This is a genomic window from Pedobacter sp. (assembly GCF_037719805.1).
In the GTDB taxonomy this organism is placed as follows: domain Bacteria; phylum Bacteroidota; class Bacteroidia; order Sphingobacteriales; family Sphingobacteriaceae; genus Pedobacter.
In genome coordinates, this window is the sequence record NZ_JBBJLZ010000004.1 from 634,387 (window position 1) to 692,057 (window position 57,671).

Below are 57,671 nucleotides of genomic sequence, written 5' to 3' on the forward strand. Positions count from 1 at the left end.
CAAATGGTCCGGCTTTGCCTGAAAGATCTGCTCGATAACATAACCTTCCCAGGATCCCCCAACTCCGGGATGCCCGAACAAAGCATCAAAGTTGGGTATATTCAGCAACCTGTGAAGTATGCCTGTATCACGAACATAAGTTTTTGGAGATTTGATCAGCCGTTTTTTTGCGTTCACAAACCAGGGCTGCAGTCGCCTAACCATATAACCCCCCTCTAAAAAATCGAGGTACTTCATCACTGTGGTCGCACTCACTCCTAGCGAGCGGGCGAAAACTTCTGCATTCAACAGATTACCGTTCGAGTGGGCAAGCATACTCCAGAAATTACGCAAGGTAACCGATGAAAGTGCAACACCAAATAGTAGCGCCAGATCCCGCTCTACATAACTTCTTATAAAATTGTTAAGCCATTCGACTGCATCGTTATCGTTGTCTGCTAAAAGGGCTTCTGGAAAACCACCCCTGAACCAATTTACTTTGTAATCCAATGAGTCGTTGAGTTCGGTAATCCCAATCGGCGTCAATTCTGTGTATGCGATGCGCCCGGCAAGAGATTCCGAAACGCCTTTCACCAACAAAGGAGAAGCTAAGCCCAATAAAATAAATCGCCCCGCCGTCCTTTTGGCATCGATGAGCGGTCTCAACACGGCAAATAAGGATGGCATTAACTGGATCTCATCTACAATGATTCTGCTATTTTCATATAAAGTCAAATAGCTATAAGCATCTTGTAGTTTATTCCGATCATTAGGATTTTCCATATCAAGATATAGGATCTCCTGACTGGCAGATTTTAATTGTTTAGCGAGCGTAGTTTTGCCGACTTGCCTCGGTCCCAGTATGGCAACTGCCGGACTTTTCTTAAGTTTCCTTAGCAATAAACCCTCTAGATTTCTCGTGATCATTCTCAAATATACTAATTAACCTAGTAAATCCAAACTCTAACTTTGGATTTACTAGGTTAATTGTGCAAGCGGAAAAGCCTTTACATTAGAAACCAGCACCTTACTTTTGAATCTTAAAAGCAATCAACCCGTAATGCTGTGAACGGAAATTGAACTGGCGGAAGCCCTGTATGGGGTTGTCGCCATAAACATAGCTGGCGCCTAGCGTAAGCTTAACCGGTTTATACAAAATAAAGAAGTCCAGGCTGCTTCTAACCAAAGGATGAAATTTCGCTTCAGTATAGGTCTCACCTATAAGATCATACCTCGCTGCTGCATCGAGGTTTAACACCCAGATTGCAGTAGGCGAAAAGGGATCCTGAGGATCAGGCCGACTCTGCCCGAATCCGAAGACCACCCTTCCAACAGGCCTGGCGACAAAGCCTTTATAGATGGTATTCTCGGCTGAGAAATTGTTCTGCATTTCAATCCCGGCTTCGGGACTTAGCGTATAGTGGAACTTTCCGTTAGCAGAAAACCGAGTTGAACTCAGCCAGACATTATGATTTGAACCCTGTTGGAAGTAGGTGAACATAAACGTAGCCGCAACGCCATGAGATCCTTCTACCTGATCACGACGATATTTTAGAGTAGAGTTAAGCCGGAACGTAGAATATGGGTCTACCTGGTTGTTGTCTTGGGGCAAACCGGAAATCTTAGGTTCACTAAATATCCACTGGTGTTTATAACCGGCCTGAAAGTTATTGATCTCCGCATCCGTTAAATTAGTGCGGTGGTATTCTGCCACAATAAAACCGGTCCTGAGGCCTTTGGGATCTTTACGCGGAAGTGTGTAACCTAAACCAAGGTCAACGAGATAAGACGCACTTTTGTCCTTGGGCAGGGTAATACTAAATGTAGCTGGGTTCTGTATACTTTCGTCATCATTAAAGGATTGCCTGATCTTGAGTTCATTGAACCAGGATGTGGCCGTCTTGGTTTCTTTTAAAGCATTTGCAGACTTGTTGCCTTGAGCCAGCACTCGTGCACCTGTCAGCAGGATGCAGAAAAAAATTAAATATACCTTCATACCGTTGAGCTTAGATGACTTTACCTTTTACCAGATTAATTAGGGCGCCTACAGAGGAAACACCTTCAATTTCCGTTACACTTATGTTGGCGCCAGGTTTGAAATGGGTGACGACGTTGAAAAGATAAGCCCGCAGCATCACAAATTGCTCTGGACGGGAAACCAGCGTTCGTAGCGCCGTTCCTTCATCCAACTCGTCCGGACTACTCGTTTTTCCTCCAGACTTTAAAACGGACAATTTTACCAGATCGGCTAAAGACAAGTCTTTAGTTTCCTTCGAAATATTCAGAACAGTAGGCGGTCCGACAGCAATGTCTCTATTTTCCTTTGACGGAGCCTGATTAAACGTAATGGTTTCTGCCAGCTCTGGGTAATCTATGAAGGGATTGCGATTTCCCTGCAGCAAATAGATCTCTCTATTGCGGTGCTTTTCATACAAGGTAACAGGTTGGTCTGCTGCCCATCCTTTCAACATGTCGATATCTTTGGAATCGTATACCCGAATGGCATTAGGATACCTGACCATAAAATACAGTACGGCACGGGCTACAACCCCTCTATTATTTTCCGGTTCAAACAGTCCCTTTTCCATGTTTCCACAAGCTGACCGCTCTTTTTCAGTTGATGCGGGCTGAGGGTCATATCCAGGAAAATCATGATAGGGGTAATTACTCCGGTAACTGTTGCATCCAGACTCGCAGGCAAAAAGGTGGTGCAGGTCGCCTCTCATCGGCTCCTGCTTGTTAAACCAGGACTGGCATACCACATGTTCGCAGTTGTATGGCAACGCTTCTTCAAGCGCTCCGATCCGTTGATTGAGCTCTTCCTGGCCCAATGGCTTATTACCTTTAGTGAGCTCAATAAACCGAAGCTGTCTTTCGATATCAACCTTTTGATCGGCTAAAGTAAGCTCTTGTACACTAAAAGCTTTATTCGAATAAACACTTCTCAGTAGTCCATCCGGATGCAGATCCACCTTTGGATAAACAAACTTAGAAGGGCTGTAATTGTGATGAGAGGTATGGGTTTCTTCCAGCAAAAGATGCAACTCCTCGTTCGTAGCTTTCAATGGATCTGTGATCCTGGAATAATACTGAATTTTAACTGGTGCGTCCTTTTCTTCCGGATAATAAATGTCGTTCTCCAAATCAGCTAATTGAACGCCCATTGATTTACTAATAGCTTCCAGGTCAGTAAGCGGTTTAAAAAACTCGCATAGACGCGGAAACTGTATTGAGGCAGCGGTGGTAATATCATAAATGATACTACTTACCCTTACCCCTTCGTTTTCTATCCAGTCTACCTGTACTTCTCCCTGCGATTTATCCCAAATGCCTCCTGATAGGTTCATGATTTGACCTTCTGCATTGTAACGTGGGATCCCTGCATGATGCACAGCAACCACTTCCCATTTATCATTAAAAACAGGCGCCCCCGATGATCCGCTTTTTGTATCGGTAACATAGCGAACAAATTTCGGTAAGGAAAGGTTGGTAATTTCGTTCTGCCTAAGGGCTACCTTTTTCATCTTGCCGTCTGGATGCTGGATGACAGAAACGAAATTCCCCTCTTTAGTTTTCCCAAGACTGGGGTTCAGTTTCAAAAAGCCAAACTGGTGTATGACGGCCAATCCATCTGCCGATTGCTCCTCTACCCAAATGATGGTATAGTCTAGATCTTCATTTGTGTAAAACAGCTGTGAGGGGTCGAAGCGAAATACTCTTTCAGGAAGGGGAATGCCATCCGGACCTTTTTCATAATTAAACTCCGCATAAGAGAAACGGCCGTAATCAGCATCTGACAGCACATGATTATTAGTGAGCAGTATCTGAGGTGCAATTAAAAAGCCGGTACCATATCCTTCTTCGCCTTCACTGCTGCAAATGGTAATACGGCATACCGGCTTCGATGCGATCATCCCATTTTGCAAGTAATTAACATCCAATGTATCATCGCCGGCAATCACTCTTTCACGAAGCAAGGGATCGTTGATCAGTCGACTGAGATTAAGGTCGTTCTCCTGCAGGTACAGGACCACCTGTTTCGGGTCCACTATAGATTTTGACTTAAATGGTGAATTCGCATCCGGCTGGCTGCTAATGCTAGCAGGATAGCGTTGTTTAGTTTTCTCCACCTGTTCAATCAGCTTTTGCAAATGCTTCATAAAATACTTGTATAGTTAAACTCTTATTTGCCTTTGGAAAGGATCTTGTCCACCGTTCTTATCCGGTCTTGCAAGATCCGTATCTTCTCCTTCGAAGTGGCTGTTCTTAGCGCCTCGGCGCCCAAAGGGCTGGATTCCTCATCTAAATTATCCGCTGCCTCTTTCACTTCTTTAAATAGTTTAATGACGAGTGATTGTTGGGAGATGCTCAGTTCCTGCAAGCGTGGCAAGACCAGTATCACAACGATAAAGACGGAAGCAAGGATGAAATAAGGCATCGCCTTTTCTTCCTGCTTTGTCTCAACTTTCCCGAAGTTACCTGTCTTCCTGGTCATCACCTTAGTGCTGGACTGAGCGACTGGGATACTGTCATTTTTAGGGATCGTATCAAGCCGCTTAGTTTGTGTAACCGTTGAATCTAGAGTTAGTTGGGGAGTTAAGCGGCTGGCCGTTGGGTGTAAATTTTCAGCCAGCACTATAAAACCGGCAATTAGGATGCTGAGGGGGAACAGAAGTAGTAAATAGTAGCTGCCTTTCATATTTTAAACACAAGTTTTTCATGACTTACTTCTTTGATAATAAAAGCTTGTCCATCCATCTGATCAGGATATTTAGTCAACAGCCGCTCGCCTTCCAACTGCCAGGTTCCTGTTCCAGGAGCAGGCACATCATTTATGCCAATCTGAAAACCAGTTAAGGCGCCATCATTTTTTAGTTCCATGCTGACCCTACCACGCGCCATTGGAAAACCAAAGTTTTCCGGCCTGTACACTATGGCCTCATCCGTATCTTCTTCGAAAGAATGCACCCATTTACCAGGGAGGGCATTGATATTTATCTCAGACATTACTATTTTCGTTGAGCTGACCGGCAATCAACGAAGCTCTAGGTCCAAGTAAGGTGGCCTGCATTCGCTCTTTTTGTCCAATCGTAAACATGAACATGGTATCATCATCCACATAGTCCATATAATTCATAAACATATCTCCGTTAGGGCCATTATTACAGGAAACTTTAGGAAAGACAGGTTTTTGATAATTTGGAGCCAGTTGATTTGGCGTATCCTCAACATAGTCGGAATCTGAGCACGTGTTGCCGCGACCTTCGCCAAAAGTGTGGGAAAGGTTAAGATAGTGACCCACCTCATGTGTGGCTGTCCGTCCCAGGTTGAAGGGATCAACCGCCGTACCTTCCGTACCGAAGCACTGGAAATCAATCACCACACCATCAGTTTCCGCAGGCCCGCCTGGGAACTGGGCGTAACCTAATATTCCACCGCCAATGGTACATACCCATATGTTTAAATACTTTTCAGTAGGCCATGCTGATTTTCCACCTTGATCATCAAATTTAACGGAATCATCGGTGCCGAATGAGGTGTTGGAAGTCTGCGTCCTTGTAATCCCATTACCTGGGATACCATCCGGACCTACCTCGGCTAATTCGAAAGAGATCATGGGATCGGCGACCAGTTCAGACCATACCTCGGGTACTTTTGGCAAGTCGGCATTTGTAGCACTGTAATCCTGATTGAGTACGGCTATCTGACTTATTACCTGTGATTCGGATATGTTCTCATTTTCATTGTTGTAAACAATGTGAACTACAACGTGGATTTTGACTGGCTTTGTGATCTGCGATATTGTCTTTCTTTCTAAGAGATTGAGAATGTCATTCTCAATGGTAGCCTGGGCTCTCCTGAACTCTGGAAAATTTTCTACCTGCCTGTTGTATACTTCCATAGTTCCGCATTTGCGAATCTTCATTTCGGTCTCTTTCATAAGTAGCTTTTTAGGTGTTATCTACAGCGAGGATATAAGGGTATTTTTGCAACTGTTATCATCAATAAATTGTTTTAAATAAACATCACTCAACCGTCGAAGAAACATAAATTCAAATTGTCGCTCAGCAATAGCTTTACAACAATGTGCAGTAGCTAATCTACTAACATTGGCACAAATGCAGCATATATAAATACAATCAAAAATTAACGAATAAACAATATGCTTTAACCTAAAAAAAACTTGAATATCATAACTTTGCAGAGGTTGCACTTAGCCACACAAATATGCAATGCAAGTTTTTGAGACTGTCTTTTATTTTAAGCATGTTACTGCTGTTTTCTCCATACCAAGTTTTTAGTCAGCAAAAACTTAATTTCCCAGACAGTACCTGGGTAACGTTGCTATCTGCTTATGATAGTGTAGGTAAGGTTCACCGGCTGATATTTGGAGAGAATTACCGCAAGGATTACGCCTACAAAACCAAAGTTCCGATCATTCGGCTATCACAGATTAATGGCGGGCTGTTCGCAACTCAGCGTGGCGGCGGCAACCAGTCAAAATCGATTCGATTGGAAGACCGCAACGGTAAGGAATGGGTACTAAGGAGTGTAGAAAAATATCCAGAAATACTGCTGCCCCCTAACCTGAGGGAAACATTTGCCAGGGATATCTTGAAAGACAACATGTCTGCCCAACACCCCTTTTCTGCCCTTGTAGTACCCGTGTTTGCCGCTGCAATCGGAGCAACACACAGCAATCCGGTAATTGGCTGGGTTGAACCAGACGTAAACCTTGGCGAATTTGATGACGATTTTGCAAACACTGTTGCCCTACTAGAGGAAAGAAATCCCGTTGGTCCGACTGATAACTCTATGAAAATGAGTAGAAAGTTGGTGGATGACAATGACAATACTATTGATGCGGATATGTTACTGAAATTGAAGTGTCTTGATGTCCTTTTGGGGGACTGGGACCGGCACTATGATCAGTGGCGATGGGTTCCTGAGCGTAGCGATAGCGGAATCTTATACCATCCACAGGCTCGGGACCGGGACCAGGTTTTTTATCGCTCAGATGGTAAAATCCAACGCCTGGCACAATCGACGTGGTTGCTTCCCATGATGCAAGGATATGAAAGAGATCTGCAGAATATCAATTGGTTTTTATGGGAAGGGCGTGAGATTTATAGCCGCTGGTTTAACCAGATTGATGAGGCCCAGTGGATCAAGGGTGTAGATCAGTTTTGCGCCATCATGACTGATGAGCTGTTTGACACCGCACTTAAAAGATTGCCAGAGCCCGGATACAGCCTACGAAAAGAAGAACTTTTTAAGAGTCTATCCGCAAGGAGAAAAGCGTTGCCGCAGTTGATGCTGAAATATTATCGCTTTTTCAATAGTGTAGTTGATATAGAATTGAGCAATAAAAGTGAATGGGTGGAGGTGGTTTCCAATGGAAACAAAGGGCTCTTGGTCACCATCACTAAATCAAGCAAGTCTGGAGAGCAGCCCCGGCTTATTTACAAGCGCGATTTTGATCATCTTGTCACCAAAGAAATCAGGATCTACCTGCATGACGGGCAAGATAAGTTTTATCTTAACAATCAGGATTCAAAGATACGTATCCGTTTAATCGGCGGAGAAGGCGAGAAAACATATACCGTTAATCAGTCAAAGGGGAAAGTAAACCTCTACGATCTTAAGGAACAAAATTACCTGGGAGCAGATTTAAAACAACTTAAGAAGCAGATTCACAACGATACAGCCCATGTGGCCTACGTCCCCAAAGACCTTTACGCGAGGTACATGATTACCCCTAACTTTGGGATTAACAACGATGACGGCTTGGCGTTAGGATTGGGTATACAAACCACTAGTCCGGGCTTTAGAAAAGCGCCCTACGGCAACACTCAGAATTTAAACTTCTTATTCTCGTTTGGTACTGGTGCATTTAAAATTCACTATGCCGGAGAATGGTTGAACGTGATTAATAAAGCTGACTTTAGTTTGAATGCTGACATTTACGCGCCAAGTAATACGCAAAATTTCTTTGGATTGGGGAATCAGACCAGATATGATAATCCAAAAGACATCGCCTACTATCGGGCACGCTTCAATCTGTATGAGTTCAATCCAGCCCTAAGCTACAGAAACGGGAGGTCCAGGTTTAGTGCGGGTCCGGCTTATCAGTATTATGTCTACAATGAAGGCGAAAATGATGGGAGGATCTTAAATGATCAGAGCAGACTGAACGCTCCGGACAGTTCCACGATAGCTAAAAGCAGGATGTTTGCGGGAGCAATACTTAAATATAGTTTAGATACCAGAAACAGTCTTATCCTTCCCTCGAAAGGTATCCATCTGGAAGCAAAACTTACTGGCTATAAAGGATTAACCAGTTATGCTGCCAGTTTTATTCAGCTAACTACCAGTATATCAGGGCACCTTAAATTAGATCCGGCAGGGAAATTTATCATTTCCGATCGGATAGGTGGTGGCGTAACTCTAGGGAATCCTGCCTTCTATCAGAACCAATTTTTAGGAGGACAGGGAAATTTACTTGGATACCGTCAGTTCCGTTTTGCAGGACACCATAGCGCCTATAACAATTTTGAGTTTAAGGTTAAGCTGGCCAACTTCGTAAATTATATATTGCCAGGACAAGTCGGACTCATGGGATTATATGATGTCGGCAGGGTTTGGAAACCCGGCGAAAGATCAGACTCCTGGCACCATGGCGTTGGCGGCGGAGCTTATTTTGCGCCAGCTTCATTGACTGTGTTACGGTTGGTTGCCGCTCATTCCTCCGAAGGTTGGTATCCGTACTTCGCAGTCAACTTCAGGTATTAAACGGCTACTAACAAAGATAGCTGACCTTAAGGCTTACAAATTGTACTCAATTTTAGTGAGTAGTCCGGATTTAGTGGCTCATTAGTTTGTGCCAATCTTTGAGCGCCGGTATTTGCAGGGCAGGCGATGTCCCCTGCTGCATCATAAACAAGCGTACTTACTGTACTCATGAGCGCTGTAGGTACGTAGATCTGAACTTTGGTGACAGAGTAGCCTGATGGCAAATAACGAACAAAGTAGCCGTCAGGATGCTTGGTCCAGATGCCTCGTGGGACGTCTGTTCTGGGTGGAGCCATCCCTGCCAGAATCGCATATTTCTCCATATCAGCGTACGTATAGTTTCCTGAAGCTACCAGTTGCCGGATGTTATTTTCAGCTTCAAACACTGCTTGTAAGCCAGCGGGCATCTTGGCTTTAGCTTTAGTTACTAAGTCAAAAGGAAGAATCCCCAAAGCTCCTCCCTCTAATTGGGTCAGTTCTCTTGTTGTTAATAATTTTAGTGCGGTTAGCTTTACACTACCTGCATAGTCTGCAAATTTCGTTCTTGCAATGATCGTCCACAATAAGATCTGTACATCGTGCTGAGTAACTTCTGCATGTTTTTCTGCGCTTTTTAGAATGGAGATTACGATCGACTCCTTCGGACCTAATACTGGTGCGAACATATATCCGTCTCCATTTGAAGGCCCATAAGTTCCTGCTTGTAAGCAGTAACTTTTATTAGTAATCTCGTAGTAACCTTCACAGAGCACATAGCCACCTGCCGGATTTTTAGGTAGCAAATAGAGCGGCTGAAACTTCTCCGTAGACTTAAAATCAGGCATCATCTCCCCTTCGCGATTTACATCTTTGAAGTTGGTGGTAATTGCAGCCGGTTGCTTAAGGAAGTTATCGACCCCTAAGGCTTTGGCGCCTTGTGAAGCCCCTACCTTAAGCAGTTTATCTTTCAAGCCGCTGAATTGAGCTTTACCTGGGAAACTAAATGTGACGGACAGTATGGCTAAAAGTACTAATGTTTTTATTTTCATTGGTAAAGCAGTTAAGGTTCAATACAAACATAAGATTTCCAGTGTTAAATTAAATAACCAGGATTATTAATTGAGTCTTACCACTTAAAACCGTTGCAGCAGAGCTAGCATTTTCCGATCTAGTTTATGACCCTTATAAGATTCATAATCCACATCCTGCCGGTTACTATCCAGGACACCGAAGCTGCCCCGCAAGTTCCAGAGTGACCAGCCCCATCCATTTTCTTTCCAGATTTCCAGATTATCTTCCATCCAGGCGAGGGCGACATGATGAGGGGTATATTGGTATGTGCCCCATTCGCCCACATGAACGCCCGCTCCAGTGCCGGCAAGTCTCTTCCAGGGCTCAAATACGTCCCGCTTCAAACGTTCTTTATCCCAGCGGTCTTTTCCATCAGGATACAGCGGCCATGTAGGTAGCTTTGTTTCATCCGTCTTCACCCAAGAAGCTTTAAAGTGGCTGATTTGCATTGGACTATAACCCCTTGTGCTCTGACCAACGTTTAAGTTTGATACATCAATAACAGGTGTAGTTCCCCATTTCAGTCCGTCAATTATGATCAGGCGCCCAGGGTCTTCTTTGCGTATTGCGTTCACGATTGTAGTCACCACCCGGACGTAATCTACCTTATCAAGATCTCCTGGCTCATTGATCAGGTCAAAGCTTAATTTACTGCTGCTGATCCCTTTGTATCGCTTTGCGAAGGTTTGCCAGTGGAAGACCGCAGCCTGGAGTGCTTTCTCATCTTTCCATAGATTCAGGGGCTCAGCCGGCGGATTAACACAATAGCCGGGAATCCGGTGGAGATTAAGATTAACATGGATTTTGTATTTGTCACCAAAAGCAACTGCCTGATCTATCTCCTTCAGCACCGATTCGTCCATTTGCAACCAATTGGAAGGCTTTGACCAACAATGATAAGACATTGGGAGGCGCGCAAAATCAAATCCCCATTCCGACATCATTTTAAAATCGTCTTCCCGAAAGGGCTGATTGTAATCCCCATTGAATTTCTCTAGCAGATTAAATCCTCGCCAACGGGGCAGTTTGTTTGCAAAATTAAGTGAATTGGCCTTGGTTAGTAATGAGGGCATCAATAGGCCTGTGGCGGTTAAACCGATCCCTAACTGCAGAAATTTTTTTCGTTCCATTATAGTGAGTCTTGTTGAGCCCTTCCCATCAAAGCCCAATGGATTAAATATAATTAAACATCATAGAGTTTCCTACTCAACATTACCATGGAACGTTTAACGGTTCAGGGAAATATTCTTCACTGATAAACTTCCCGGTAGGCCCGTCCTGTCCGATTAAGGCGAATTTCGCAATGCGATTACCCGCCTCCTCAGGTGTGCTAGTGCCCTGACCACCGGTAAAATCCGTTTGGGTCCAACCAGGGCAGACTGCATTTACTTTAAATGCGGTGTCACGTAGTTCGTAGGCTAAATTAATGGTGTACATATTTAAAGCCGATTTACTTGCTTGATAAACAGCTAGTTTAAAATCATAGCCATGACTTGACGGGTCTGCAGCCAAGGTCAGTGAGCTTATTGAGGATGTGACGTTCACTATTCTGGGCTGTTCTGATTCTTTTAATAAGTCAATAAATGCCTGCGTAACTGTCGCCACGCCGAAAACGTTCGTTTCGAAAACATTTCTAAACTGGTTGATCGTAGCGTTTAGCGCGGATTGCGGAAATCCGCCACCAATGCCGGCATTATTCACTAATATATCTAATACCTTTGTTTTTATACCGATAGTCCTCCGGGCTTCGGCGACTGACTCCTGATCGGTAACTTCCAGTTGAACAGCTTCAATATTGGTGATGCCTTCTGCTTTCAGTTGATCAACTGCAGCGTTACCGTTTTCCAAACTGCGAGCGCCCAGATAGACGAAAATCCCTTTTTGCGCAAGAATTTTTGCGACTTCAAAACCGATACCTTTATTGGCTCCGGTGACTAATGCTGACTTCATTTTTCTATGTTTTTAGTTTTGTAAACTTAGCTAGTCTCATCTGCGCCAATGGGGATTTATCTTGTTAATTATGGGACATATCCTGCAATTCGGAGAGATAACGGCTCACGCTTTTGCCGGTACTCTTTTTAAAAACGCGCGAAAAATAGCCAGGGTCGCTGAAGCCCAGCTGGTAAGCCAGTTCCTTGACTGAAACCGTCGAATAATGCAACTTTCGTTGTGCTTCCAGCATCAGCCGGTTCGTTATCCACTCCTTAGGCGACATACCCGCATATTGTTTAACGATGCTATATAGCGTATTGGCAGTTATTGACAACTGATCAGCAATTGATTGGACATCGTGTTGCTCGCTTAAATTTTGCTCTACGGCCAATTTGAAACCAATGTATTTCGAGAGGTTCGCATCTGTATGAATATACAAGCCTTGATAATTTTCGAAATAAGCAGTATCATATTCAGTCAGGATGGCATGCAAATGTGCCAAGACCACTTGTGCTTTCTTTTGTTCCCCGGGTGAATGGAGCAATTGGAAAAGACCTGATAACAGATTCTTAACGCGCTGTCGGGCAAGCTGATCGAACGTTATCGTATTAACATTAAAAGGATTCAGCAGGAACGGGTAGTTACCTGGCAGCATCATCACTGTACTTTCGTCAAATGATAGTGCATACTGAAGCATGTTGCTATCGTAAGGCAACTTGGTAAATATCTGATTTGGAAAGCCAAACGCTAACTCGCCATCATTGATTGTGAATTCCTTTACGTCAGTTTTAAACGTGGCGGAACCGCGCTCCAGATACTGAAAGTAATAATAGGTTAAGCGATGTGGATTGCTGAGAAGCCTGACAACATCGTTCGGTAAAGGTACCGCACAATTCTCGTTAAGCGCGATAGCTACCTCAGTATGATGTCTTATCTTGTTTAATAAACCGGTTGTTTCTCTCATGCTTTGCTGATCTTCATTGCCTTTTTTTTAAGTAATAACTGTTTCTATTAAAATCAGGTAAGCGTTCTCATTTGCTTTAAATTCGAGGCTATTCCATTCAGTCAGAAATAAAGTGTCACCGGGCTCAAGCTTATGGTCTTCCACCATGATAAAGCCGGACACCACGTAAACTAACAGCGCATTATTTGGATTTCTGGCAGTGATCGAATAGGTCTCCTGCATCTGCAGATTAAGTTCTGATATCCATAAATCCTGATCGATGTTTAACCTGCCTTCTGCAAATTCCTTTGCTACAATTGTCTTAAGGTTTGTGTGCCCCGATGATTTCTCTGATGATTTAAGTACCTTAACGTAGGGAGTAGTATTGGTTTTGGCAGGAGCTATCCAAATCTGAAGGTGGCGGGCGTCTGCGTCTTTTGAGGTGTTACCACCGGAATGACGTAATCCGCTACCAGCGCTAATCAGCTGTACATCGCCAGCTCCGTAGTTCTCATGAATACCTAACGTGTCTTGGTGTGATTCTTCGCCACTGATCATAATAGTCACGATGTCGACATTAGCATGTGGATGCATTCCTAAGCCACTACCAGGATATAGCGTGTCATCGTTAAAGACATATAATGGGCCAAAATTATCAGGTCGAACGGTTCCCTTTTCTCCGTGATTAAACAGAGTATAGCCTGTAAATTCACTGTTTTTAAGTAAGCCCCGGTCGGCGCGCGCTAATTTGAATGCTTTCATGATATCTATTTGTTAATGGTAAGGATTACTACAGCAAACTTAAACATGTATCCGTCAAAAAAACATTCTGATAGGACTTAAAAATAAGTTGTAAATTTCCATCGCTAATGTTTGATTTGGATCATTTACATCTACCGTTATGACTTTCAATTTTACAGCGACGCCTGACTTTGATTTTATGAGCAGTTTCGCGCAGCAAATTCAGGCGACAGTTCATGATGGCGTTTTGGAGATACCGGAAAAACTGGGAAAGGGCTATATCCGCAAATTGACGTTTGGCGCAGATTTCAAAATAACCATTCATCACTATGTCCTTAAGGAAGATCTGATCATCAAACGAAACCCTTCCAGCTTTGGCAACGACTTGATCACTGTTTTTTTATACTGCAATGAGCAATCTCTCGGAATCGACTTTAATGATACGCCGCGAATCACATTTTCTGAGCGCGATGACTCAGCTATACAAGTCACCTCGAACGACCTTAGCTCTAACATACGTTTCCCGGCAAATGAAAACGTTCATTACATGGTTGTAGCCATTAAGCCCGAGAGGCTGACGGAATTGATTGCGTTTGACCAGCCAAATTCTACACTACGAACCATCAGTACTAATGGAAGTTCCTTTCTTTATTTTGAGAACATGCCGGTGGAAACCAGACTTTTACTCAAAAACCTGATTGCTGTTGATATGAAAGACACGCTAAGCAATTTCTATATGCAAATCAAGGTTCAGGAGTTGCTCTACCAGGTGTTTCATAAGTTATCTCTACGGGAAAATACCGACCAGCAGATCATTAACAATGCAGATGCCGCAAGAGTGCTTCATATTCGGAACGAAATCATCCGCGATCTTAGCCAGCCCCCTGTTTTAAAGGAACTGGCACATATCGCGGCCATGAGCGAGACCAAGCTTAAGCAGCTTTTTAAGCAAACTTTCGGTACAACGATTTATACTTACTTTCAACAGGCTAGAATGGAAGAGGCGGCCTTTTTATTAAAGAAAGGGAAACGTTCTGTTGCTGAAGTGGGTTACGAAATGGGATTCTCAAACCTCAGCCATTTCTCCCGGCTGTTCGAGAAACACTACGGATTGAATCCTAAAAGATATTCCTACTCTTAGTCTCTGGCAGTATAAATTCCGGCGCTGGCAAAGATTTAGAGCGCTTTGATTTAATCAATCAGTATCACTGATTTCCCAATAGTTTTTCCGTGGCTTGATTCCTTGTAAGCTGCCCTGACCTGGTATAACGCATAAGTTTTATCCAATACGATCTTAAGATCTTGATCAGCCAGTTTTCTAAGGCTTTCAAATCCTTCAACGGTCGGCTTAACGATTAAAATCTTCAATTTCTTCCCAGAGAACAGGTTGTTTAAAAAAGATCCGATTAGCGTCAAAGGCGCCGGAAGTGTCGTAACAAACACGGCCCTATCTTTCATTAGCTTTTTAGCAGATTTGAAGGAGAGTTTTGTAGAAAGGTCGATGACGGCATCAAAACGTTTACCGAGCTGTTCGATACTTTGTTTGTTGTAATCTATAACCAGATCAGCACCCCACTCTGCAGCTGCTTCAACGCTTTGAGTTCCCACGACCGCCGTCACCCGGCCACCCCGCCTTTTCGCGATTTCTATAGCAAGTATACCGATACCACCGCTGGCTCCATTGATGAGCACTTCCTGACCCTCCTTAACGCCAGCCAACTGGTCAATGATCTGTAGCGCAGACAAACCTGTTACGGGCAAAGCCGCAGCTTCCGCAAAATTGAGCTTTTCAGGTTTAGTGGCAAGGTCCGCCTCTTTTACCACAAGGTACTCTGCAAGTGCCCCGCCCTTAAAAACATCCATCATACCCATTACCTCATCGTCTTTTTTAAAGCGGCTGACATTAGTCCCGGGCGTTACCACCTTGCCGGAAAAATCAATCCCGACGGATTTCGGAAATTTAGAGCCAGACATCAGTTTCATTTCGCCACCATAAACCTTCCAGTCTAGTGGGTTGATAGAAACAGCTTTTACCCTTACCAGCACTTGATCCTTCTCAGGCGTCGGTATTGGCTGATCTGTTATTTGCAGTACGCTTTCGTCTCCGAATGCATTATATATTACCTTTTTCATATCTCAAATATTAATGGTTTATAGTTAGGCCGGACGCCCCTAAGCGGTCCGGCCTTTGGTGGATCATACAAATACAGGAACTTAATCTAATACAGCGTAATCCGTATATCCTTGTTCCCCAGGGGTATAGAGGTTCATATAATCCACCTCATTTAGAGGGGCATTCTCTTCCATCCTCCGCATGAAATCTGGGTTTGCAAGGAAACTTCGGCCAAATGCAACCAGATCAGCCCGGCCTTTCTCTAACTTTTCTTCAGCAGATTCGGGAGTTAAACCGTTGCAATAGATAAGAGCATTGGAAAAATTGTTGCGGATGGCCGCGTGCGTTTTTTCCGGAATTAAGGGGTTGTCCGACAAGTGGATGTAAGCAATGTTTAGCTTTTGAAGTTCAGTGGCCAGGTAAGCATAAGTTTCATGCACCTCAGAGTCGTCATAGGCGGGCATGTCACTTAGCGTCGAAAAAGGCGAAAGCCTGATACCGATCTTATCAGCACCAATCGCATCTGCAATGCTTTTAACAATATGGAGTGTTAGACGAGACCTATTCTCTATGGAGCCACCGTAATCATCCGAACGATTATTGACAATAGGATTTAGCGATTGCTCTAAAATGTAACCGTTGGCTCCATGTAATTCCACACCATCAAAGCCGGCTTTTATAGCATTTTCAGCAGCTTTGGTAAAATCGATGATCAGATTTTCTATGCCTGCGGCGTCCAGGGCGACAGGTATAGAATGCTCTTGCATGCCTTCTTTGTCGGTGAAGATCTCTCCTTCAGCTTTAAGGTCAGAAAGGCCTACTACCTGGTAACCCTTTGGTAAATTTGCAACATGGCCGACCCGTCCGGTGTGCATCAATTGCAGGAAAATTTTTGAACCCGCATGGTGAACAGCGCTGGTCACCAATTTCCAGCCCTCAACTTGCGCATCAGAAAATGCACCCGGAATTCTCGGATAACCTAAACCTTCCGGACTAGGTGAAGTGCCTTCAGTAATGATTAGGCCTGCGCCTGCACGCTGCTTATAATAAGTAGCCATTAGGTCATTCGGCAGATTGTTGAGTGCCCGGCTCCTGGTCATCGGTGCCATAACAACGTGATTTTTTAATTGTAACGTCCCTAAAGTAAAGGGCTGAAATAGCTTTTTCATTTTGTATAAATTTAATTCTGATACAAAGCAAAATTGCGGCATAGTCCCTGCAGCTAATAGCGCAATAAGGCAAAAAAATAGTCCTAAGCGACAATAGAGTTTCAATTAGCAAGTGTCTGATGGAGCTGTTTTTTCGTCTTATTGGAATATTTTTTAAACGATCCACAAAGGACCTTTGATAACTCAATCTGAATGATATGAAAAACACAAAAAAACCTATTTTGACAGGACCGGATGAAGGAATAAGCATTTCGGTCATTGGTGACACTTACCGGATATTAATCACCGGAGAGCAGACTGGCGGCGCGTTTGCGGCTATTGACATGTTGATTCCTCCCGGAGGGGGCCCTGGCCCACATGCCCATGCGGATTTTGAAGAATCTTTTTACGTGGTTGAGGGCGCTATCGAAGTTAAATCTGAACTTGGCAATTATACGGCAGCAAAGGGATCCTTCGTCAGTATCCCAAAAGGCGGCATAGTTCATTCCTTTAAGAACGTCGGAACAACGACCGCCCATTTGCTTTGCACCGTTGTGCCGGCAGGTATGGAGAATTTCTTCGAAGAGATTGGGGAACCGGTAGAATTTGGGAGCTTTCTTCCACTGCCGGAATTCAATGAAGCTTACATAAAGAAGCTCCAAGCTATTGCTGAAAAGTATGGTCAGCAGGTATTCCCGCCAAACTTTCTTGATTAACTATCGTAGGACTACTTGACTTATGAATACAGAGAAATCGCCATCGTGATTACACATGAATTTGCTTCATGGCAGAAACTTAACGTTACGGACTCAAACTGCATGAGTAACCTTGCATAGTATGATGTTTTCATTAGTAGATTTGATATTCATATAACCGATCATGCGTATACATTGTCTTTTACTTTTGTTGATGCTTTCTTACTTAAACTTAAAAGGTCAGCAAACACTACTCTTCATTGGATCATATAACATAGATAAAGAACTTCCAGGGATATACGTATACCGCTTTGACAACAAAACTGGAATGCTAGCTAAAGTAACTGAGTATTCAGGGGTTCTGAATCCCTCCTTTTTAGCGCTATCAGCTGATGGCAAATACCTATATGCTTGCACAGAGTCCAGGGCAGGGGCAAATGGAAGTGTTAGCAGTTTCAAATTTGAAAAGCAGCTTACCCTAATGAGCCAGCAGCCCACAGGAGCAGCGAATCCAGTTTATGTAGCCCTTGATAAAAGCGAGCGCTGGTTACTTAGTGGCAGCTATACCGGAGGAGGTACTACTGCATTCCCTTTAAATAAAAATGGTGAGATAGGTAAAGCTGCACAACTAATTCTCTATCAAGACAGTAGTGTTAGGCCACAGCAGAAGTCTTCGCACATTCACTCTGTTAACTTTTCTTCTGATGGTAGAACTGTTTATCTTCCTGACCTTGGTTCAGATAAGATTAGAACCTACAGTTTTAATCCAATGGACAAAGCGCCTTTAAACCGCGAAGCTTTCGTTCGAACTGCCCCTGGTAGTGGCCCCCGGCATATGGCCTTTCATCCTAATGGAAGGTTTGCATATTGTCTATCTGAACTGTCTGGCGCGGTCACGGTATACTCGATGGATGGCCCGCAGTTGGACTCAATTCAAGAAATCGACTTACATCATAGCTCCCATGACTTCTATAGCAGCGCTGATATCCATATCTCTCCGGACGGCTTGTTTTTATACGCATCCAATAGAGGCGAAGAGAACAACATTGCGATATTTAAGGTCGACACCAGCTCCGGACTTCTTAAAAATGTCGGTTATCAATCAACCGGCGGAGATCATCCGAGGAATTTCGCCATTGATCCGTCAGGAAAGTTTCTTTTAGTCGCCAATGAGTACACTGGTGATGTCACTGTATTTCGGCGCAACATCAAAACGGGCCTATTAAGTACCACGGCCAGCAAGATTTATATTAAAGGGCCATCTTGTTTACTAATGAAAACCTATAATTAAACCTTCGATGTTTCCGGAAGCGATGTATATCATTTGATGTCGCCAAAATAGGCGCTTTCATAAGAATTATCTAGGTTATTGAGCACTTGAATGGTTGTTGATGGTCCTAAGTCAGGCGCAGACCACGCGCGCAACGCCCAAACAATCTTTTTATCTGGCTGTACCTCAATTGCTTGTACTGGAGCATTATTGATATCTAACTTTGACGACCATTGATTGAACCAGTTATTAATTAGTGTATTTCCGTTGGGCAGGCGCATTGCAATTTGAGGGCTCGTGATTGTATAATCTGCGAGATTTGACAGGGAATAAGACCATATCACCTTTCCTGTACGGCCCATTTCGTTCACTATATTTTGATTGCTTGCAGTAAGCAGGTTACCATTTTTTAAAGGAACTGCAGACCACACGCTCGGCTCATCAATAGAGGAGAGTAACTTTCCTTGAAAATCATACTCGTTAATTTTTCCCAGATCCATGTGGGCCACTAATAAGGTGCCTTCAGGTGTTAATCTTGCATGCCTGATTTGCCCGTGAGTAGAACTCGTGAATGGTATTATAAATTCTTGTACGACTTGATTTGCCTTTATATTCATGACAAATACCTTAGCAGGATTACCGTTTTGAACAAATACCACATGATCTTTACCAATGAGCTGAGCAGTGTGTGTTTCTGCTCCCTCAGGCGTTTTATATTGCCAAAGCACTTTTTTTTCTCTATTGATCAAAGTAACGCCATACTGGTGTGCAAACAAAACATTTCCGTTTTTCATCAGAATAGCATCGCTGATTTCACCTTTACCAATCGTATCGATATAAGACCAGGTAACCTGCCCATTGCGAACGATATACATGTTGCGCGACTTAGCTTCACCAGCATAAAAAAAATCGAATTGTTTTAGTCCTTTTCCAGGCAGTTTTGCAGGGGCTACCGATTTCGCAGTCTCAACCGTTTGGGCAGCTGCAGTTGCGGTAAATATCCCGGCCAGCAACACTACCCTGAGTGCTGAAAGCATACATGAATTAATTGTCGCTGTAATCATAATAGTTAATTTTTAACAATTTTATATACACCGCCACCGGTGTTTTCAGGCCCGGTTTCAGGATTTATTAGCACAAATAATTCACCCGATGAATCCTCTCCAAAACCCGTTATCCGCCTCCCTTCTGGGAGACCCTTTAGGACTATCTTTCCTCTGGTCCATTTGGCACCAGTCTTTTGTAAATAAAATACCGGTCCCCACCAATCTGAAAACACATATTTACTTTTTAAACCAGGAATTTGCTTGCCATTGTACACATAGCCGCCCGTTACTGATATTCCCTCCCGATGACTATACTCAGTAATGGGGAGTTCGAGACCCGTGGTATCACAATCCTTCGCTGGGTTATAGCAATGCGTACCCTCCATTAATCTCCAGCCATAATTGCCGCCTTTCTTCACGATATCGACTTCCTCCCATTCATTTTGCCCAACATCTCCAGCAAATAGCTTCCCTGAAGCCCTATCAAAAGAGAACCTCCATGGGTTTCTAAAACCGTAAGCCCAAATTTCGGGCCTGGTCCCAGGTTTCCCAACAAATGGATTGTCCGGCGGAATCTTATAACCCTTCGCAGTATCTATATCAATACGTAAGATTTTCCCATGCAAGGTATTCAGTTCCTGTCCGTTTCCAATCTCCCCATGTTTATCACCCTGGCCTCCCCCATCACCTAAGGAAACATACAAATAACCATCAGGCCCGAACTGAATGCAACCACCGTTGTGATTTCCGTCCGGTTCTTCTATCATAAATATAATACGCCCGCTTTCCGGATCCAGTGGACTGGTTAAATTATACTCGGCCAACACGCCTGTATGATTGGACTTTTGGGAAGATGGGGTACTGTAATACACATAAAATTTCTTGTTAGACTTGAATTTCGGATGAAGTGCAATGCCCAGCAAGCCTCTCTCCTCGTACCCATCGTTCATAGGAGGAAGCTTGCTTTTCAAGTTCAATATGGATTCATCAATCAACTTCCCATTTTTAATCACCCTAATCTTGCCCGTCTGCTCCGTTATCCAAATCTCGTTAGGGCTTGGGAATGCCATTGCTGTAGGTGCCTGCAACGTAGCAGCAAGCTGCTGCGTATTCAATACAATGTCTGAGGGGGTGGATATTTTTCCTGATTTGTTTTGGGCAATCACTCCAGCAATCGGCAATGCTATTTGAATCGTAAGGATAACAACGACCTTTATAGCATGAAGCAGTTCTGGTATTTGGTTAGCAAACCTTTTTAAGTTCATGTTTTATGTTTTAGTGGCTGAAATCAAACCACAATGTGCGACTGATTGTCTCTCCTTGATTTGGATTCTTCTGGCTCTCCGGCCCCATTGATTTAGCTGGATGAAACTTATTTCCGATAGCATTGATGGCACTGAGAAATCCCAGACTGCCGTCAGGAAATTGTGGTGAGGCATAATCATTTAAGGCATTCTTCTCTTTGCCTGGTCGGAGCATTTGGAAAAACATATTTTTATCAGCCGTGTATACCGTGAAAGGAGACTCTTTATTTTCAATGACGACCCAACTCACCTCAGCGTGATATCCCTTAAATTCTGGATATTGCCAGGTTTCACCGGTAATAGCGTTGTTATAATTTTTATGCCATACGCCCAACTGCTGACCTTTCATTCTGTTCTTCCACACCCGGAACGGTCCACGTCCCTTCCATTTCATCGCTGTGATCTTGTCTTCCGGGTAATTGAAAGTGATGCCACTAAATTCAGATGCCTCTTTTAACGCATACTGATATTCCAACTTCGCCATTTGCCCCGGTTTAAAGGTCCACTTTACTTGCAAAGAACCCTCCCCCTCATAATCAGCGTTAACAATATATTGACCGTCTTCTAGTCGATGACTGAACGATTTAAAGGAGCTGCGTGCGCCTGCAAGCACCGGCCCATTGGAAAGAGAAACCGCCCCTCCGGAATTCAGCACCTGTTGAATATAACCGGTTAATTGATCAAACAGATAAGTAACGCCGTCGCAGGTTACCCGAAGTACATTCCCCTCTTCCTGGGCACTTACTTTTGATGCGACCGTTGCCGAATTTACCTCAGGCTTAATTACTGGGTCTTTAATGGCCCAGCTCCAGGTAAATACTTCCTTTTTATCGGGACCAATTGCTGTCAAGTATAAGGCTTCGCTTTTAGCCCATGAAACAGGGAGCTGAAGCTTAACTGCGCCCTTCTGACCAGGTCTCACATCAACTCGAGGCGCTGTGCCTGAAGCGATCACAGTTGAAGCAATCGATTTTTGATTCGCAGATGGAAAATTGACTAGCTTCCATTGGAAAGTGCACTGACTCAGGTTGGTAAAATCATATCGGTTTTCTACTTCAATAGTACCTTTAAAAGAGGCATCAATATCTTTTAGGCCTACGTATATCGGAGACCATATCTCTTTAATGGTAAAGAAGCTTCCCTCCTTTTCACGATGAGGACCAACGATCCCGTCGGCGCCATGATTTCCATCAGTGTCCATTTCGCCGTTCTTATCCGTTCGCACAACTGCTTCGTCAACAAATGCCCAAATGAATCCACCAGCTCCATATGGGTGTTTTAATATCTGGTTCCAGAAATCATCCAATCCTGCCCCGGCGCCACCATCGTATAATCCATGCATGAACTCGGTAGGAAAAAACACTTCTTTACCCGTAGCAACTGTTTTCAGCAGAGAGTTGTAATCTTGATAATGATGGGTATCAGTTCCGTTAAACTTTTCATAAGGGTGAATGACAGTTCGATTTTGCGGGTCATACCAGGCATAATCATTATCCAATCCGCGATTAAACCCACCTTCATTTCCGTTGGCCCAGAAAATTACAGATGGGTGATTGACGTCTCTAATCACCAATTCCTTCACCAGTTTCCGACCAACAACCGTATCGTATTTGGCTTGCCAGCCGGTCAATTCATCAATAACATATAACCCAATCGAATCACACACGGCGAGAAAATCCTGATCAGGTGGATAATGAGACATCCTGACCGCATTCATATTCATTTCCTTCATCAGCTTTGCATCCATTAAATGAATGGCATGGCTTAGTGTACGACCACTTTCCGGCCAGAAACTATGTCGGTTACTGCCTTTAAGCAACACCTTCTCACCATTGATATATAGACCATCAGTTTTTCTAACTTCAATAGTCCGAAAACCGAACTTTTGTGTCATGCGGTGAACGACCTGCTGCGCATTTTTAATACTCACTTGCACTTGATATAAATTCGGAAACTCCGCTGTCCATTTAAGCGCATTGCTGACTTTGGATTTAAGTGTTACCGAATCGCCGTCACTGCTGCTTCCAGCCCGGACTGAAAACGGGAGTCCGACAGCCTTGCCTGCTAGGGTTTGAATTTGCGCCTCAATAACTTCATTACCTTTAAGATTACGGGGAAAAACGTTAAGGTCAAAAGATCCATCGGCCTTTGCATTTACCGCCACCCTATCGATAAAGCGCTCCGGGACAATCTCGAGGTAAACAGGTCTGTAAATACCTCCAAATAACCAAAAATCACTCTTTCGCTCGGCCTGATTCACCGAGAAGTTGGACGATGTCTTGGCAACATCAACCTCAAGAAGGTTTTTACCAACAGGTTTTACCAGGGTGGTAATGTCATATTTGAACCGGTAAAAAGCACCCTGATGAATCGGTCCCACCTGCTGACCGTTAATCGTTACCTTGGTATCGGTCATGGAACCTTCAAACACGATAAAAATTCTTTTACCAGTCCATTTACCCGAAGCAAATTCATGCTTATATAAGCCATGCTCACTGGATTTCACTTTGTCGTGACCGTAATTATAGGTTCCGAATCCCTGAAGTTCCCAATTTGATGGGACAGGAATCTTAGTCCAGCGGCCGCTGTTTCTCCCGTCTGTGCAGAAAAAGTCCCAGTTGACCCTATGGTCCTTATCTGTTCCTGATAAATACTTAACTATAGTAGTTTGTGCAACACAAATGCTGTGAATACTGATAAAGAGAAGAGCAGCTATTATTTTTTTCATAAAATCATTAGGATTTAAACGCAGGGGTTACAAAGCGGATTTCACCAACAATGTATTTAATGTAAGATTAAGAAGTCTCAGAGGATAAATCAAGACCGTCAGGGGTTAAACTGCGCAATCGTTGCCGAAGATTACCGGCAGAATACAGCGAATCATTTCAAATTTCGCTATACTTGTGTATGTTCCACGCAGTAACAATCAAAGATATTGCAAAGGCATTGTCGATATCACCTTCCACAGTATCGCGTGCCCTTAGAGACAGTCACGAAATCAGTGCGGGGACAAAAACCCTTGTGCTCGAATATGCGAAGAAAATCAACTATCGCTCTAATCCTATAGCGCAAAGTTTAAAAAATCAGAAAAGTAATTCTATTGGCGTCCTAGTGGCGGATGTAGCAAATAGTTTCTTCTCCCAGGCAATTAATGGGATTGAATCAGTCGCCTATGAGAACGGCTATCACGTGATCATCACCCAAAGTCACGATGATTATGAACGGGAAGTCGTCAACATTGAACATCTCGTCGACCGGTGTGTTGACGGGCTCTTGATATCGATGTCGGCTCATACCACAGATTACAGCCATCTTACTCAGTTACACGAACGCGGTTTACCTATTGTTTTTTTTGACCGGATTATGCCTGGGATTGAAACCTATCAAGTAACAACCGATAACGTCAATTCGGCTTACGAAGCGGCATCACTTTTAATTAAGAAAGGCTACAGCCAAATTGCTTTTTTAGGAAATGCCCCTCAGTTGTCAATCACTTCAGATCGTCTCCAGGGGTATACTGATGCACTGAAGGACCATAGTTTGCGGTATGATGAACGTCTGGTTAGATTTTGCGATCAGGGTGGGAGAAATTCGCAGGAAATAAAGAATATCTTATCTGAACTCCTTTCAGAACCGGCTAATATAGATGCGGTTTTAATTGCCAGCGATCAGATTAGTACTGCTGCAGTTCGTGTGTTAAGTACATTTGACCCCTTACCAAGTGTCACAGTTATCGGTTTCTCAAATTCCACAGTCATAGACTTGCTGTCGCCACGAATCTCTTACATACAACAAAATGCATTTAAGATGGGGCAAATTGCTGCGCAAAAGCTCATCACCATCTTACAAAGCACTTATCCAATCAGGGAATTCGACACCACCTTACTGCGCGGAAAACTACATTGGCGAGGAAAGTCAAAAAATAAGTTAATCGCTGATCATATGTAGCAATGGTTATTCGCTTCCGCAAATGGATCTTAACCTTCGTTAAAAGACTTACGGAGTATTTTGACGCTCAGCCCTTTCAAACCTACCAACCCCTGAAGATCCTCAATATCATATAATTCTACTTTGGCAGATAGCATTTTTTCCTTCTGAAGTATCCGTACATAGGGTAAGTATCGCTCCCGCTCCTGTTCACCGGTGAAGACAATAGCGATCTTCCCAGGTTGCGTGATACGCTGTCCAGAATTCTTGATCGTGGCCTTATCGATTCTCTTCTTAACCATTTCGAACCTGGCATTGTAAGTTCCGTCCACATCAAATCGTTTCTCATCCATGCGAAATCGAATCGCAATCTCGGTATTGTACACTAGAATCAACGAAGTCACTAATAGCGGATAAGGTAGTTGCTTATATAATTTCCGATGTGCAGAATCCATGTGACAGATAGTTTTTAATTGCCATAGCCGCATAGCATCGAGGATACCATCATGATAAGTAAGCCAAGGAGCTACAGATTGCCCTAAGTATAAAGTATGTTCAATGCCATCAGTTTTGAACTGTTCATAATAATGCGGGAAAATTTGCTGGGCAGATTGCTGCTGTTGCTCAAGGACGCTACTCAGCGACTCATTAATGCGTGAAATGGTGTGATCGTACTTTCTACGGTGCTGGTGGAAGACTCCCAATTTGTCTTCAGCTGCGTCAAAGTAGCGCTCAACGCGTCTTTTAGTAATACCTCTGCAGTATTCCTTTAAGACTGGATGCACCACTGTTGTTAAATATCCAGTGATGATCTGCTCCGTACTGACTTCGAAACCTGTGTAAAGTGTAACTTGTAAATTCTCTATTTGTGCAATGAGTTTACTAATTTCAACATCTTCCCTGGTTAAATACAGGTATTGCAAAAGGCTAAGCACGCGCTTAAGTTGATACGCGAGATCCATTTGAGCACTTCTGTTTCTGACCTCGGAAGAGCCCTGTACATCTGTTTGACCATACATAGGCACCAGATGATCAAATATGATGTCCTTAGTGTAAAGTCTATTTTCGAACGCCCCGCTAAAATTAAGTTGCTGTCTTGCCAGAGTCCGGAATTTCCAATTCACGCTTGGGTGCAAGGAGGTAAAAGTGGATTGTATATGCGCCTGAATATTGTTTTCGACTTCTGCTGCAAGCTTATCCAGCTTGTCGGTAAAATGAGACATCACCACATCCAGCCTATTCGCGTTGATGCTATTGAGTTCTGTTATCCTGGGAGAGGCTAACTCCAGTATGCCGAGTAGACGTCCGCTGCTGATAACCGGAGCCAGAATTAAACTGCCGCAGTGGATTGCAGCAAACTTCGACAGAATTGCATTGCCGGGAGTTGCAAGCAACTGCCGGCTTATATTTGAGCTGCAGTAATATTTTACATTGTTCACAAGACTTAGATATTCCTTCCAGAAAAAAGGATCGTCGTTTTTAGTAGCACATGTGCTCACCAGAATACTTTGGGTGGCATCGACTTGATCCTGCTGATCTGATCCTATCTCACCTGGACTTAACAACACATAGCCAACACGAAGGTCTGCTACACGAAAGATAGAGCTAAAAATGGAATCAAGGCTTTGCTTAAACTGAGCGGGATTAAAATCCAGTAAGTTCCCTTTGAAGGTAGATACCGCATTTTCCACGGTCGCATCGAATAAGGTCATGATAGAGAAACCTTTTAGCAGGTAACTTCCTATAGGAAATAGCCGCATCCACAAATCCAGGTCGTCATAATTGTCCATCAGAAGCTCGATGTCACCTCCTGTTAAGGGGATTGCTTTTTCTGTTGGAATCACGTCAAGAAAATCTGCGTTGTAGAGGATCCGGTAATGCTTTATAATCCCCTGGCCGGTAGGGATGTCATAAAAGAGTGGTTTGCCAAAATCAAGTTGTGTACCATAGATCTTATTCATTACAATAGTACAACTCATTACATACAACTGGTGCACGTCAAAATCCCTGATATTGAATTCAAACCGTGTTCCCGCCTGTTCGAGTATGGACTGAAACCGGCTACTGAGGTTGAAAACCTGTATTTGAAAAGGAAGCCCAACGGCTTTAATCTCATTATGAGTTAGTGCAGCAGGGAAATAGGGCTCAAGTAATTCGCTGATGAGCTTTTCATGACGGGTGAGAATTTCCGAATCATAAATGCCTTCACTCAGCTCCGGCACAGACAAGGCCCTTTCAAGCAGCTCCAGTTTCATCGGCGTCGATTCCAGAGACAGTTGTGCGATGATGTGATGAAACGAAAGTTGCAGCGTAAAAGGAGTAAGAAGCTCGTGTGAAATCATCGACATGATGTCAAAGCTAATTAAAATAACTCATGTCAGCGCCTGTGTAATCTAACCGTGTCTATGTAGGGTAGCACATTGTGTGCGATCATTTGTTAATATCTCTATCCAAACCAAAAGACCGGCGTCACTGCCTGTATTTCTGATAATCTCCTACCCGTAATTTCCGAAATCAGATTGAAGATAGACTGAAGTAATTTGGCTCAGTCATATACGTTAATTTTTAAAAAGATGTGCATAAGGAATGTCGTATTGTGTAAATAGCGGTTTAGCGTATTCTTCAACAATATGATCTAGATATGCCTTCTTTGTAATCAACCTAACCGACATATTGAGGTTGGCGTTAGTGGGATCTATGGTCAGCTTTGTCAATACGTTATTTTTGCTCCAAAACATTTGTTGAGGATACTGAGTAGTTTTATTATCGAATTCATCAACTACCTCTTTCACAAGATTCGGCATCACCTTCTTCAATAATAAAGCGGTTTCTTTTTCCGAACCAGTCAATTTACTTTGATCATAGACAATAGAATCGGGCGCTGGATGACTTTTAAGCATCCGTTCAAGTAATTCTGGCGCATCCTTGTTATCTGGATGCACAGTGATATAACTTACAAGTCCATTATAGGTGACTACCTTTGTTTCTAACACCGGGGCAATTTTAGCTTTATCGAATGTTACATTGTCGTTACCGGCGAAAAAGTAATAAACGATTTTTTCTCCCCTATCAACTAACTTTACACCATCTTTTGTGGGTAATTCAAAGCGCCCTTTCTGTTCCCTTATATTTTTCGCAAACTCAGACAAGTCGACATTCGATTTTTCGGAAACTACCAAATCCTTTAGGTCGATTTTTTTTGGACTACAACCCAAAAAAGTCAAACAAATTAAAATAGCTATATTCTTTTTCATAATTAATTAATACAATAAAATCAAATAGTGTTTCTGGAAATCAACTTCATCCTTTTTCTCTGCACCTGATTTACGTCTTCAGTAACAACAATTTATGGGTTCGATAGGAATCATTACTTAACTTGATTAATTAACTTTAACACCTCTTGCTGCGACATATTAGCTTTATTAACCACCTTAAAATTTCTCTTTACAAGCGTTGTTACCGAGCTGGTTTCAAGATTTTTACCGGTTTCAACTACTTTGTCCGTCCATCTGATTGATGCAGTATTCTTGGGGTTATAGTTCATCACCCGGTCGGTAATCTGCCTATCCTCGATGTTTCGATGAGTTTTTATGGCAATGTTGCCAGACAGGTAAGTTAATGTTTTGTAGAAACGCACCTGATCATCGGCAACAGCTTTAACAGAAATGATCTTGCCAGCCTTATCGTATCTATATGTACAGGTCCAGGCATCCTTTATTTCATCAGATTGATTTCGTGCTGTAGTAATACTAGCCTGTTTTATCTGCTTGTCGATTGCGTCCGGTTTGGAAACCACGATCAACGGAAGCATGCTTTCGATTGGATAACTTCCAATATTATCTTTAAGCAATTTCAATAAAACTAGAATATTATGCTTTTCATTTACCTGATGTTTAAATACAGTATAGCTTGCAGGAAACAGTTCATACTGATCTGCATTATCAACGATAACAAGATGATCGGTATCATTAAATCTAATACGCAGGCTATCTGTTTCATGCTGACTGGAGAACAGCCGACTTGTAATTAGGAATAGGCCGCTTTTAGTGGTATTGAGTATATAATTTGTCGCTTCAGTAATGGAGCCATTTGCCAGCGTATACGCAAAGTACTGGTCACCGGATGCTGTAGAAGTATATAGCGTTTTAGTAATTTCGCGTTCGTTGCCTTGTGTCGATTTAGTCACCACAGTTTTTGTAATTAAAACTGCATGATTACCTGCTGCTCGCGCTTTAGTCTGTTGCCCGACACAGCTCAAATTAAAGAGTAAGTTTAATGTTAATAGGGTAATAATTTTAAGCATATCATGGTGATAAAGGCGTTTAGGAGTTTTACCTTAAGTTTTGCAGTATCAGCCTTAAAGCTAAAACCGGGTGACGCAGAACATGAGAACGATTGGCCTAAAGCCTAATTATCTCGTAGCAGAGAGTTCAATAGATAGGACTTTTTTTATGCCAGTCGAATCTATTTCTAAGTATGATTGTATTACGTTTATTTTAAAGTAAACATCCCTTTATTTGGTAATATACGTTAATGAATTACAATTCGCCGCGTTCAAAGTTAATGATAAAACCGCAGGACGTGACCATATTACTCCGTTAGGCGAGAATATCCGCCAGATTTGGAAGAAGATTTTGGACGAAGAGCTGTTGGCTAAAAATATCGAGCTGGTTTATGATTATAAACTCCTAATTGACAGTTTGTTGTATGCGATCCTTATTTTATATCTTAATACAAACTAAACGTCCGGCATCACTAGCTGTTTTCCAGATAATTTGCCACCCATAATCAATGAAAAAAAAATCCTGACTCTGCCAATGCCTACAACGAACAGGATCCAGTTTTAAATCGTGACCCGAAATTAGGAACAGTTAAGGGCAAAATTTACTAATACGTCAAAGTACGATGCTGGACGCTTCACAGCGAACAACCAAGATTCCAGGTGATCAATCCTGAAGAATTGGGAATTAGGAAACACGCTAGCATAGATCCTAATGTAAACGGGAAATTGTGACTAAGAAGAGGAACGTTGTTAATGTCAGCCTGGGGCTGATCATTTTGCAGGTCACCTGATGTGATCTACTTGTTTTTTGTTTTTAGGTACGGACGCGAGCGCAAACTTTGTTATGCTGTGGTTATCGGCGATAGTAATCAGCTTCTATTTAATGCGAATGGTGTTGATAATCTAATTAACAAGGGCATTCAGGAACATTAGTATCTTATAAGTGCAATGTACGAAGATTTAATGGAATAAACAAATAATTTCATAAAAAGAAACGATTATTTTTTAATTATTATTTTTTATCCATTTTATTTACTTTCCTGATAGGAAACGACGACTATCGCCCCTCCTATCAAATCAGCGATAACGGACTAACCAAATTTTGCACAACGAGGGAACTCCTAGGTATATCAGTGCGAACTGCTTGGGAAAAGCCCCCCCTTTTCGCAACGAATGCACTCTGATATACCTCTTAGTCCGCAGTTTGTGCAAAGGGAGGTATTAGAATATTCATTCTAATCGATATGAGGTTACTAGGGAAGATTCTTGCCTCCCATTGAGGTATGTGTATTCTATGTGCTCGCTACGGCCCAGGAGCAAGCAGACACCAAGCTGATACCTAGCAGACACAAAGGAAAGACCTAGCCGGATAAACCCCATATCAACTAGATCTTAGGCTCGATGTAGACGGAAACAAGGGAATTGATGTCTAGATAGTACCATATATAAGCGCCAGCATTGTTTAATTGCTGAAACGAAACTACAATCCTTTTACCCCAGACAAGAATAGTTTACACTTAATCTTCGTAGCTGTACAGATAACCGGCCTATTTATACAGGTTTTTTATTTCTGTACACATAACATTTATCTGTACAGCTACGGTTTATCTGTACAGATAAACATAATTTCCATAATTCCATAGTGCCTGGATCTAATCTGGTGTCCTTTCTGACACAATCCCTCAAACCTAAATCATATCCATTCATTCAGCACTTCTTAATTCATGTCCTTCCCTTTCTCAACAACAAAGACCGGTTTCACATGGGGTAATGACAATAACATCCGTGTATATTCGGTTCCACTGGAGATTCCGCTTCATAGTACGCCACGATTCCGCTACAAAGTGGTTCTTCCCCGATTTTGGTGGTAGACTTAATTCCTTACTGTCGTTACTCATACACGACGGTCTAATAAGAGCCTTTTTTAATAATGTAATTAATATGCAAATGGCTAAGAGTTAGGAAAAATCAATATCTTAATACGATCAATTGATTATTAGGATGCTCCGCTTTTTCCAATATGTTTTACTATCATGCATTTCTTGTTTCGCGGGATATGGTCAATCTGTATTGGAATTAAGTAACCCTGAGCCAAAAGGAGAAGAGGAAGTGCATTTCACCTATATCGGACCTCTTGCTAAAACATTGGTTCCCGAGTTTAGAGTTTATTTTTTTAGTGAGGGGCCATTGAAATGGATAACATTGCGCGGCAAGCGTGATCAGGCAAAATTGTCAGGGAGTTTCAGGCTGCCTGAGGGTACGCTAGCATTTTGCATCAAGCCAGATAGATATAAGGATATTAGTGAAGCTTATGCCTATAGCGTATTTAAGGGAGGTGAACCTATTGCTGGTGCACGGGCCGGAATGGCGCAGTTTAATTATAACTTCCGTCGGTTTATAGAACTAAAGGACAGTTTAAAGGCTATTGCATTGTTCCGGGAAGAGTTTAAGCTAAACCCGGAGTTTAAAGCTAAGTACCGGCTGGAATACTTTAAAAACGGCAGTTACGGCATGGGCAGTATTGGTAAGGAAATGGAAGCGGCTTGGATGGATTCTTTAAGGGCTGGTCGCGATGAACAGTTTTTATTTCATCTGTATAGTCTGGTTAAGGACGACAAGGTTGTGGACCTAATTACAAAAAGCAGGTTAAGGGAAGAAATGCTGAGGCGTTATCCAAAGGGCGAACTTGCGCTCAGCGAAGATCCTAGGCAAAAAAGAAGTAATGACTTTTCTGGAATGCCGTTACTCGAATCACAATATCCGGCGCTTGTTGCGCTTGGCAAGCTTGACGCATATTATGGTTATGCAGCCAGAAACCTTTTCGGGAGCGGTAACATCGTAAAAGGGGACCATTACCTAAAAAAGATTCGTTCTGCTGAGCTGGCGGAAGGTTTATGCCGGTTTGCCTCAGCTTCACTGGTAAAAAAGGGTATCTATTTGGATACTGCAGTTGAATATTGTGAAAGAGGGATACGACTGATTGATTCCATACCAATGGATGTTATTTATTCTTCTGAGCAGGAATGGAACGACCAGAAGCGCTACAACAAAACTGTATATTTTACCCGGATGGCGGAAATTCGTTACAGCCAGGGCAGATTGGACGACGCAATTGCACAGGCGGCGCTTGCAGCAGAGGTGGAGAGTTATGATTTTGGACCTAAGGATCGTTATTTGAAATACCTGATGGAAGCAAAGCGTTATCAGGAAGTAGTCGAGGTCGCATCAAAATATGTATTAACGAATTATAATTCTGATCAGACGGACACAATTCTGCAGGATGCCTATCAACGGCAGGGACATTCTGCTGTGGCCTACAAAGATTACCTTCAGGATCTGTACCATCAAAAGGACCTCGTCTACAAACCTTATGGGTTAGAGCTGACAGGTGTTGAGGCTATTGATTTCAGTTTAAAGGATCTCGACGGACGGAATGTATCGTTAAAAGACTACCGAGGGAAGAATGTGGTACTGTATTTTTTTCAGCCTTATTCAGATTGGGATCCTGAGATAGAACGTTATCTTGCCAAGAAAGTGGATTCGATAAAGTCTGCAGCCAATATTGAGTTGCTCGGGATTGATGAATCTATAATTTTCGGCGCCAACGAGGCCAAGTGCAGAGAACTCAGGCGAGTGGGTGCAGCTGCATTTTTTAAGAAGGCAGGAGTGTCTTTTCCGATCTTACTGGATATTTACGTTCATAAACCCGAAATTTATTGGTCGGACCGGTACCTGGATGTTTCTGCAGACTATGGAGCAAACAGATCCGGAAGTTTTTTTCTCATAGACAAAAATGGGATGGTCCGTTATAAAGGGAGTGCCCGCGCCTCTACAAGTTTGGAACACTTTAAGAAAGAATTTTCCGCTTCATTGAAACTGCTCAAGTGAGTATCTGGAAATTTTGTCCAAACGGCCACTTTGCTCCGAAATACAGTGTTCATTTAGTACGCCACCTATTCGTAAGAAAGCATGCATTGTTTCACCTGTACCCTTTACTTTTGATCAGCGACTTTAGTTACTTTAACCCAGTCTACCCACATTTTTGCTTCGCCGGCTTTAACCATGTTAACACTACTTTCAGGTAAGCCGTAATAAGGGGCTTTTATACCGTTAATTTTAGCGGGGTAACCGCCACCGAGTGCATAATTAAGTATCAGATATTGCTTGTCGTTAAATACCCAACGGCCGTAATGTTCTACCATTTTACGCGTTACCCGAAACATGGGCACGCCGTCATATTTGAAGATCAGGCGCTCAGGTGTCCAGTCGACGGCGTAAACATGCCACTGTGTAGCATCGTGTTCTTTGTCAAAGTACAAGCGGTTTACAAAAGGCGTTTCGCCGCTATAGCCAGGGCCATGTATTGCAGCACTAATCCAATCGGTTTCGCCCACATATTCCATGATGTCAATTTCACCTGTAGTAGGCCACATGCCCTTCCCAAGCATCCAAAATGCAGGCCACAGTCCATCGCCTGCGGTAACTTTAATCCGGGCTTCGACGGTGCCATAGGTAAAATCAAACTTATCACGCGTATTGATCCTGGCGGAAATAAAATCATATTCCCTGCCCTCAATGTTCTTAAATTTTGGCGCGTATTGCGGTTTCATTACCAATAAGCCCTTTTCGAGATACATTACGGCAGACGAGTCTACATAGGTTTGCAATTCATTATTCCCATTGAATCCGGGTACTTCCGGGGTCCACTTGTCGCGATTCAGTTTGCTTCCCAAAAAATCATCAAAGAAAACAACTTCGCCTTTGGCATTTCCCCCGGAAGAGCTTTTATTTACCGATGAGCATGACATACCCATAGCTGTTACCGCTACAAAAGCAGCAACACACATACACTTATTATAACGCATAATTAATTAGGTGTTCTTTACCAGTTTCTATTCGTTTATTTAAATACGCGTACGTAGTCTACTTCCATGGTGCTGCTAACAAAGTTGGGATCAACAGCTGGGCCGCCAAAATTACCGCCCATTGCTATGTTCATTATCAGGAAGAAGTTTTGGTTGAATGGCAAATCGGCACTGTTGGCAAAAGTGTAGTAGACTTTACCATCAATAGCAAACTTCATGGAAGCCGGCGTCCACTCCATGCTGTAAACATGAAAATCGGTTGAAGCAGTTGGATTTTGGGTTGTGCCTCCTACGCCTCCGCCGCCATAGTGTCCCGGATAATGCATGGTTGAAAATACTGTATTTTGATTTTTACCTACGTGCTCCATAATATCGATCTCGCCGCAGGCAGGCCACGGAGTAGTATCAATGTTACTGCCAAGTGCCCATATTGCCGGCCATGTACCTACTCCTGTCGGCAACTTCGCTCTAACCACTACACGGCCATACTTAAACGCAAATTTACCTTTGGTTAACAGCCTGGCTGAGGTATACCCAAAACCACTGTAATTCTCTTTTTTAAGAACAATCTTTAGTGTGCCGTTAGAAACTACTGCGTTATCTGTACGGTTGGTATAATATTCCAGTTCGTTATTGCCCCAGCCATTGTTGTTGCCAAGGTCATAACCCCATTTGCCAGGGTCAGGTGCACCTGCGCTTTCAAACTCATCCGACCAAACAAGCCCTTCTGCTGCAGAAATACTAACCTGGGTGGTTGCTACTGTTGTCTTGCCGCTTGCACTTTTGGCCGTGACTTTTACTGTATAAGTACCCGCAACCGGGTACTTATAAGTCAAATTGCCAGTTGTAGTGTTTTGGTAAATACCGTTACCAAAATCAAATTCATAGGCTACCGCATTTTCTGCAGTTACCACGAAGCTTACTGTACCGCTGTTATCGGTGCTTAATGTAGGCGTTACCACAATATTTGCGGGCTTGTCCGTTATATTATTGCTACCTGTATCGTTGTCCTTACTGCAACCGGAAAACAAGGCTACCGCTACTATCAGAATGTATGTCTTTAAATATCTCATGTCTATTACGATTTAACTTTAAATTTTTGGTACCATGCCAGTCCGTCTGTGCCAATACTGCGGATAGTCATACTAGTTGTTGTTAGTTGTAAAATTTCGTAGGCGTTACCTCCTGTACCGAACGCGATAAGTCCGTTCCCCGGTACCATAAATTGAATACGGGTTGAGTTTGCTGTGGTTGATCCTGAAGTAGCGTCCATAAAAGTCAGTTTGCGTGTTGCGGCAACATCCATATCATAACAAGCATCGCCTCCAGCTTTACCATAAACGGCCGTAGAAGCAGCTGTGAAAAACGATTGGCCTTTGTTGTTAATCGTCATGTTTATAGTACCTCCATCCTTAGCAAAGGTGATCTCGTCGTCATATAAACATTCTGCCCGTTCATTTGGAGCTGCACTGTAATAACTTGAGGTGTAACCATCTGTCGGACCCACTCCTACATTACCCGGTATCTGGCGGTCTATTACCCATATCCTTGAGGCGCCGTTGGTAAGATTCTGCATAATCTGTTCCGGGATCACAAAGGCGACAAAAACGGTTATTTTTTTAGTCACCGTTGAAGTTACACCACCCGTGCCGATCGCGCTAATTACGATGGTATAATCGTTAGTACCCGGGTTACCATATTTGTGTACTAAAGCGCCTCCGCTTGTTATTTTGTTAGTGCCATCGCCAAAATCTACTTTGTAGGATATGGCATTGGCTGCCGAGGTCGTGATGGTAACATTACCAGAGCCTGCACCCGCTGGATTTGTGCCATTAGCACCTTCAATAGCGGTGGCAATGGTCAGCTCCGTAGGAGTAATGATTTCACCAAAGGAATACTCTTGTTTCTTACAGCCAATTGCAATTGCAACAACTGCGAAACAAATGGCTATTAATGCTTTTATATTAATTTTCATCGTGGTATAAATTAATTAAGGGTGATATCATCTAAATAAAAAGTATAGTTAGCCGAGCCATCTCCTGAAGTGCCATTGTCAAATATTAACACCAGTTTTTGATAAACGATGCTTGTATTTATAGCTGAATAATCAAATGTCAATTCTTCCCATTGGTTTGCTTTCGTAGTAGTTACTTCTTTTTCAAAGCTGATGCCGCCATTGGTCGGGTTTTCTACTTTCAATAGTACTTTTGCGCCCACCCTTGGCGAATAAACCAACATTTTAAAGATTTTTTTGGTCGAGAAGTCGATTGGATTATCGAGCATCAGGACACTGCCGCCATAAGTAGCGCCAGGGCTTTTGACCATTTTAGCGACTTTTGTGCTGACGTTGATACCAGAAGCATTTGGATTGTCGACAATGGTAACTGCTCCGCCATCAAAACCGGCAAAGGCGTAGTTAAGGGTTGTTGACTGAAAGTTTAACGGAATACCTAAAACTGACGCTGGCGCTGGCACCAATTTCAAATCGTCCCAGTAGAATACCTTACCCGAGCCACTTACGTTGAAGTCAAAAAACACTGTGGCTTTATCGTAATTTGTTGCCGGATTAAAGGCTAATGTACCCGCAGAATTGCTGAGGAAATTAAAGGTCAACGTTTCCCACTGATTAGCCAGGGTTGTCACCGCATCGGTCTCTACAGATTTTGTACCATCGGTATGGTTTTCTACTTTCAGTTTAATGGTTAGTCCGGCTGCAGGAGAATAAACACGCAGACTCATTTGCGCAAATGCCGATGTCAGCGGTATTTTACTTGCAAAGCCTGCTGCTGTTCCAATGGTAACTCCTGCCCAGGTTTCAGCGCCACCCGGTTTGGTGGTCTTCTTAACCTTGTTGGCCGCGTTAGTAGGATCAACCGCGTCAATGGTGATGTTGTTACCAAAGTCAATTACGGTGTAATTTGTATTTGGCGCGTCAAAAGTTACCGGCAAGCTGATGGTTTGGATAGGGGCGTTCATTTTCAGGTCGTCCATATAAAACACTTTGCCGCTTCCTACTACGTTGAAGTCGAAAAACATCGAAGCCTTATCGTAGGTAAAGGCGCTGTTTAATGCAGGTGTACCAGCAGCGTTGTTATTAAAGTCGAAGGTCAAGGTTTGCCATGCATTTGCCACGGTGGTTACGGCGTCTGTTTCCACAGCATTCGCAGCAACAGTATGATTTTCCAACTTTAATCTAATTGTTAAACCTGCCGCCGGTGAATAAATTCGGGCAGTCAGTTTAGAATTAGCGGCAGTGACCGCCACTTTAGTGGCAAAGCCTGTAGCTGTGCCTAAAGTAGTACCTGCCCAAACCTCTGCGCCAGCTGGTTTAGTCACTTTTAAAACCTTATTCGCTGCATTGGCCGGGTCAGCAGCTACGCTTGATAAATTGCCTCCAAAATCGCTTGTAGTATAATCAAAATTAGGGTCATCAAAAGTTAAAGGCAGGTCTATTTGCTTCCCTATTTTGATGGTTTCCTCATACTTGGTTGTTGCAACGCCACCGCTTAAAGCAATCACTCTTACTACATAAGTTCCCGCGGCTGCATAGGTATGTGTCGCAGTTTGCGTCTCCAAAAAAGAATCGTAAGGCTCTGGGTTGGTTTTAGTTTCGTCACCATAATAGACGTGATACATGGTTTCGTAATCGGCAGTAGCACCCACATTAACAGTTAAGCCATTCGTCGTGATGGTGGCTTTTAAATTCTCAGGTGCTTTAAATGATACCGTCAGTTGCTGAGTTAATTCAGTTGTTTTACCATTTATCCCATGCGCAACTAACTTTACAGTGTAGACACCCTCTTTGTAGGTGTGCTGGGTATTTTTGCCTGAGCCGACTTTAACAAAACTTTCGGTGCCATCACCATAATAAACATCATAGACGACAGCCCCTTCACCAGAAGGGAAAATCGTAACCCGGCCAGTATTGTCCTGCGTAATGTTAAACAATACCGACAGTTTTGCGGGATCAGTTACACCGTTTACAAACGATGTATCGTCAAACGCTTCCTTTTTACAACCCGCAATAACAGCCAGTAGCAAGGATATGCTCAAAAAATATTTTATTGAATTCATGATCTTAATATTTTAAGGGTTAGTATCCCGGGTTTTGTGTAATTCCGGAAACGTTTATTTCTTCCTGTGGGATGGGGAACAGTTCGTGTTTGCCCGTTCTGAAACCCGTTATCCTGGCAGCGGCCTGTCCCGTTCTCACGAGGTCAAAAAAGCGGTCGCCTTCCATAGCCAGTTCCAGCCTGCGCTCGTTCCATATCGCCTGTTTAAGTGCATCTCCAGAAGCGGTTACCTGATGCAAACCATCTCCAAATGCACGCGCACGCACCATATTAAGGTATCCCTGGGCTTTCGCATCGCTGCCAGCACTCCTGTTTATTGCTTCCGCAGCCATTAGCAATACCTCAGAATATCTCAATACCCTATAGTTATTTAGGTAGTTCAATTCCACCTGTCCCGATGTTTCACCCTTACGAGGCAAATATTTGCCATTATATAATCCAGTGTTCTTATAAGGAGCTACCTGGTAGCTGATTCCGTATTCAGGATGAGCTGCTTTATAGGCCTCCATATCAAATGTGGTAATAGCTTTACGCTGGTCGCCGGGCGAATAAGCTGCCGCCAGATCCTGAGTTGGCAGGTTGGAGCTCCATCCTGCAGCATAAGGCATCGCGGCGCTGCCGTTTATACCCCTTATCCCATTTTGCTGTACAGCGTAATTACCCTGACCACGTGTTGCGCCACCCCAGTTATAATACGGTGAACCATTGCTGTACTGAATCTCGAATACCGATTCAGGACCATTCTCTCCCGTTGCCAAATACATAGCAGCATAGTCGGGCACCAACGAGAATGCGTTTGAGGCAATCACCGGTTCCAATATGGCAGCGGCTTCGGCGAATTTGCCTTCGTATAAATATACCTTGCCTAATAATGCATGGGCAGCATATTTGGTTACCCGCCCTTTTTGTGCCTGGGTAACTGGCAGGGCGGCTACAGCAGCGCTAAGATCGGCTTCTATCTGTGCATATACAGCTGCTTTAGGCGATCTTGGCATCCCTTTTAGGTCTTCAAGCCCCAATCTCCTTTCGGTAAATAATGGAACATCGCCCCACATTTTTACCAATGTAAAGTAGAAGTAAGCGCGTAAGAATAAGATCTCACCGTAAAGCGCGTCTTTGCCATTAAAATTAACTACATCACCGCCCTTATTTCTGTCTTTATACTGCGTAAGGTAATTCGCACGATTTATACCCTCATAGGCTACTCTCCAAAGATCCTCTAAAGTGGAGTTTACGGGGGTATGTGTATAGTCATCAATTTGCTGTAAAGGCAAGACGTCTGAGGCATTTTCGCCACCTGCTACTGAATTATCTGAGGCGATATCGCCTATCGCCACCGTCTGGTTTAACCATTGTAACGGCGAGTAAACACTAATGGCCATTGTGCGGTAATCACCCTCCGACTTTAAATAGTCGAGATCCGTAACTACAAAACTTTCGCGCGGATCGTTGTCGACCCATTTTTTACATGCTGAGAGCGTAGTTATCAACATAACCAACCCAACTAGCTTTATATATCTTTTATTCATCGTAGTCATATTTCTGTTAATGAATTATAATTTAATGTCAAGCCCAACAGTGTATGTTCTTGCTTGTGGATAAGCGCCACGGTCAACACCAGTATCTAACACACCGCCAGAGATTTCCGGATCAAAGCCCGAGTACTTGGTGATGGTAAAGGCATTTCTTACCTGACCATAGACCCTTATGCTCTTAAATACTTTGCCCTTTAGTAATTGCGGAACTGTATAGCCCAATTGGATAGTCTTAAGCTTTACGAATGAGCCATCCTCAACATATCGGTCAGATACCCGGATATTACTATTGGCATCGCTAAACGAATATCTTGGGTTATGTGCATCGTTAGTGGTACCCGGACCAGTCCACCTTGCCAGTACACTACGAAACTTGTTCGTGTAATTCGCATTACGTTCATAAGCACGATAAATATCGTTACCTATAGATGCATAGGTAAAGGCGTTGAAGTCGAAGTTTTTATAACTCATGTTAACGCTCCATCCTAATATTACCGAGGGGAAAGAATCGCCAATATTGGTACGGTCGTCAGCATTAATCACCCCATCATTATTCACATCCATGTAACGGATATCGCCCGGTTGAGCTCCATCCTGAGTTGGTGCAGCGGCAACTTCTGCTGCTGTTTGGAACAGCCCCTGTGTTTTATAGCCGTAGAAATAACCCGGTGCCTGACCCTTCTCAAAAACGGTTACGGTTTGCGACTGGCCATTGAAATAGGCACCACCCGGTATCTTAGCGGTACCTTCTGAATTGGTTGCGGTAACTAAACTCTTAACAGTGGTGATATTGAAGTTGTTACCAAGCCTAAAGTCTCCAAACGTCTCGTTGTATCCAAGGGATATATCAACACCTGTACTTTTTGTGGAGCCAATATTGTAATCCGGGATTGGAACGGTGCCTAATATTTCGGACCCTCTGGTTTGAAATAATAAATCCCCAACGCGCTTCTCGTAGTAATCTACCGTAATATCAAATTTGTTGTTCAGGAGAGTCATATCGAAGCCAATGTTAGCTTGCCTCTGACTTTCCCATCCCAGGTTTGTATTTTCGGCAGAGGCCACCGTTGATCCCGGAAAGAAGACGTTATCAAAGTTGTACCCATTGCTGTTTGCACCGGGTCCGTAATCCGGGCCACCGGTTGCTATGGTTACAAATTGCGATGGGGTATTGTCATTACCTACAGTACCATAGCTACCCCTTATCTTTAAGAAATTGATAAATGAAACGTTGAAGAATGACTCCTGAGTGGCTACCCATCCTAAAGAGCCGGAAAAGAAGTTACCGTATTTATTATTGATACCAAAGGCGGTAGAACCGTCACGACGGGCCGTAAAAGAGGCTAGATATTTTTCTTTATAGTCATAATTAGCCCTGGCGAAGTAGGACAGGTTGCGTTTAAAATATTGGTTATAGTAACCAGTTTGTGCGCTGGTATTAGTAGCCGAGTTAACGCCGGTAGCCGCAGTGAAGTTGGCAAAATCCCAGGAGTTAAAAGGTACATCCTGCCTGCTAGCGCCAGCAGCATTGCCAGCGGTGCGTATCAAGGAGAAACCTACAACCGTCTCAAAGTTATGATCCTGTGCTACTTTGAAGTTGTAGTTAGCAAAGGTCTCCCAGGTATAATTAAAGTTGCTTATTTTATCATGTGAAACACTATTGAATCTACCAGTTACAGTAGAACCATCGGCATTCATCGTGTTTTCGACATTCAAGGGGCCATAAAATGCCAATGGGGTAAAGCTTTTATTATTCGCATCATATTTGGTATAACCAAGCCTGCTGCTGAGTTTCAAATTCTTTAAAATATCATACTGTAATTCAAACTTCCCGTATAATTTACTGCCGACGCTCTTATTGTACGTATTGTCAAGCCTGGTTAGCGGGTTAAAAATCTCTGACAACAACAAGTTACTATAGCCATATTTGCTGCCACCAGCTGGGTCATCATTATAAATCGGTACCGTTGGGTCAAAATTAAGGGCATTTCCAATAATACTGTTAAATGAGTTTTCCTGGACCCCCTTTGTGTTTAATATGACGCCTGTAGTATTTAAGATGAACTTCAATTTGGGTGCAAGTTGAAAATCAAGGTTTGCAGTGAAGTTACCACGGTCATACTTTGATTTGTCGATGCCACCAACAATCCCTCCTTGGCTGGTGTAACCTCCAGAAAGAAAGTAGTTGACAGTTTCGCTGCCACCACGTACTCCGAGATTATGTTGTTGCAACGGTGCCGTTTTAAACACCTCTTTTTGCCAGTTTGTGCCCGTACCTAATACCGATAGATCAGGGAATATCACATCGCCCCCTGCAGCAACACTGCCTTCATTGATCATAGCGCCATATTCGGTAGCGTTTAACACACCAATATACCTAACCGCTTCCTGCGTGCCATAGCTACTGTTTAAAGTGACCTCGGTCTTCATATTTTTACGACCAGTTTTAGTGGTTACTACGATAACACCGTTGCCACCTTTAACCCCATAAATAGCAGTAGCTGATGCATCTTTCAGCACGCTGATGGATTCGATATCACTGGGATTGATGGAATTAAAATCGGCAGTGGTTTGCTGTACGCCATCAATAACTACTAAGGGGTCTGATCCTCTATAAGAAGGGATTCCTCTGATCGCAATAGTTGGCGATGAACCAGGAGAGCCGCCTTGAATTACGGTTACCCCCGATGCGCGACCTTGTATGGCTTCTTCAGGACGTACTGGATTAAGCCTCTGGATGTCAGCGCTTTTTATTGTTGAGATAGCGCCAGAGACCTTGGTTACTCTTTGAGTACCATAACCTAGTACAACTACTTCATTGAGGGCGTTAGTCATATCATCTTCCAAGATGAAGTTTTGTTCGCCGGCCTGAGTCACATTCCTTTCAATGGTTGTCATGCCAATATACGAGACCACCACTGTGGAGCCTCCTTGGGGTATGTCTAAACTGTAAGTACCATTTCTATCTGTAACAACACCTACTGTTGTTCCTTTAACAATTACTGACGCGCCGGGCAATGGTAGTCCGTCAGATTTTTGGGTTACTTTACCTGTTATACGCAGGGATTGAGCATAGCTCGCCTGGCTAATAAAACATAGGAGCAAAGCAATACCCATGAAAAACTTGAGTTTTAAATGCATAATGTTTAATTGATAAGATTAGTTAATTGGTGTTCGATTGGTGTCGATAGACATGCACGTTCATACATAGCTTAAAGCTTTAGATAAGGGTTTAACTTGGTTAGCAATATTGCCGGAGCAATTGTTTAATAAATATCAAAAGTATGTTCAATGACGCCCAAAATGAAATTTAGCACTACATCACTACCACACAACATTGAAAAAACCACTAAAAACACCCATATTAGCCTTCGACTAATAAGTCGTGTTGAAATTTGCTTAACCAACTATAAACCTTGCTTTTAAGATTCCTACTCTTACTTATATTATTCGCATGCATGCAAAATGCGATGCCTCAAACTTATATTGGCCAGCGCAAAACGGTAAATTATGAGAAGATGCAGTACAACGCCGGTACGCAGAACTGGAAAATCCGTCAGGATGCACAAGGCCGTATGTATTTTGCCAATAACGAGGGGGTGCTTGTATTTGACGGCGCCTATTGGCAGTTATATCCCTTGCCAAATAAGACTATTGTCCGTTCATTAGAGTTTGGCAGCGATAAGCGGCTGTATGTTGGCGGCCAGGATGAGATTGGTTACTTTTCTCCGGCTAAAAACGGTCAGCTTGTTTTCAACTCGATAAAAGAACTCATCCCAAAAGCCGACCGTGAATTTTCTGATATATGGGATATTGCGTGCTACGGTAAGGAGGTTTTCTTTCGTTCCCATGATAAAATAATTAAGTATAGTCATCACAAAATAACTGTTTATCATTCCCAGTCGTGGTTATTCCTGGGTAATCATCAGGGCGAACTAATTGCGCACGACGAGCAAAAAGGCGTCTTAGTTTACGCAAACAATAGATGGGAGCCCTATATTGATAAGAAGGACTTGCCATCAGGGTTTTACATCACCTCCGTAGCTAAGTTCAATGATACCTCGAGCCTGATCACCACCGCCAGAGATGGGTTATACTTGCTAAGCGCCAATAAAATAAAGAGCTTTAAGCTTAGTGGTTTTGGCATTAATAACTACCAACATTTTTCTTCCGCTACGGCAATGAATGATAGCACGTACCTGGTGGGCACCTATATCAACGGAATCTACCAGATAGATAAAAATGGGAATGTGAAAGAAAACATTGGCAAAAAAGAAGGTCTGCAGAATATTTTTGTGCGCAGCATGTATGCCGATGCAAACCATAACATTTGGCTGGGGCTCGACAATGGGATCGATTACATTGCCTATAACAATGCTGTTAAGCATATTAATCCTCCGAAATTTAAGGACGGCGGGGGCTACTCAGCTGCATTATATAAAAACAACCTTTATTTTGCCTTATCTAATGGTGCATATCGGTTGCCGGTAACGAGCACCGGCGATTTGAGCTATTTAAAAAGCGACTTTACGCTGATTGCTGAAGGGCAAACCTGGAATATGGCTACAGAGGCTGGGCGATTGCTTACGGGCCGCGACGACGGCATCTTTCAGGTGTCAGGCGACAAGCTTTCGCCGATTTTTAATAATACAGGGTATTGGATATTCAAGCCTTTACAAAACAAGGCTGGAAACCAGCTTATAGCCGCCGGTAATTATTATGGTGTACGTTTGTTCGAAGAAAATGGCAGCAGGCTCATTGATAAAGGCAGTTTGGGCAAGTATCTGGAGTCTTCACGTTTCCTGGAGGTAGACCGTAATAATGTCATCTGGACCTCGCATCCTTACCGGGGAGTTTATAAGTTGAGTCATGATCTTAACCAAATAAAGACATACACAAAAGCGCAGGGCCTTCCCTCCGATTTAAATAACTTCGTATTCAAAGTAAGAGGCCGTGTGGTAGTAGCTACTGAAAAGGGCATCTATGAAATTGATGCTAAAACAGATAGATTTGTTCCATCGGCGGAGTTTAAGAGGATCTTTGGCAACAAAAGCTTAAGATATCTTAAGGAAGACCAGGCAGGTAACATCTGGTTTGTACAGGGTAAAAGTCTTGGTGTGGTGGATTACAGCAAGGAACCAACAGTCATCAACTTTCCCGAATTAAATAACAGGATACTTAGCGGATTTGAAAATGTTTACCCTGTAGACGCCTCTAATATTTTTGTAGGAAGCGTAAATGGTTTCTATCACATTAACTACGTTAAATACAAACAAAATATACATGCGTTGAAAGTATTTATCCGAAAGGTTAAAGCCACTTCAACTACCGACAGTGTACTTTACGGCGGATATTTTGATGATGTGAACGGAAATGGGAAACAGACCGCTAACAATACCCTCACGCTTGGATACCGATGGCGATCGCTGCATTTTGAATATTCATCACCAATTTTTGAGGAGCAATCCAATGCAGAGTACAGTTATTTACTAGAGGGCTTTGATACAAAATGGTCTGTATGGTCTAAAAAGTCGGAAAATGATTATACAAACTTACCTGCCGGCAATTACATTTTTAAAGTAAAGGCGCGTAACCACCAAAATAATGAATCGGTTGTGGCCAATTATTCTTTCAATATTAACCCACCCTGGTACCAGTCGATATTAGCGTATGTTATATACCTTGCTCTTATCGCCGGTGCTTTATATTGTTTATATAAGTTACAAGAGAAGCGCCACCATATTAAACAGCAGAAGCAATTACTTATTCAACAGCAAAAATACAAGGACGAGCAAACGCAGCTGGCTTACTTCCACCAGTTGGAATTGGAACGGTCTGAGAAGGAGGTGGTAAAGCTTAAAAACGAAAAGTTGCAGACCGAAGTTGAGTTTAAAACATCAGAATTGGCCTCCTCAGCATTGAACCTCGTGCAAAAAAAGGAATTTTTACTTAAAGTGAAAGATGAGTTACAGCACCTCCAAAAGTCAGGTAAGGAAGCGGTAGAAGTTAGCGAGATTAAAAAGATTTTGCGCTTGCTGGCAGGGGAAAATAAGATAAACGAAGAATGGGAGTTGTTCTCTATTCATTTTGATAAAGTGCATGCAGGGTTTCTAACTATTATCAAGGATCGTTACCCAAGCATAAACCAGCAGGAATTAAAACTTTGCGCTTATCTGATTATGAACCTTTCCAGTAAAGAGATTGCCCAGCTGATGGCCATATCTGTTCGCGGAGTAGAGGTCAGCCGCTATCGCCTGCGTAAAAAGCTGCAGATCCCAACAGAGATCAATCTTTTTGAGTTTTTGTTTGCGATACAGAGGGAGTTAATGAAGTAGGTTTCTTTCAAAGGGGCTTTGCTATTCCGGCGAAGATTAGCAATTTCGGATCTTCTGTTCCAGCAACCCCTCCCCTTTAGATTTCAGGAACGCCAATCAATCTATTGCTTGTGTTAAACAATATGATCAGAAATTGTTCGCATAAATGCATTTGCCTGGATTCCTATGCTTGAAATCTGAATCTGCCTGCAATACCTAGTTGTCCTGGTTTGCTTTTCAGTATACAGATCCTGCGTAGGGGTTCGACCTTTCCAATGTGCTTGATAAATTTGAGATCAAAGAATTAGTTGACCCGGCAAAACGTGAGATTGTGGAAGGAAGTATTCGTAATGGAAATCGAACAATAGTTACCGTTGAGAAAAATGGCGATCCTGTAAAATTGGAATTGGAAGCAGTTCCTCGTTACAGCCAGATCAATCTTTACACCAAAGAAGGAAGGCCAGAAAAACGGGAGCAGTTTTTAAAACAACCTGATATGAAGCAGGAATATACACAAAGCAGGAACAAAGCGCAGGAGAAAAATAAAAGGCAAGGCCAGGGATTGGATGTTTAAGTGGTTTTAGTTTTTGATGATAGGAGGCTACCAACGGTAGCCCTTTGTGTTTTATCATTATAAATTTAGATTATAAAGTGTACCTGTTAGTTATAAAAATGTTAAATAAGATTGGCCACACTTTGAATTACTACGCAAACTTTATAGGTTTTGGTTTATCTGACCAATGAAATGTTAGTATTTCAATATCTTCCATTGTTGTTTCGAGGTCAGAATCTAATAATTCACAATATGGACTTTCTATATAATCGAGATTGGATTTGTTACAAAGTATTTTTTTTATTAGAAGCGATGGTGTTGGATATATCTGTTTATTCTGAAGAAGTTCAACCAGCCCTAAATCGTCATTTTTCACTTTAAGCATTGTGTTTGTGAAGTCTTTTGGGTCAGGCCATGATAGAATTGCATCTTCCTGCACAAGTCTTCTTTTCAGGTAAATCATCCCATCTCCACAGATAACTGACGCAAGTTTGGGTAGTTCGGTAGCTTTTCCATTCTGTTTTATAAAATTACCTTGAGTTTCTAAGAAGGTTTTGAACTTACCCCTTGATATTGGAATTGAACTGAAACTGGTAAACCAGTTTAAGAGGTCATTTACATGTCCAAGCAGTGCAAAGTTTACGCTACGATCCTCCCAGTTCCACGCAAGAGAAATAGAAAAAACTTCATTTCTTTCTAACCTAACAAGGCTTTCCATAACTTTCTTTAATCCCTTTAAGGTTAAGGCTATATTATCTTCTGATTTTTCACCGCCGTGGAATATGCACGGAATGTTGTGGTAGAAGTCTTCATGAAGTACTAAAGTCCGGTCTATGGGTAAATCAATGTCAATTCCTATTCTGTTGAATACCTTTACTAAATCAACAGTGAAATACTCGATGGACTTACGTTTGCCGTCTGTCATTGTTAAGAGATCGTAGGAATCAAAATACCTTGCTTTGGATAACTCGACTTGTTTTTCGTGATATGAAACATATAAACGGATACCTTCATCTTTGTTGATAGAATAGGGTACAAGTCTTTCAAAAGCTGAAGGCGAAACGGGTTCGTTTAACACAGATTGCACATCTGGATTTTCAAGTCCAAAATATTCATAGATCTGTGGATTTCCTTGCATGTAGTTGGTCACAAGACTTTTCCAGTTCGATAGTGGTAATTTCCCATCGATTCTGAATAGTTTAGTGTATTCGCTCCTACGGCCCATATCCGTCAACCTACTTTCTATCCTTTCCAACATTAACTCGGTGTCGTAAGCTCTAATAGCTCCATCAAAATGGTCAAATGCTTGGTTATCTTCATCCCAAATTGAATGAACGTAACGGCATCCGTAGTTATCGCCTGCAATAGGCGCTGGTTGGTTCTTTACCTCTTCCATTTCCAAGGTATAAAGTTCCCTTTTCTTATCTTTTTCCTTTTTCCAAACAAATTCTGTTCGTTCAATCTGGTAATAGAGCTTTTCAAACTCATTACTACCATATTGGGTTAGTCCTGGAGCAATTGAGGATATGTCATCGTTGTATTTTGGCCCCCACCAAAATTCGTATTCGTGCGATGGGCAAAAAGAATGACTGTAACCAATAAATTCATAGTCTATTTTTATCTTCGCTGTTACCCCTGGGATTTTGTTTTGGGCTATCAATTCATCGATAAATTCCCAATGAAAATTGTTGTGGATAGATAAGGATCTTCTAAAATAGGGATGTGCAAGAACGCATAATTCTGATTTTTTGTGCTTAAATACGCCTTGACCTAGATTTTCAAATTCGTTAAGTAAATACTCTAAATTAACTAAATGGTCCTTATCCTTCAAAATTTCTGCATCCATTTCGGGAAAAATTTTTGCTACTATATTTTTTTCGTGATATAGGACAATCCCGTTGTAGAATAATTTGCCAGTGGTACTAAAAAAATCTCCTAATGCTGTTCTAAACTTATCGGTGAATGGATTTATATGGTTATAGAGAAGATTGCCATACCAATTTTTCATTGCCTTCGTCAGCGTTTCTATATCTTTGGTCGAACTGGCAATTAGCATTTTGCCTGTCATAAGAACATGTCTGGGGTCAAAATAAAGCCCGCTGGCATAAGACCAACCAACAGGTCTATGAAAGTCATGTGAAAGATTTGATGGAACTCCGAACATAGAAGCCAACCAAACTCCGTCCTCTAATGCAGAAATAGAAAATTGTGTTCCATCCTTTGTAACCTGATCGGAACTTAGTATTGCAAAATGTATATCCATGATCTAACGTTGATTGCCAATATAAATATATTTAAGCCTTTTGTATCTTTCGCTAGAGTAGCGTTGGAAATCGTTATATCTATTTCCGTAAATTATTTCTTGTATAAAAATGGAAAGTTCATGTCTTGTCGGGAGGAAACCTCTTTTTGCTTGAAATTCCTTCTGGAAATCATTCACATAGAATTCAAGCATCTGCCTCGTCTTAAATCTAGTATAATTTGCTAATATTTCTTTCCTTTTAATTGGGTCGAAAACCTTGAACCTAAATACTTCTTCCTTGAAATTAGTAAAATAATCAATGGTCGCCTTTTCGTTCACGCCAAAGAAATCGATAAATGCTACATCGGATATCTTGTCGAATACCTGAATGATAAAGTCGTTAAACATAATAATTTGCTTGTTTCCGAGATAGGCAATTCCAACATTATTCTTTGTGTATTCAAAATCTCCACCGATGGTGTTGAGATAAGATATGTTCAGTGGAACTGATACGATTTCAGATTCTTCCACTCTTTCATCCAAAATGATTAATCTTAATCTGTTTTTCAATTCGTGCGAAATTTTATATTTCTCGTCTGCTACCGATGTCCGAAGTATCTGCAAAAGAAAAAATTTTCTAATCATCACATTGTTTTCAAAGTCAAGTTCACTTATTCCAGTCATATCATTACCCCTGAATCTTGGGAGAATTTGTTCAATGAAATCTCTTTCAATCTCCCCAAATCTATCTTCACAATTTGAACAGAATACGTAATCAACAGAAAATGCGTTTTGTTTTGCGGCCTCTATTTCTTCTTCATTGGCTTCATGACCCAATCCGTCTTTTATTGCGTTTTGAGATGTTGACCTTTGGAAAGCAAATTCAATTGAGGTTTTGTTACTGGATACATCAAACATCGCTCCCTTTTCCCTTTTGTTTAGCCCGTCCTCATTAAGACAAGTTCTAATAATTGCGTCTGTTAGATAATGCGTATTTGTCTTATTTGCGGAATTTATCGCGCAGCATTTACAAGTTGCCATAGCGTTAATATAAAAGTAATATCGAAAATTTTTCTTAACAATCAAAAAACTAAAAATGTTAGTATACTGTTAATAAACTACTGAATTTATCAGTATAGATTTGTGATTACCCCCTTTTCCAAACTTTGGGGAAAGCTCATTGTGAGAAGCTTCCAATATCGAGCTGGGCTATATGATGAAGGAAATTATTGAGCAAATTGCCGAACAGTTTGTTCCGGGTGAGGAAAACTGTGATCTAAACTAGTTGGGACGGGCATTAGGCACATTGCCGTAATGAAGTGGGCGTTCAGCAGGAGTTATTGACGGCCGAACGTTTCCAGCATTAATCACAGATATTAAATCGCCATTTTTTGTTGTTGCAGGAAAAGGTCCGTGCCCGATACATCGGCATACCGCTCCTTTAGACGTTCCCTCAGATTAAATAACCTTCTTTCCGATGAGTCCACAATTTGTGAGAATAGGCAAATCTGAACTTTTCCGATCTCTACTCCATTTTCGTTGACGATGTTCTGAATAGGTTGAACATTTTCTTTGTAACTCTCCCCAACAACGAAGGCATTTATGTAAGGACTGCCAATTAACGTTCCACAACCTACAAAATCCTCCACGTAATTTACGGCCTGGCTCCTTTCATCACGGCCGATCTTGAAGCCTCCTCTCTTGAGTTCGATGATGAGTATTTTCTTGATGGAACTCAGGCCATTTTGATGATCGTAATCGGTAGTGCCCGTGATGGAAAATGTTGATTGTCCCATTACGACAATATCAGGCCTTTTCTTATTGTTCAGAAATACTGATTTATCCAACTTCTTCCCAAATAGTTTTTGGACGGTGGTCTGGAGTTGCGAATTTGATGAGAATTCTGGAGAATCATATTCAGGGCCAAATATCCATCTTGCACTTGTAATCAATGGATGTAGCACCTGCAACTCATTTACGGTGGGATCGCCCGAAAGTTTACGGATGGCTTCGATGACTGAAATCCGCTTGTCAATTTCGTCAAGCACAGTTAACGCATCTTTGATGCTCCAGTTCTCCAAAAGCTTGTTCAGGCCAATGATATCTTCTCCGGAAAGGTGAGAAAGCTTAACAAGCAACTCATGTCCGCTACGGGTTTTTTCCAGATTGATAACGGTCTCTATTGCCAAGGCTATGGCCTCTTCTTTGGCACCAGGGTTATTTGCTGAAATATGTTCAATCGCCTCATTAAATTCGTATTTCCCAAGCGGACTCAGCTCGTAATACTCTTTCTTAAATGCAGCCTTTATGTTCTTTGTGGTTTCGCCAATGTTTTCGGCAGCAATTTTCAGGAACATTTGCTGGACAACGTCCGTTATCGCAAGGAATATCGCATCCAGCTTTCCATCCCTTTTGAAACCAGTCCAATCACCCTTGATATAATTTCCGAGGTCTGTCGTTTCCACCACGACACTGTAGCGTTTGGCTTCCTTGGACCGTCCATCCAACACCATTGTATTTCCTAAAATCCAGGACGGCTCACCGACAAGTCTGCCGCCCTGCCAGAACGCAATGCCTTGGTATAAAGTTGATTTCCTCGATTTTTTAGAATCTATCAGGTTGACTTTCATATTTACCTCGTCAACGGTAACAGGTACGGTATCAACCAGCCCCATATGGTCTTCCAAGTCAATTGTCTGTTTATTGATTGAAACAATAAATTTAGGGTCATGTAGAAATCTAGCAGAAATTTCCTGCAAAATCGTAGATATGACAGGTAGGTTTTTTTGCACAACCACCTCTAATCTTGTACCTGCCTTAACAGATTTTTTAAGGTTTTCAGATTTTGCGATGAATGGTTGATCTTCACTCTGAGTTGTCAGCATAAAAGTGGACTCAATTCCATTTTTATTTGTGATGACTTTGTACTCATTGTTAAAACACAATAGTCCATGCCTTCCAATGCCATTTCTTCCATAAGCAAACCTTTTAAGGTTAACGCCAGTTGGGAATTCTACCATTTTTCCCTGGTGCTTTAATCTATTGTAGCTTAACTTCATCCATCGGTTATAGAACTCGTCCTTGGTCAGTCCGGCCCCGTTGTCTATGATTGTCAGCAATTGGCCTCTTTCTTCGGGTATGAATATATCTACCTCAGTAGCCCCTGCATCCCAGGCGTTTGCAACCAATTCCGTTAAAGCTACTTCAGGCTGGGTCACCAGGTTGCCCAACGTACGGACAAGGAAATCCTCTTCAAATAATGAACCTTGGATAAAATCTGTTTTTGTCATAGGCCTAGTAGCGTTATTTTATATATTAAAGGTAGTCGATAAATGCAAATAATTTGGCACAAGTTTTCTACATTAATAACGTTCGAATTTATTCGATGCGTTATCAGGACTTATTCAGGATCTGATTATTTATGTCATCAAGTTCCTTATATTTCATGTCCTTGATATGGCTTGGTTTTGCATTGTTGAACTTGCGTAGCATCCACATGTATTTCATCCGTATGCCAATATCCTTTCGATCAACGCCGTACCTGATGAGGGCTCGAAGATTTTGATAATACTTTATTTCATCTCCGTCCTCGAGATAGCCTTTTATATCACTAAAATAGTCTATATAGTATGTGTTGTCAAAATCTACCTCGAAAGTTTTTTGAAAATCATATTCCTTAATTGAAAACAGGCCGTCCTGTAATTCATGTTCTTGTGCAGCAAGCTCCATCACCTCGGGATCAATTGTTATTCTTGGGTATAAGGCAGATTTGCTTTCTAGGTCATATGCCTCATTCATAGCTGGCCCCAATATCAATCCCGGGGTATGAATTAACTTTCCAATTACGATGCCCCCTCTAAGTAGTATTTTCCTTTCAATTAATTTAATCTGGATCTTTTTCAGGATTTCAAACACCGTCAAGAGTCCAAGGCTATTCACGCGTTTGACCGACAGGACTATAGAATCAGAAAAATAGGTAATCATAAATGAATAGGGAAGTTCTGAATCTTTGATGACCTTATTGAATTCATCCTGCATGAGTGATAGGCCATCAATCAATTCCTTTAGTTTATCTTGCTGGACCACATCCTCTTTAATCGTTGCATTGATCATAGTCCTAAATCCTAAGATATCGATGAACGCAATAATCCTATCTTCATAATCTGCCTTTGTGGCCTTAATGTCGTTTATCATTTATAATCATATTTAGTTTCATGATGTATCCCTATCTTCAGGCCTGGTTACACTACCTATTAGTTTTTATAGTGTCAAGCTCCCAAAACAATTTTAGGCAATTATTATTCTATTACAGACTATTCGTTTTGTTAAAAGTATATTTCTATTATTATCTACAAGTATGTGTGCACGTTTTACCCTTGCCGCTGAAGAAAAGGAACTGATTAAGCAGGGCAATTATACCATTGATGGCCCTTACGTTGCCGATCCCAATATTGCAGTGACCGATATAGGCTATTTGGTGACTTCCGAAGAACCGCCTGTTGTGCAGCGAATGTTCTGGGGATTGATAAATCTTTTGCTTCTTTTAATATCCGAAGCGAGGATGTTATGGAAACGCCAAACTTTAAGAAGCTATTGGATGCTCGGAACTTCTGTATCATTTTTGCGGATGGGTTCTATGAATCCGAAGGACGTAAAAAGGCACTATTGATAGTAGGACATAAGATCCTGAACGCTGCCTATGTAGTCATGACCGCCAGGCTGTCGTATCTGGAATATTCGGTAGAGGAGTTTGAGAAGAAACGTAACCAAAAGCGTATAGCACATTTGCAAAACGAATTAAAGGGATTGGGCGTCAGTGTCTGATCCTGATAGTGAAAGCCGAATGACTTACTGGTGGGTTAGACCCCGCATATGAAACAGGTGTTGCACAGCTAAGCACACAGGGTTGAGCTTAGAGCTCGAAGATGAAATTTTACAACTCTTGGCTGTGCTTTATTAACAAAATTTAAAACCGTTGACTTTGACTGGATATTCCGGAGATGCTGGTTCTTCGTCACTTTTGGAAAAAGTTTATTAAATAATTACACTTTTGCAATTAAGCCTGCTTTCTTTTCGAAGGCGATTCCCACTTTCTCTAAAAGACTGTCTATCTGTGCTTTTTGGTACTGTAGGCCGTATTCTGTTTTGATCCATTGCGCCAGTAGCGGTCCGGTCCATTTTTCTGATTGAAAGCCATATTTCGCCGGAGCTTCTTTTAGCACCAGTACTTTAACTCTGTCTAACTGCATATGCGATAGTGCACTACGTCTGCCACGGCCCTTTCTATCTTTTAGGCCTTCAACACCCTCTTGCTCAAATCTATGCACCCAACTTTGTTATTTCCGGAAGTCTTCCAGATTACCACTCAAATGTTCGAACCGGGGATCTTTATAAGCCGGATTACCCGCATGGAACCGGCTTTCCAATACAGGGTCTTCAAGGGCTAAAAGTTCTGCAATAACCAACTTACCGGTAGCAAGTTTGATTAAATAAGACTTAACGGTATTCCTGCTGATCCCCAAAGTACGGGCCATACTTTTGATGGAATCGCCTTGCTTGTGTAAGCGTAATAGTTGTTTGATCTGACTCATTGCTTTTGCTTTTCCAGCCATCAGCATTCCGTTTAGTGAAGAAATATTCACCTAATAAACCAAAACCAAATTAAAGAGGGGGGTCAGCATGCTCCGGCACACCATCGATTCCGCTCAATCAAGAGGGGTCAACATGCTCCGGTACACACCGTTTCTTAATATTAGGGGGGTCAGTATCCGCCGGAATGTCAGAGTTTGCTTAATAAAGCACCCTGTATAATGCCTAGTTTTTAAACGATATGGTGGGGTCAGTATGCTCCGGAATATCCATTGACTAGTCAGCACAAATTATTTATAGATGAAAAGTTATAAGGACACCGAGACAAAATTCAAGTCAGTTATGACGGGTAGCGCATTGGGGAAGGCGCAAGCTACCTTTGATTATGTAAGGAATTTTCAAAATTTGGCGTGAATGCATTGAATTAATTGTAATTCATAAATTGGTACGAGCCAACTGATGTTGTAAAAAACATTGGGCGGCCCTCGCGGGCAATAAGATGGCATATTTGCTAGTGAAGTGTTATAATTGCTTTAACAGACATCACCTAAATAAATTTTAGGGTAAAAACACAACTTTCAGATGAACATATTTTTAATCACTCCACAACACTCTTGGTTACTTCAATAAGGCCTACCTTTACTCTGGTTCTGATGCAATACTAAAGCTCTCATCTTCAGTTGGGTGTGGGTATAGTTTTACAGGGCTAACATCATTTGTGTCAGCATCATAATTTAATTTAGGTAAATTGTTTACAATTTCAACAGTTTGGACACTAACGTTAATTATGCTCAACAATAAATCTAAAATATATCGTGGATTGCCAACTTCCTCTGCCCAATCATTAGGATTATTTACAATACCACTTTCTTTATGAGTGGTAACTTGGTAGCGTTCCATTATCCATTCTATTGCACTCTTACCATTTATCACATACTTATAAGCTTGTGATGGTATATTGGTAATCATAATTCTACTATTATAAATTATGGTGTCTTTCTGGTCTTTCTTTGGAAATCGAAGCTTCTCAACTGTATAAGATGTACCATCATCTCCAATAACTTTAACATCTGCTAAAGACGCAACTGTTTCATAGTTCAAATGCAAATCTGCTAACGTTCTACCTGCTTTACTAAACTTCCAAAAGTCTCTTACGTCTTCTGCGAGAGGTAAACGTGGTAGCATTTTCTTTAAATCATTGGCAAATGTCTCTTTGTATTCCTTACTATGTAATAAACCATATACGTAATAAAAAATATCTTCTTTAACTACATTTTTACCATATTGTTTTTTGCTTCTTTCTAAGATAAAATCACTTATTGCATCTCTGCGAATGTAATCTTCATGGTTACTATCATCAAATAACCCCTTTTGTTTGCTCGTGTTTTCTTCATAATAATAAAGTGGGAAACATTGATTATTCATCTGAACTTGCAGGTCAGGCATAACATCTGATATAATACAAGAAAACTCTTTACTAGAACCTAATCCAGTAATGCTTATGGTGAAATTTTTACATGAATTACTAGGAAATAGTTCTTTGAATTGACCTCTTCTATGTAACATTTTATCTCCAAAATACAAGATTTGTTTATAATATGGACGATATAGAGATATTGTAGTTTTTAAAGGTTCAAACAAAGCATAATTAAATCTTTCTAAGTTTGGCAATAAGCTACTTGACCAACTAATCTTCTTAATCTGTTTCTATGAAGTTTTCGACCTTCAAATCGCTAAATTTTGATTTTGCTTCAATGAAATCTGTAACTTGGGTATTATAGAATTCAATCATATTTTTCGTCGAATCTAAGACAACTTTTCTTGACGAATTATAAACCCATGAATCTCGATTAGAATTAATACCCAGTGAGTTAACTATAAATATAGATTTCGTTAGTAAATCAAATTTCTTTCTGGGTTCTAAGGGGTGGTAATTTTCAAAAGTGTTATTGCGTATGCTTAACCAATCTCCATACTCATTAGGCTCTAATACTTTTAATGGCAATTTGTCATTTCCGAAAGTTTTAAACTTGCTAACTATTTTAAGCTTTTCTTTCGTGTCTAAATAATCGCCGATGTCGTGGTAAAGTATTGTTGCTTTTTCTGTTTTTACATCAGGATTTTTAACCAATAATGTAATGGCTATTGGGGTACGGGAACCGCTACCAAAAATTTTTCCACCTTCTTTGCGGCTCAGTTCGCCACTGGTGCGTTGGTTGCCTCTTAAATTAAAAACATAAATGGCTGTAAATTCTTTTTCTAAAGATTTACGGAAGCCATCCATTCCATTTGTTTCTAGCCATGCACCATTTGAAACAAAGCAAATTATTCCTCCTGTTTTATCTAGCCTATCGGTACTCCATCTAAACGATTTTATATATGGGTCGTATAGAGATTTTATTGATGTAGCCCTACTACCTTTAGCATACGTATTTAAAATTCGACTATCTAATGTAGGATATGATTGATTTTGAGCATTATCATTAGCTGATTTTTGTCCAATTGAGTATGGAGGGTTACCCATTATAATACGTAATGGTGATTTTTGCTGGCGCTGCACTCTTTTACTGTTCTGAGGGAACATCTCAGAAAATAGTTTCTCTGCATCCTTACTTTCGGCTAATTGGAATGTGTCAGTTAAACAAATTCCTTCAAATGTCTCGTAAGCTGCATCTTTGCCTATTAAATCATGATAGGCATTTTCTATATTAACCGCAGCAATATAATAGGCTAATAATACTATTTCATTACAATGAATTTCATCTGTGTATTTACGTAATAAATCTTCCTTATTTATTAAACCACTTTGTAATAAACGAGTAATAAATGTACCTGTACCGGTAAATGGGTCTAATATGTGTACATTTTCGTCAGATATAGTTCTTCCAAACTCTTTAATTAAGATGTCGTTTACTGAATGGATAATAAAATCTACAACTTCGATGGGTGTATAAACAATACCCAATTTCTCAACCATTTTAGGGAAAGCGGTTTTAAAGAATTTATCATATAAGTCAACAATGATTCTTTGCTTGCCTTCTGCATTATCAATTCCAGATGCTTTTCTTTTAACACTTTCATAGAATTTTTGTAGAGTTTCTGTTTCCTTCTCAAAACTACCATCCTCCAATAAATCAAGCATCTTTTGCATTGACTGGCTCATAGGGTTATTCTTAACAAAAGAATAATTCTCAAAAAGGGCATCAAATACTGGTTTCGTAATGATGTGCTGAGAAAGCATTTCAATGGCTTCATTTTGTGTAATAGAAGGATTGAT

Annotated in this window: 44 protein-coding genes (2 of these 44 only partly in view); 11 read left to right on the forward strand and 33 right to left on the reverse strand. The window is 41.9% G+C overall.

Features of this window, described 5'->3' with window-relative positions:
- The 6 genes from WKF66_RS16045 to WKF66_RS16070 form a co-directional block, all read right to left on the reverse strand.
- On the reverse strand, window positions 1–906 hold the 5' portion of the coding sequence (locus tag WKF66_RS16045) for an ATP-binding protein (protein ID WP_489675490.1). Its footprint begins 264 nt before the window's first position; 906 of the gene's 1,170 nt are visible here — the first part of the coding sequence; the start codon lies at window positions 904–906; the stop codon falls past the left edge of the window.
- Window positions 907–1,006: 100 nt separating this feature from the next.
- The gene (locus WKF66_RS16050) at window positions 1,007–1,975 is read right to left on the reverse strand and encodes a hypothetical protein (protein WP_489675491.1); all 969 of its coding nucleotides are present in this window, start codon (window positions 1,973–1,975) and stop codon (window positions 1,007–1,009) included.
- Between the two features lie 10 nt (window positions 1,976–1,985).
- On the reverse strand, window positions 1,986–4,139 hold the full coding sequence (locus tag WKF66_RS16055) for an endonuclease (RefSeq protein WP_489675492.1): 2,154 nt from the start codon (window positions 4,137–4,139) through the stop codon (window positions 1,986–1,988).
- A 23-nt stretch (window positions 4,140–4,162) separates the two neighbouring features.
- The gene (locus tag WKF66_RS16060; protein WP_489675493.1) at window positions 4,163–4,678 is read right to left on the reverse strand and encodes a hypothetical protein; all 516 of its coding nucleotides are present in this window, start codon (window positions 4,676–4,678) and stop codon (window positions 4,163–4,165) included.
- Complete coding sequence (locus tag WKF66_RS16065) at window positions 4,675–4,986, reverse strand: hypothetical protein (RefSeq protein ID WP_489675494.1); 312 nt, start codon at window positions 4,984–4,986, stop codon at window positions 4,675–4,677. The genes WKF66_RS16060 and WKF66_RS16065 overlap by 4 nt, the downstream gene beginning before the upstream one ends.
- A complete protein-coding gene (locus WKF66_RS16070) occupies window positions 4,979–5,920 on the reverse strand; it encodes a zinc metalloprotease (protein WP_489675495.1) in 942 nt (313 codons plus the stop codon). Before WKF66_RS16070 ends, WKF66_RS16065 begins: the two co-directional genes overlap by 8 nt.
- Before the next feature lie 287 nt (window positions 5,921–6,207).
- On the opposite strand from WKF66_RS16070, the gene WKF66_RS16075 reads away from it, so the two are divergent.
- Window positions 6,208–8,772: a BamA/TamA family outer membrane protein gene (locus WKF66_RS16075; protein ID WP_489675496.1), complete on the forward strand. Its 2,565-nt coding sequence runs from the start codon at window positions 6,208–6,210 to the stop codon at window positions 8,770–8,772.
- Window positions 8,773–8,798: 26 nt separating this feature from the next.
- Here WKF66_RS16075 and WKF66_RS16080 read toward each other — a convergent pair whose 3' ends face one another.
- The 5 genes from WKF66_RS16080 to WKF66_RS16100 all read right to left on the reverse strand — a co-directional run bounded on the left by WKF66_RS16080 (window position 8,799) and on the right by WKF66_RS16100 (window position 13,459).
- A complete protein-coding gene (locus tag WKF66_RS16080; protein ID WP_489675497.1) occupies window positions 8,799–9,800 on the reverse strand; it encodes a hypothetical protein in 1,002 nt (333 codons plus the stop codon).
- An 84-nt stretch (window positions 9,801–9,884) separates the two neighbouring features.
- Window positions 9,885–10,952, reverse strand: coding sequence for a glycoside hydrolase family 5 protein (locus tag WKF66_RS16085; protein ID WP_489675498.1), 1,068 nt, complete (start codon window positions 10,950–10,952; stop codon window positions 9,885–9,887).
- A gap of 82 nt (window positions 10,953–11,034) precedes the next feature.
- Window positions 11,035–11,772 (reverse strand): SDR family oxidoreductase, encoded by a 738-nt coding sequence (locus tag WKF66_RS16090; protein ID WP_489675499.1) that lies wholly within the window; start codon window positions 11,770–11,772, stop codon window positions 11,035–11,037.
- 64 nt (window positions 11,773–11,836) lie between these two features.
- Window positions 11,837–12,718: a helix-turn-helix domain-containing protein gene (locus tag WKF66_RS16095; protein ID WP_489675500.1), complete on the reverse strand. Its 882-nt coding sequence runs from the start codon at window positions 12,716–12,718 to the stop codon at window positions 11,837–11,839.
- Between the two features lie 27 nt (window positions 12,719–12,745).
- Complete coding sequence (locus tag WKF66_RS16100; protein WP_489675501.1) at window positions 12,746–13,459, reverse strand: pirin family protein; 714 nt, start codon at window positions 13,457–13,459, stop codon at window positions 12,746–12,748.
- Window positions 13,460–13,598: 139 nt separating this feature from the next.
- Between WKF66_RS16100 and WKF66_RS16105 the strand changes: the two genes are divergently transcribed.
- Window positions 13,599–14,579: a helix-turn-helix domain-containing protein gene (locus WKF66_RS16105; protein ID WP_489675502.1), complete on the forward strand. Its 981-nt coding sequence runs from the start codon at window positions 13,599–13,601 to the stop codon at window positions 14,577–14,579.
- A 50-nt stretch (window positions 14,580–14,629) separates the two neighbouring features.
- Here the strand turns inward: WKF66_RS16105 and WKF66_RS16110 are convergent, their stop codons facing one another.
- Both WKF66_RS16110 and WKF66_RS16115 read right to left on the reverse strand, forming a co-directional pair.
- The gene (locus WKF66_RS16110; protein WP_489675503.1) at window positions 14,630–15,571 is read right to left on the reverse strand and encodes an NAD(P)-dependent alcohol dehydrogenase; all 942 of its coding nucleotides are present in this window, start codon (window positions 15,569–15,571) and stop codon (window positions 14,630–14,632) included.
- Between the two features lie 81 nt (window positions 15,572–15,652).
- A complete protein-coding gene (locus tag WKF66_RS16115; RefSeq protein WP_489675504.1) occupies window positions 15,653–16,720 on the reverse strand; it encodes an alkene reductase in 1,068 nt (355 codons plus the stop codon).
- Between the two features lie 197 nt (window positions 16,721–16,917).
- Here WKF66_RS16115 and WKF66_RS16120 point away from each other — a divergent pair, with 197 nt between their 5' ends.
- Window positions 16,918–17,415 (forward strand): cupin domain-containing protein, encoded by a 498-nt coding sequence (locus tag WKF66_RS16120; protein WP_489675505.1) that lies wholly within the window; start codon window positions 16,918–16,920, stop codon window positions 17,413–17,415.
- Between the two features lie 193 nt (window positions 17,416–17,608).
- Window positions 17,609–18,685: a lactonase family protein gene (locus WKF66_RS16125; protein ID WP_489675506.1), complete on the forward strand. Its 1,077-nt coding sequence runs from the start codon at window positions 17,609–17,611 to the stop codon at window positions 18,683–18,685.
- A gap of 29 nt (window positions 18,686–18,714) precedes the next feature.
- Here WKF66_RS16125 and WKF66_RS16130 read toward each other — a convergent pair whose 3' ends face one another.
- Genes WKF66_RS16130 through WKF66_RS16140 form a run of 3 tightly spaced genes read right to left on the reverse strand, consistent with a single transcriptional unit; the run spans window position 18,715 to window position 23,742 of the window.
- Window positions 18,715–19,728, reverse strand: coding sequence for a hypothetical protein (locus WKF66_RS16130; RefSeq protein WP_489675507.1), 1,014 nt, complete (start codon window positions 19,726–19,728; stop codon window positions 18,715–18,717).
- Window positions 19,729–19,733: 5 nt separating this feature from the next.
- Window positions 19,734–20,975 (reverse strand): PQQ-dependent sugar dehydrogenase, encoded by a 1,242-nt coding sequence (locus WKF66_RS16135; RefSeq protein ID WP_489675508.1) that lies wholly within the window; start codon window positions 20,973–20,975, stop codon window positions 19,734–19,736.
- A 10-nt stretch (window positions 20,976–20,985) separates the two neighbouring features.
- Window positions 20,986–23,742: a glycoside hydrolase family 2 TIM barrel-domain containing protein gene (locus WKF66_RS16140; RefSeq protein WP_489675509.1), complete on the reverse strand. Its 2,757-nt coding sequence runs from the start codon at window positions 23,740–23,742 to the stop codon at window positions 20,986–20,988.
- A gap of 179 nt (window positions 23,743–23,921) precedes the next feature.
- On the opposite strand from WKF66_RS16140, the gene WKF66_RS16145 reads away from it, so the two are divergent.
- Window positions 23,922–24,962, forward strand: coding sequence for a LacI family DNA-binding transcriptional regulator (locus tag WKF66_RS16145; RefSeq protein WP_489675510.1), 1,041 nt, complete (start codon window positions 23,922–23,924; stop codon window positions 24,960–24,962).
- A gap of 29 nt (window positions 24,963–24,991) precedes the next feature.
- Here WKF66_RS16145 and WKF66_RS16150 read toward each other — a convergent pair whose 3' ends face one another.
- From WKF66_RS16150 to WKF66_RS16160, 3 genes are all read right to left on the reverse strand, one after another.
- Complete coding sequence (locus WKF66_RS16150; RefSeq protein ID WP_489675511.1) at window positions 24,992–27,289, reverse strand: histidine kinase; 2,298 nt, start codon at window positions 27,287–27,289, stop codon at window positions 24,992–24,994.
- 210 nt (window positions 27,290–27,499) lie between these two features.
- Window positions 27,500–28,195, reverse strand: a complete 696-nt coding sequence (locus WKF66_RS16155) for a hypothetical protein (RefSeq protein WP_489675512.1) — start codon at window positions 28,193–28,195, stop codon at window positions 27,500–27,502.
- A 113-nt stretch (window positions 28,196–28,308) separates the two neighbouring features.
- Window positions 28,309–29,244 carry a hypothetical protein gene (locus WKF66_RS16160; RefSeq protein WP_489675513.1) on the reverse strand — a complete coding sequence of 312 codons (936 nt, stop codon included), beginning with the start codon at window positions 29,242–29,244 and terminating at the stop codon, window positions 28,309–28,311.
- 214 nt (window positions 29,245–29,458) lie between these two features.
- Here WKF66_RS16160 and WKF66_RS16165 point away from each other — a divergent pair, with 214 nt between their 5' ends.
- Both WKF66_RS16165 and WKF66_RS16170 read left to right on the forward strand, forming a co-directional pair.
- The gene (locus WKF66_RS16165) at window positions 29,459–29,683 is read left to right on the forward strand and encodes a hypothetical protein (protein WP_489675514.1); all 225 of its coding nucleotides are present in this window, start codon (window positions 29,459–29,461) and stop codon (window positions 29,681–29,683) included.
- Window positions 29,684–31,293: 1,610 nt separating this feature from the next.
- Complete coding sequence (locus WKF66_RS16170) at window positions 31,294–33,111, forward strand: peroxiredoxin family protein (RefSeq protein WP_489675515.1); 1,818 nt, start codon at window positions 31,294–31,296, stop codon at window positions 33,109–33,111.
- Between the two features lie 104 nt (window positions 33,112–33,215).
- Here the strand turns inward: WKF66_RS16170 and WKF66_RS16175 are convergent, their stop codons facing one another.
- From WKF66_RS16175 to WKF66_RS16200, 6 genes are read right to left on the reverse strand one after another with little or no spacing between them, the layout of a single operon-like run.
- Window positions 33,216–34,088 (reverse strand): glycoside hydrolase family 16 protein, encoded by an 873-nt coding sequence (locus WKF66_RS16175; protein WP_489675516.1) that lies wholly within the window; start codon window positions 34,086–34,088, stop codon window positions 33,216–33,218.
- 35 nt (window positions 34,089–34,123) lie between these two features.
- Window positions 34,124–35,161: a family 16 glycosylhydrolase gene (locus WKF66_RS16180; RefSeq protein ID WP_489675517.1), complete on the reverse strand. Its 1,038-nt coding sequence runs from the start codon at window positions 35,159–35,161 to the stop codon at window positions 34,124–34,126.
- A gap of 5 nt (window positions 35,162–35,166) precedes the next feature.
- Window positions 35,167–36,063 (reverse strand): PKD domain-containing protein, encoded by an 897-nt coding sequence (locus tag WKF66_RS16185; protein WP_489675518.1) that lies wholly within the window; start codon window positions 36,061–36,063, stop codon window positions 35,167–35,169.
- Between the two features lie 11 nt (window positions 36,064–36,074).
- Window positions 36,075–38,162, reverse strand: a complete 2,088-nt coding sequence (locus tag WKF66_RS16190) for a phage tail protein (RefSeq protein ID WP_489675519.1) — start codon at window positions 38,160–38,162, stop codon at window positions 36,075–36,077.
- 19 nt (window positions 38,163–38,181) lie between these two features.
- Complete coding sequence (locus WKF66_RS16195) at window positions 38,182–39,690, reverse strand: RagB/SusD family nutrient uptake outer membrane protein (protein ID WP_489675520.1); 1,509 nt, start codon at window positions 39,688–39,690, stop codon at window positions 38,182–38,184.
- Window positions 39,691–39,714: 24 nt separating this feature from the next.
- Complete coding sequence (locus tag WKF66_RS16200) at window positions 39,715–42,837, reverse strand: SusC/RagA family TonB-linked outer membrane protein (RefSeq protein ID WP_489675521.1); 3,123 nt, start codon at window positions 42,835–42,837, stop codon at window positions 39,715–39,717.
- 329 nt (window positions 42,838–43,166) lie between these two features.
- Between WKF66_RS16200 and WKF66_RS16205 the strand changes: the two genes are divergently transcribed.
- A complete protein-coding gene (locus tag WKF66_RS16205; protein WP_489675522.1) occupies window positions 43,167–46,031 on the forward strand; it encodes a triple tyrosine motif-containing protein in 2,865 nt (954 codons plus the stop codon).
- Window positions 46,032–46,287: 256 nt separating this feature from the next.
- Complete coding sequence (locus WKF66_RS16210) at window positions 46,288–46,584, forward strand: hypothetical protein (protein ID WP_489675523.1); 297 nt, start codon at window positions 46,288–46,290, stop codon at window positions 46,582–46,584.
- 130 nt (window positions 46,585–46,714) lie between these two features.
- On the opposite strand, the gene WKF66_RS16215 is transcribed toward WKF66_RS16210, so the two are convergent.
- The 4 genes from WKF66_RS16215 to WKF66_RS16230 all read right to left on the reverse strand — a co-directional run bounded on the left by WKF66_RS16215 (window position 46,715) and on the right by WKF66_RS16230 (window position 52,999).
- On the reverse strand, window positions 46,715–48,826 hold the full coding sequence (locus tag WKF66_RS16215; protein ID WP_489675524.1) for a hypothetical protein: 2,112 nt from the start codon (window positions 48,824–48,826) through the stop codon (window positions 46,715–46,717).
- A 3-nt stretch (window positions 48,827–48,829) separates the two neighbouring features.
- Window positions 48,830–49,723, reverse strand: coding sequence for a hypothetical protein (locus tag WKF66_RS16220; protein ID WP_489675525.1), 894 nt, complete (start codon window positions 49,721–49,723; stop codon window positions 48,830–48,832).
- A gap of 458 nt (window positions 49,724–50,181) precedes the next feature.
- Window positions 50,182–52,095, reverse strand: coding sequence for an ATP-binding protein (locus WKF66_RS16225; protein WP_489675526.1), 1,914 nt, complete (start codon window positions 52,093–52,095; stop codon window positions 50,182–50,184).
- A 103-nt stretch (window positions 52,096–52,198) separates the two neighbouring features.
- Window positions 52,199–52,999, reverse strand: coding sequence for a hypothetical protein (locus WKF66_RS16230; RefSeq protein ID WP_489675527.1), 801 nt, complete (start codon window positions 52,997–52,999; stop codon window positions 52,199–52,201).
- A 163-nt stretch (window positions 53,000–53,162) separates the two neighbouring features.
- On the opposite strand from WKF66_RS16230, the gene WKF66_RS16235 reads away from it, so the two are divergent.
- Together WKF66_RS16235 and WKF66_RS16240 are read left to right on the forward strand one after the other, a co-directional pair.
- On the forward strand, window positions 53,163–53,474 hold the full coding sequence (locus tag WKF66_RS16235) for a hypothetical protein (RefSeq protein ID WP_489675566.1): 312 nt from the start codon (window positions 53,163–53,165) through the stop codon (window positions 53,472–53,474).
- On the forward strand, window positions 53,372–53,629 hold the full coding sequence (locus WKF66_RS16240) for a hypothetical protein (protein WP_489675528.1): 258 nt from the start codon (window positions 53,372–53,374) through the stop codon (window positions 53,627–53,629). The genes WKF66_RS16235 and WKF66_RS16240 overlap by 103 nt, the downstream gene beginning before the upstream one ends.
- A 218-nt stretch (window positions 53,630–53,847) precedes the next feature.
- On the opposite strand, the gene WKF66_RS16245 is transcribed toward WKF66_RS16240, so the two are convergent.
- From WKF66_RS16245 to WKF66_RS16260, 4 genes are all read right to left on the reverse strand, one after another.
- A complete protein-coding gene (locus tag WKF66_RS16245) occupies window positions 53,848–54,132 on the reverse strand; it encodes a helix-turn-helix domain-containing protein (protein ID WP_489675529.1) in 285 nt (94 codons plus the stop codon).
- 9 nt (window positions 54,133–54,141) lie between these two features.
- The gene (locus WKF66_RS16250; RefSeq protein WP_489675530.1) at window positions 54,142–54,417 is read right to left on the reverse strand and encodes a helix-turn-helix domain-containing protein; all 276 of its coding nucleotides are present in this window, start codon (window positions 54,415–54,417) and stop codon (window positions 54,142–54,144) included.
- A gap of 616 nt (window positions 54,418–55,033) precedes the next feature.
- Window positions 55,034–56,095 carry a type ISP restriction/modification enzyme gene (locus tag WKF66_RS16255; protein WP_489675565.1) on the reverse strand — a complete coding sequence of 354 codons (1,062 nt, stop codon included), beginning with the start codon at window positions 56,093–56,095 and terminating at the stop codon, window positions 55,034–55,036.
- Window positions 56,091–57,671, reverse strand: the end of a protein-coding gene (locus WKF66_RS16260) for a restriction endonuclease (protein ID WP_489675531.1). 2,313 nt of this gene lie beyond the right edge of the window; 1,581 of the gene's 3,894 nt are visible here — the last part of the coding sequence; its start codon lies beyond the right edge, outside the window; it ends in the stop codon at window positions 56,091–56,093. Before WKF66_RS16260 ends, WKF66_RS16255 begins: the two co-directional genes overlap by 5 nt.

What these genes read in the sequence shown, in the direction of transcription:
- WKF66_RS16050 (WP_489675491.1), bottom strand. Translation starts at nt 1,975, where the DNA reads ATGAAGGTATATTTAATTTTTTTCTGCATCCTGCTGACAGGTGCACGA.
- WKF66_RS16055 (WP_489675492.1), bottom strand. Translation starts at nt 4,139, where the DNA reads ATGAAGCATTTGCAAAAGCTGATTGAACAGGTGGAGAAAACTAAACAA.
- WKF66_RS16060 (WP_489675493.1), bottom strand. Translation starts at nt 4,678, where the DNA reads ATGAAAGGCAGCTACTATTTACTACTTCTGTTCCCCCTCAGCATCCTA.
- WKF66_RS16065 (WP_489675494.1), bottom strand. Translation starts at nt 4,986, where the DNA reads ATGTCTGAGATAAATATCAATGCCCTCCCTGGTAAATGGGTGCATTCT.
- WKF66_RS16070 (WP_489675495.1), bottom strand. Translation starts at nt 5,920, where the DNA reads ATGAAAGAGACCGAAATGAAGATTCGCAAATGCGGAACTATGGAAGTA.
- WKF66_RS16075 (WP_489675496.1), top strand. Translation starts at nt 6,208, where the DNA reads ATGCAATGCAAGTTTTTGAGACTGTCTTTTATTTTAAGCATGTTACTG.
- WKF66_RS16080 (WP_489675497.1), bottom strand. Translation starts at nt 9,800, where the DNA reads ATGAAAATAAAAACATTAGTACTTTTAGCCATACTGTCCGTCACATTT.
- WKF66_RS16085 (WP_489675498.1), bottom strand. Translation starts at nt 10,952, where the DNA reads ATGGAACGAAAAAAATTTCTGCAGTTAGGGATCGGTTTAACCGCCACA.
- WKF66_RS16090 (WP_489675499.1), bottom strand. Translation starts at nt 11,772, where the DNA reads ATGAAGTCAGCATTAGTCACCGGAGCCAATAAAGGTATCGGTTTTGAA.
- WKF66_RS16095 (WP_489675500.1), bottom strand. Translation starts at nt 12,718, where the DNA reads ATGAGAGAAACAACCGGTTTATTAAACAAGATAAGACATCATACTGAG.
- WKF66_RS16100 (WP_489675501.1), bottom strand. Translation starts at nt 13,459, where the DNA reads ATGAAAGCATTCAAATTAGCGCGCGCCGACCGGGGCTTACTTAAAAAC.
- WKF66_RS16105 (WP_489675502.1), top strand. Translation starts at nt 13,599, where the DNA reads ATGACTTTCAATTTTACAGCGACGCCTGACTTTGATTTTATGAGCAGT.
- WKF66_RS16110 (WP_489675503.1), bottom strand. Translation starts at nt 15,571, where the DNA reads ATGAAAAAGGTAATATATAATGCATTCGGAGACGAAAGCGTACTGCAA.
- WKF66_RS16115 (WP_489675504.1), bottom strand. Translation starts at nt 16,720, where the DNA reads ATGAAAAAGCTATTTCAGCCCTTTACTTTAGGGACGTTACAATTAAAA.
- WKF66_RS16120 (WP_489675505.1), top strand. Translation starts at nt 16,918, where the DNA reads ATGAAAAACACAAAAAAACCTATTTTGACAGGACCGGATGAAGGAATA.
- WKF66_RS16125 (WP_489675506.1), top strand. Translation starts at nt 17,609, where the DNA reads ATGCTTTCTTACTTAAACTTAAAAGGTCAGCAAACACTACTCTTCATT.
- WKF66_RS16130 (WP_489675507.1), bottom strand. Translation starts at nt 19,728, where the DNA reads ATGATTACAGCGACAATTAATTCATGTATGCTTTCAGCACTCAGGGTA.
- WKF66_RS16135 (WP_489675508.1), bottom strand. Translation starts at nt 20,975, where the DNA reads ATGAACTTAAAAAGGTTTGCTAACCAAATACCAGAACTGCTTCATGCT.
- WKF66_RS16140 (WP_489675509.1), bottom strand. Translation starts at nt 23,742, where the DNA reads ATGAAAAAAATAATAGCTGCTCTTCTCTTTATCAGTATTCACAGCATT.
- WKF66_RS16145 (WP_489675510.1), top strand. Translation starts at nt 23,922, where the DNA reads ATGTTCCACGCAGTAACAATCAAAGATATTGCAAAGGCATTGTCGATA.
- WKF66_RS16150 (WP_489675511.1), bottom strand. Translation starts at nt 27,289, where the DNA reads ATGTCGATGATTTCACACGAGCTTCTTACTCCTTTTACGCTGCAACTT.
- WKF66_RS16155 (WP_489675512.1), bottom strand. Translation starts at nt 28,195, where the DNA reads ATGAAAAAGAATATAGCTATTTTAATTTGTTTGACTTTTTTGGGTTGT.
- WKF66_RS16160 (WP_489675513.1), bottom strand. Translation starts at nt 29,244, where the DNA reads ATGCTTAAAATTATTACCCTATTAACATTAAACTTACTCTTTAATTTG.
- WKF66_RS16175 (WP_489675516.1), bottom strand. Translation starts at nt 34,088, where the DNA reads ATGCGTTATAATAAGTGTATGTGTGTTGCTGCTTTTGTAGCGGTAACA.
- WKF66_RS16180 (WP_489675517.1), bottom strand. Translation starts at nt 35,161, where the DNA reads ATGAGATATTTAAAGACATACATTCTGATAGTAGCGGTAGCCTTGTTT.
- WKF66_RS16185 (WP_489675518.1), bottom strand. Translation starts at nt 36,063, where the DNA reads ATGAAAATTAATATAAAAGCATTAATAGCCATTTGTTTCGCAGTTGTT.
- WKF66_RS16190 (WP_489675519.1), bottom strand. Translation starts at nt 38,162, where the DNA reads ATGAATTCAATAAAATATTTTTTGAGCATATCCTTGCTACTGGCTGTT.
- WKF66_RS16195 (WP_489675520.1), bottom strand. Translation starts at nt 39,690, where the DNA reads ATGAATAAAAGATATATAAAGCTAGTTGGGTTGGTTATGTTGATAACT.
- WKF66_RS16200 (WP_489675521.1), bottom strand. Translation starts at nt 42,837, where the DNA reads ATGCATTTAAAACTCAAGTTTTTCATGGGTATTGCTTTGCTCCTATGT.
- WKF66_RS16205 (WP_489675522.1), top strand. Translation starts at nt 43,167, where the DNA reads ATGCCTCAAACTTATATTGGCCAGCGCAAAACGGTAAATTATGAGAAG.
- WKF66_RS16215 (WP_489675524.1), bottom strand. Translation starts at nt 48,826, where the DNA reads ATGGATATACATTTTGCAATACTAAGTTCCGATCAGGTTACAAAGGAT.
- WKF66_RS16220 (WP_489675525.1), bottom strand. Translation starts at nt 49,723, where the DNA reads ATGTTTGATGTATCCAGTAACAAAACCTCAATTGAATTTGCTTTCCAA.
- WKF66_RS16225 (WP_489675526.1), bottom strand. Translation starts at nt 52,095, where the DNA reads ATGACAAAAACAGATTTTATCCAAGGTTCATTATTTGAAGAGGATTTC.
- WKF66_RS16230 (WP_489675527.1), bottom strand. Translation starts at nt 52,999, where the DNA reads ATGATAAACGACATTAAGGCCACAAAGGCAGATTATGAAGATAGGATT.
- WKF66_RS16235 (WP_489675566.1), top strand. Translation starts at nt 53,163, where the DNA reads ATGTGTGCACGTTTTACCCTTGCCGCTGAAGAAAAGGAACTGATTAAG.
- WKF66_RS16240 (WP_489675528.1), top strand. Translation starts at nt 53,372, where the DNA reads ATGGAAACGCCAAACTTTAAGAAGCTATTGGATGCTCGGAACTTCTGT.
- WKF66_RS16250 (WP_489675530.1), bottom strand. Translation starts at nt 54,417, where the DNA reads ATGGCTGGAAAAGCAAAAGCAATGAGTCAGATCAAACAACTATTACGC.